The following is a 57,181-nucleotide window of genomic DNA, read 5'->3' as shown; positions in this document are numbered from 1 at the left end:
ACCTCAATGCCATGAATGCCTCGTTATACGGAGTTGTAATTCGGCTTGGCGGGTATCGTCCGAAGCAGGGACTACGGCATCAATTGGCTACAACCTGTGTGCTGTGCAAAAGCGTGCGCATCATAATCAAGAATCAGTCTCATTTACCTGTACTTTACAGTACAGAAATCACCCAGAGATCAAAGTCGGCTAGGTAGGACGCCGCAGGATTCGAGGTCTGCCGGACTCAAACTCAATAGCCCGATGAAAAAACCGCGCTCCAGGAAATCTGGGCACTGGCCAGCACGATGCCGGCGGGCAGCTTGAGCGCAGAGTCCGCCTGCGCAGCCACCGCGGCACTCTGTGGCAGATTCATGGCAGGCAGGTATAGCGCCAGCGCCGCAGCGGCCAGCGACACTGCGCGAAGTGCATTCATCCAGCGAAAAGAGGTTTTCATGCTTGTCTCCTGTGCAGGCTCTATGGCCTTTGTGGTTTGCAGTATGGCCAGCACGGGAAACGCAACATCGTCCGTTTTGATGAGCAGGTATTTACTTAGGTGGCAACCCCAGACCGATAACCCGTTGGTGCCATCGCACAGCTTGGGCTACTCGCAAGCACAATCTTCACAATTTGATAGCTGCCATCGCTCTACAGACATAGCTATAAAACCAATTTAGCTGATATTTTCTGCACGGCAGCAGAGAAAGCAGCCCATCTGTGTGTGGCCACAAAAAAAGGGCTTTGCCTGCGCAAAGCCCCAACCCTTGAAGAAACTGAAACACCCGCCTTCACAGGGCGGGCAGCGACGATTACATGTAGAGAATCACCAAGTCGTTGATGACTGCAGGACGGTCCTGGCCGACCACATGGATGTTGAGCTCCATCGTCGCCTGCACGCCGCTCTTGACCTGCTCCACCGCCTTGATGCGGGCCCGCGCGCGGATCTTGCAGCCAGAGGGCACCGGGGTCGGGAAGCGCAGGCGGTCCGAACCGTAGTTGACCATGTTGTTGAAGTCCACCACCTCGTAATCCAGCGGAATCCTGAGCTGGCTGGCCAGCACCTGCACCAGGGCGCCATGGGCGATGGTGGTGCCAAACGGGCTTTTCTCACGCGCCTGCACGGGATCGGTGTGGATCCAGTAGTCATCGCCCGAGAGCCTGGCGAACTCGTTGATGACTTCCTGGCTCACGGTGAACTCGTTGGACCAGGGGCTGTATTCCTCGGACACCAGAGACTTCATGGCCTCGATGTCCTTGACGGAGATCTTGCGCTTGACAGCGGTAGAGTGCTCCACCACTGCAACCTCGGCATCGGCATCGGCATCGGCCCCGGCGTCGGCCTTGATGACGCCCGGATGGCTGCCCGCATGGGTGGTAAAGCGCAGCAGGGTGACCTCGCCGGGGCGCTCGTCAAACACGGGGCGCACCTCCATGCCCACCTTGAGCGCCTCGGGAGCCACGCCGACCATGGTGGTGTTGATGCGCACGCCTTCACGCAGTTCGACCACGGCCAGGGCCTGGGGCATCTCGTCGGTGAATTCGGGCATGGTGGGAATGCGCGCCACGGTGAAGCTGTAGAGCGTCCCCTCACCCGATACTTTGCTCCACTTCAGGGAGCGCGATCCGCAAGTGGGGCAATGGGTGCGCGGGAAAAACAGCGAATGTCCGCGATCGCATTGCTGGATGCGCACTTCGTGAGCCTTGAGACCTTCCCAGTACGGTGCAGAAATTTCCGTGGGATGAGGCAGAGGTTTGTTCCAAGCCATGTTCTTATGCTCCCCGCAGGATCAAGGCGCCCTGCTCGCTCATCACGCCACCGGTGCCGGACACATAGGCCAGATCGTTGCGACCCAGCTGCCTGTCGCCGGCACGTCCCTGAATCTGGTGCACTGCTTCGATCACCTGGGACATGCCGCCCGCCGTGCCGGACTGGCCGAAGCTCAGCTGGCCGCCATGGGTGTTCATGGGGAAGTTGCCCTTGAAGGTGAAATCATTGTTGCGCAGAAAGTCCATGCCCTTGCCCTTCTCGCAAAAGCCCGCGTCCTCCAGCGTCAGCATCACGGTAATCGTGTAGCAGTCATAGATCTGCGCCATATGCATGTCGCAAGGGCGCATGCCCGCCATTTCGAAAGCCTTGGCAGAGGCCGGACCGATGGGGGTCTGGAGCATGTCGGCCATATAGGTGGGCGACTTGCTGCTCACATGCTCGCCGCAGCCGACGATGCTGACGGGGCGGTGTCTGGTCGTTCTGGCGCGATCAGAACGGGTGACGATCATGGCGCCGCCGCCCGCAGCCGGCAGCACGATTTCCAGCACATGCAGAGGGTCGGCCACCATGCGCGAGTTCAGCACGTCATCCACGGTGATGGGCTGACCGTAGAACATGGCATCGGGGTTGTGACAGGCATTGAAGCGCTGGTCCACGCAAATGCGCGCCAGAGCGGCCGCGTCGTAGCCATGGACCGCGCCGTAGCGCTGGGCAATCATGGCATAGCCGGTGTTCTGTGCCATGTGACCGTAGGGCAGGTCCATCTCGGCCTCGGGCGCTCCAAAGCGGGTGCTGTGGCCGCCGAAGCGGCTGGCCTTCATGACCTCCTTGATGTGGTCGTCATGTTCGGAGATCGGTGCCATGCGCGACGGCAGCACGCAGACCACGGTGTTGCACAGCCCCAGCTCGATCGCAGCCGCCGCACGCCAGACCATGGCCACGGAGCTGGCCCCCCCCAGGTCCACGACTTCGGCAAAGTTCAGGCGCACGCCCAGGTACTCGCCAGCCATGGCCGGCACAAAGCAGCTGGCTTCATGAAAGTGCGGGGCGCTGGTGATCAGGCCGTCCACTTCGGACAGCTCCATGCCGGCGTCCTCCAGAGCCTGCAGCGTCAGGTCGGCAACCTGCTCCAGATGGAACATGCGCGGCGCCGTTGCGTACTTCTGCGGCTTGTACTGCGCGACGCCAACCAGCGCCGCTTTTCCTTGCAAACCCATATGTCTCCCTTACCAAGAAAGTGTGCATTCATTGTGTAAATGAAGCAGACCGAATCCATCGTCTGTAGAGACTAAAAAGCCGGCCCCGTACATACCCCTAATTCTCCGGGCAAACGTCCATTCGGACGATGTTGCAGAAGCTCCAAATCAAGAACCTGCACCCGTGTTTGCAATACATGCACAGCGTGTACGAATCAACAAGGAGACAACGTGAAAACAGCCGTCGGTATAGGCGCAGCAGCATTGGTGGCCTTTGCCTCAGCGCTCGCCTTTGCACCCCGCACACCGCCCCCCCTGGCCCCCACCACCATTGGCATCGAGCGCAGTCACTTCAACACCATCACGCAGGTGGGCGATCGTCTGCTGACCGCCGGCGCAATCGGTGAAATCCTGTACTCGGACGACAAGGGTGCTCACTGGCAGCAGGCCCAGCTCAAAGAGCAGCGTCAGGCGCTCATCGTCAGCATGGCTTTTGCTCCCGACAAGAAAACCGGCTTCGCCGTGGGCCACGAAGGCTGGATTCTGCGCACCAAGGACGGCGGAAGCACCTGGGAGGAAGTCGCTTTCTCCAAGGAGAACGGAGAGCCTCTGATGTCGATCGCGCGCCTTCCTTCGGGCGACTGGATCAGCGTAGGCGCCTTTGGCCGCGCCATCACCACCAAGGACAACGGCCAGACCTGGGGGCCACTGGCCCTGCCCGCAGAAGTTGAAGACAAGCACATGAACCGCATTGCCAGCTCCGAAGATGGCAAAAACTGGCTGATCGTGGGCGAGCGCGGCCTGGTCATCAAGTCTGACGACGCTGGCCAAAGCTGGCAGGTCGAGCCCGAGTTCTACAAAGGCTCGTTCTACAACGCCATGCCCACTCGCGACGGCGGCTGGCTGATCTATGGCATGCGCGGCAACGCCTTTGTGCAGACCGCACCGGGCGCGCAATGGATGAAGTCGACGATTCAGGCTCCGGTCTCCTTCTTTGGCCATGCCCAGGAAAAGGACGGAACCATCATCCTGGTAGGACAAGGCAGCATGCTCGGCCTGAGCAAGGACGGCGGCAAGAGCTTCAGCCTGCAGCGCGCCAAGGGCCGCGCCACCCTGACCGACATCGTTCTGACCGGCCCCGACAGCGGCTGGATGTCCAGCGACTCAGGCCTGCAACCCTTTCCCCCACCACACCAAGCCAAGGCAGCCGCTCAGGCTGACCCAGGAGCGACACAATGACTCTGAGCGAACCCACCAGCCGGCTGGACCGGTTTATTGCATCCACAGCACGCTGGCTGATCTCGTGGAGCAAGTCCATCGTCGTGCTGACGCTGATTGCCACGGCACTGCTGGCTGTCTCGGCCATGCGTACGCACCTGGATCCGGGCTTCAACAAGTTGATCCCCATGCGTCATGAGTACATGACGGCATTTCTCAAGCATGCAGCCACCTTCTCGGGCGCCAACCGCATTCTGGTGAGCGTGGAATGGAAGGGCCGGCAAGGCGATATCTATAACAAGGAATTCCTCGAAGCACTGCGTGGCGTGACGGACGAGGTCTTCTTCACCCCCGGCGTCAACCGCGGTCAGGTGTATTCGCTGTTCACACCGAACGTGAAATACATCGAGATCACCGAAGACGGCTACGTGGGCGAGGTGCTGATTCCTTCCCGCTTCGAGGCCAACGAACAAGGCCTGGCCCAGGTACGCTCCAACGTGGCCAAGTCCGGTCAGATCGGCTCTCTGGTCAGCAACGACCTGAAGTCCGCCATGGTGCGCGCCGACCTGCTCGAGGTCGACCCAAAGACTGGAGAAAAACTCGACTATCACAAGGTTGCGCAGCGCCTGGAAGAGATCCGCAGCAAGTTCGAAGGCAAGGACATATCCATCCACATCATTGGTTTTTCCAAGGTACTCGGCGATGTGATGGACGGCCTGACCACCGTGATGACCTTCTTCGCCATTGCGTTCGTCATCACCGCCATCATGCTGCGCATGTATACCAAGTCCACCAACCTCACAGTGGTGGGCCTGGCCGTGGCACTGCTGCCCGTGATCTGGCTGTTGGGCATTTTGCCGCTGATCGGCTACGGCATCGACCCCATGTCGATCCTGGTTCCCTTTCTGATCTTCTCCATCGGTGTATCCCATGCCGTGCAGATGACCGGAGCCTGGAAGCATGATGTGCGCGCCGGCCTGAGCTCCAGGCTGGCCGCCGAGAACGCGATTCGCAAGCTGGCCATTCCCGGCGCTCTGGCGCTGCTGACCAATGCTCTGGGCTTCATGGTCATCATGCTGATCGACATCCCCATCGTGCACGAGCTGGGCGTGACCGCCTGCATGGGCGTGCTGCTGATGATCATCACCAACAAGGTGTTCCTGCCCGCAGTGCTGGCCAATTTGCGCCTGGAAAAAAAGGCCATGCAAGCCCCCTCCTCCTCCGCCAACGGCCGTAACCCCATCTGGTGGAAACTGTCGGCACTGTCCGAAGGCAAGCCCGCAATGCTGACTCTGGTGGTGTCGCTGCTGCTGCTGGCCGCCGGCACCTACGAATCGCGCAATCTGCTGACAGGTGACGTGGGCACGGGCGCTCCCGAGTTGCGCGCCGAGTCGCGCTACAACCGTGACAACGACACCATCATCGGCAGCTACTCCATAGGCATGGACGTGCTGTCCGTCTTCGTCGAAACCTCCAACCTCGACGAAGGCTGCCTTAACTGGCAGGTGATGAACGCCGTGGAGCGCTTTGAATCGCGCATGCGCCGGGTTGACGGCGTGCAATCGGTCTCCAGCGTCTCCGGTCTGGCCAAGATCGCGGCGTCCAGCAACAACGAGGGCAACCCCCGCTGGGCAGCTCTGCAGCGCACCGAAGCCGCGTTGCGTTCGGGTGCCAAGGCACTTTCTCCCGATCTGGGCCTGAACACCGAGGGCTGCAAGGTCATCAATCTGCAGGTCTTCCTCAAGGACCACGAAGGCGCCACGCTGACCCATGTCGTCAATGAAGTGCGTGGTTTCATCGCTGCAGACAAGACGCCCAACGTCAAGTTCCTGCTGGCTGGCGGCAACGCCGGCGTGGCGGTCGCGACCAACGAGGCCGTGGAACATGCCGAAGTGCAGATGCTGGGCTCCATCTTCGGCGCCATCACGCTGCTGTGCTGGCTGACCTTCCGCAGCTGGCGCGCCGTGCTGTGTATCGTCGTTCCCCTGGCCATCGTCTCCATACTCTGCAATGCCTTGATGGCCATGCTGGGCATTGGCCTGAAGGTCCCTACGCTGCCAGTCGTGGCCCTGGGCGTAGGTGTGGGTGTGGACTACGGCATCTACCTGTTCGAGAGCATGCAACACGAGCTGCGCGAGCGAGACATCACGCTGCGCGAGGCCTTCTATGAAGCCATGCGCCAACGTGGCAATGCCGCCATCTTCACAGCGCTGACCATGTCCATAGGCGTGGGCACCTGGGCTTTCTCGGCACTGAAGTTCCAGGCCGACATGGGCATCTTGCTGGCCTTCATGTTCCTGGTGAACATGCTGGGCGCGATCTTCCTGCTGCCTGCCATGGCCTACTGGCTGAATGTGGGCGCAGCGGAAGCCAGGGCACGCGTCAAGCGCCTGCAGCGGCAACCCAGACATGCCCATGCTGCAGGCAGCGCCGGCGGCATCAGCCACGCAGGCGGCATGCTCAAACCCGAACCCCAGTCATCCGTGAACGGAAAAGTGTGATGCAGACCGCAACAAGCACGCTGGAGCAGGTTCTTCTTGAACATGCTCTGGCCCAGACCCTGACCCGCTACGCCACGGCCTGCGACACACGCAACTGGGACTTGCTGCAGCAGGTGTTCACACCCGACTGCAGCACGGTCTACGGTGGCAGCTACATCTGCGAAGGGATCGCCAAGGTCCGCCGCATGATCAGCACCCACCTTGACGGCTGCGGCCCCACCCAGCACCTGCTGGGCAATCTGGAAGTCGATGCCAGCGACCCGCAGCGCCCGCTCAGCAGGATTCAGGTGCGCGCCGCGCATCAAGGTCTGGGCCAGCGCGGTCACCTGCGCTACGACGCCATCGGCTTCTATGAAGACGAATGGGTAAGGCTGCCCGAAGGCTGGCGCATCCAGAAGCGCAGCATGACGATGCTGCTGGAGATCGGCGATCGCAGCGTGCTGCAACCCGCCGCCTGAGCTGCCACACGCCATCAATCAAGCCGCGCGGCCATGCTGCGCGGCTTTTTTTGTTTCCGCACGACTCAATTGCTAGAAGCCTACGGTTCATGAAAAAGAACTTCAGGCAAATTTGACACTTGAAAAAGGCCAGCATTTGCTGGCCTTCCTGTTTCCCGCCGAGTCCTGTCTACTGCTCGAACTTTACCTTGAGAAACTGCAGCAACTGCTTGCCGGCCAGACTGCGTGCTGTTTCATCGCGTCCGGCGATATAGCCGACCTTGACGCAGTCCCCCAGCGCTTTGCCGCTTTGCACCCGAATCCTGTAGCGCGTCTGGCGATCGGACTGGGCCCCGGCGGGAATCAGCGGCTGGCCATTGAGGACGGGAAAGTCCTTGTCGTTGAACTCTATCGTGCAGCCGGCCAGGTAAGGACGATTCGTCATCTCGCGTGGCTTGTCGCTCTCCCAATCATGGCCGGCCCTGGCATAGACCACGGTACTGACTTCGGAGCCCGCCTCACGCAGGATTTTTTCCTGCTGAGCACAGGCCACCAGATCATTCGATGCATCCTCCCCTGCTCTGAAGCTGAGCAAGGGCGAACCCGTGGTCTTGCGGGACTGAAGCAGCGCATAGCAAGGCCCGTAAAAGTCCACATGCAAGGCAAAAGGCTGGATGAAAGGCGCCAGCTTGTCGCGAATGCGTGCATCCAGGCTCATGCGTGCCGCAATTCCGCCCTTGGAAAATCCCATCACCCCGATACGCCAGCCATCGATGGCGGGGTGCTTGTTCAAGGCCTTGAGTGCGGCATAGGCATCGGCCACGGCATCGAACTCGGAGGTCCCCATGATCTTGAGCGCATACGGCATGTCTTCACTGATGCCACGCGGCTTGAAGTTATCGACCAACAGCGCAGCTATGCCGTTGTCAGCCAGCATCTGGGCCGTTTCGCTCTCGCGCCCGGGAATGGCCCCCGCGCCACCTGGCAGGACAACCATGGCCGGCACCTGCTTTTTTTCGCTGGCCCCCTTGGGCAGGAACAGCTTTCCCATACCCATGGTTGCCTCTGCCTTGGCAGGCTGGCTGAGCAGCACATCGAGGTCATACGGGCTGCTGGACTTGAAGCGGATATCGCCTTGTGTATCACCATGCAGCTCCGTAGGAGCCATCAAGGGAGCAACCTTGGGCAAAGGAGGCAAAGCATCGAACAGATGCTGTCCTGATGCCGCACTGCTCATCAGGCTCAGGGCTGCAGCTCCCATAGGGGCCACCCATTTTCCGGTCAGTATTTGCATTCGCTTGCGCCCCTTTCAAACACAAAAGCCCGGAGAGCCGGGCTTTTGTGGTGTTGGCTCGTTGGTGTGGTTCAGAACGAGTACTTGGCGGTAACAGACAGTTGGTCGCGGTCGGCCAGCGGACGTGCACGCAGGGAATCGGCAGAAGGATTGCCCAGGTAGTTGATGTAGGCTACGTTGATCGAGAAATTGCTCTTACGAACAAAAGTCGCGCCAATGCTCAACCGGCTGTCGCTCTGGCCGCCGCCGAAGGTGCCGACCAGAGAGCGGCCGCGCAGTTGCGACTGATAGCTGATGGGGATGCTCAGATCCCAGCCTTCGAAGATGCCGGGATAGCCCAGCGTCAGGGTCGCACCGGCCACCAGGGAGTTGCGGGTCTTGAAGCTCAGGTTATCGGTAGAGCTGCCATCGGCCACACTGATCACGCGAGAGCCGGAAATTTCGGCAGCCAGGGACATGTCGTCCGCGATACCTGTGCGTCCGATATTGAAGATACCGCCGACGTTACCCTGCACCACATCGCCACGCACCGCCACACCATTGCCGTTGAGCACTGGCGTACCCTTGCGATAGCTGGCTTCACCAAATGCAGAGAACTTTCCGAAGGTCGTGCTGACCGTCGTTCCCAGCATCTTGATGTCGTCGAAATAGCGAACCTGGTAGCCAGTCGGTATCGCGCCGTTCATGTTCACGACCAGCGAGGGAGTGCGGTCGTTGTAGTTCAGGTAGTACAGGCCGACTTCCGTCTCGTCGGTGACGCGATAGCGACCGCCGATGCCCCACTGGCCCGAGCTGCTGGGACGGATGTCATTGCCGCGTCGCAGGCCTCGGCAGGTCGCGCCGTTGTAGACACCCAGGCAGGAGGCGCCGGGACCCAGGGCATTGCTGGTGCTGGTGTACATGCCGGGAGCAGGCAGCAGCGTCTCGTGGAAGCCGAACTGGTAGTGACCCAGCAGCGAGAGCTTGGGACTGACTTCCAGCGAAGCAGAGATCTGATCTTCCGGCAGAAGGATTTCCTTGACCTCAGCGCCAGGCGAAGCGGCCTTTGCCGCATCGCTGGGGCCCTGGGCCGCAGCGATATTGGCAAAGTACATGGACTCGCCCCAGTTCACCACCTGCTTGCCCAGACGCACCGTGGCACGGGTCTCTCCCATGTTGAAGCTGGTGTAGGCGTAGGTATCCAGAAGGCGCGAATATCCGCCGCCATAGCGCTTGGCAGCAGAGTTGAACTCGTCCACGGGACCGGCCGTGCTGATCGGACCCTTGTTGTCGTTACGCTGGTGGTAAACGTCGTCGTAGAAAGTACTGGCATTGAGCACAAAACCGCTGTCGCCCTTGGACAGCTTGCTCTCCCAGACAGCGCCCAGGCGATTGGCCGTCAGCGCACCCTTCTTGAAGTTGTTGTTGCCGTCCGTGTTCAGCACCGGCGACGGGTTGTCCAAACGAACACCCAGGCCATAGCTCACGTTCAGGCGCCAGTCGAACTTCAGACCATCGCCCAGATCGACAGTCTCCCCCGCGTGCACAGTCCCCATACCCAGGGACAGCAGCGCCGCCACTGCGATGGGAGTGAGTTTCTTCATATTGTTTTTCATGATGAGTCGCTCGTTGATAAAACTTAGTTGCCCACGTTGCGTGCGGCTTCGGGCGTGAACATGGCAGGGGTCAGGTCGCCCTTGTTCAGAATGGGTCCCTTAGGACGTTCCTGGAACAAGTTGTAGCCCATGTACCCACCGGAATTGAGGTCGTGATAGAAGGAAGTTCCTGCGTGCCAGGCCTTGATATCGGGCGAGTAGTAATAGTTGATGAACGCGTGCTGCCACAGCTGGCCACGTGTGTCATACATATCGGATGCCACGGCCTGGCCGGTATCCTCGTCAACGAACAGCACACGCTTGCCATAGACATGGCGGAAGCCTTCCTTGAGCGTGCCTTCCACGACCCAGACTCTGCGCAGCTCGTAGCGCATGAAGTCAGGGTTGGCGTGCCCCTGCTTGAGCAGGTCGGCGTACTTCACCGTGGGCTGGTGAATCTTGAAGTTGTTGGCGGGGATATACATCTCCCTCTTGCCCAGCAACTTCCAGTTGTAGCGCTCCGGCGAGCCATTGGCCAGGCGATCGGAGTCAATCGTCAGCTTGCCGCCGGTGCCAGGCATGGGCTGGTCGAAGCCGTACTCGGGCACCTGGCGCACGCGGCGTGTACCGGGGTCGTAAGACCATGCCAGACGCTTGTCCTTGGCAAAGTTCACAGGTTCAACCGTGTGGGTCACACCACCCTTTTCGCGCTCTGGAGCCAGCACACGAGTGCGGCTATAGGCCATCACACCTTCCACAGGCTTGCCAAGGCTGGAGGGCAGGTTGTCCAAGCTCAGATTGATGTTCTCCTGGCGACCCCAGGCAATGGAGCCATCAGACATCACATTCGCCATATCGCGAACAATGTGCTCGTTGTAGGCACGTGTGGGCAGCAGGTTGTTCCAGATCACTTCCAGGCCGGTCTTGGGAATCGGGAAGTTGATGGCTCCCAGGCTTCCCTTGATGCTGTTGCCGTCGGGATTTACCTCCGATTCCAGTGCGTTCTTCTTGGCAACCGCACAGACTTCATCGGTGTAGCGGAAGTCACGATGACCCTTGTAGACCTGAATCTGCATGGTTTTGGGGTACTTCTTGAACATGGCTTTCTGGCCGTCGCTGAGCTTGTCCCCGTACTTGTCAACGTTCTCAGCAGTGATCACCGCAATCGGCTTCTCATCGGCATAAATGTCCACGGGGTGCTTGCCGGTGGCTTGCACATGAGATACACCTGCGGGGGCGCCTACCCACTTGCCGGTGAACTCAGGGATCGTGCCGTCCTTGTTGCCAGCCTTGATGGCACCCACGCATGTCAATTCCTTGCCCAGCTGCTCTGCCTCGTTCGCCGGCACCTTCGCCCATACCGACGTCGCCACCATCAAACCCACTGCCGCGGCGAGTGGAGTCTTGGCTGTCACAAACTTCATCTCTGTCTCCTAGGTTCTAGAACTTATTTTTGGCGGGTGCTACAAACGAGTTGCATTGCCTCGCATCGCCCCATTGGTTTTGCCGTTTGCAGGCAGTTGCATACTGCGTCAGCAGGCCTCTTCAACCATCGTCTGAGTTGACTACTGACAGACCCTAGCGACCTAGTCCACATGGGTCACCTGAAGCGCTTCCCCGAATGAAAAAAACCTGCTGGTGCACGAAGCAGCAGCAGGCTTTCGGAGCGTGATCGGGAAAGTCCTAGGACCACCCGATTCCGTACATCAGGTCAGCAGGTGAGCGCACTCCTTGCGAATCGATGCCTTGAGCATCTTGCCGGCGGGATTACGAGGCAAAGGCTCCGCGCGCACAACGATTCGACTGGGAACCTTGTAGCCCGCCAGACGCTGTGCCACGAACTCGCGAAGCAGCTCGGGAGTAACCTGACTCCAGGACTTTCCAACCACCACGGCAACGACCTGCTCGCCCGTGACCTCATGCGGCATGGAAAACACCGCAGCCTCCTCCAGCGCCTCATGCTGCAGCAGACAGGCCTCGACCTCCGCCGCGGCAATCTTTTCTCCGCTGCGGTTGATCACGTCCTTGATGCGATCGACGATGGTCAAAAAGCCTTCATCGTCCAGAACGCCTATGTCTCCGGTGTGGAACCATCCGCCCTGCATGGCCTTGGCGGTGGCCTCTGCATCACCGCAATAGCGCTCCATCAGGGTCACGCCACGCAGCCAGATCTCACCGGGCTCGCCGATAGGCAAGGCTGTGCCATCCAGGTCTGCAATTCGTACCTCGATGATGGGCGACAGCACCCCCGAGCTGCGAGGATGCGCCTCGAACATGCGCCCCGAGCTGCCTGCACAGACGCCATTGGATTCAGTCAGACCAAATCCAATGCCCGACATGCGCCCCTTGAACTTGGCCAACACCTCATCGATCAGGCGCGGGTGCAGGCCCGCTCCGCCAAAGCCCACACCGGAGAGGTTGCCAGAGCTTTCAGGCAGCTCGAAGCCGGGCAGACCAATGAGCTGCTGCACCATGCTGGGCGCACCATTGAACTGCGTGACCTTTTCCTTGCGAATCAGCTCCACTGCCTTCTCAGGCTCCCAGCGGTGAATGAATATCAGACGGCGGCCATGGCGCAGGCTGATCAGCAGCTGAGCATGCAGGCCGCTGACATGAAACAGAGGAACTGCCGACAAGGTCGTGGGCTGCAGCTGTCGCGCCATGATGGCGGCGATGGCGTCCGGCGATGTCATGGCCGCCACTGCACCGATGAAGTCGATATTGAAGATGCCCTGGCACACTGCGCGGTGGGTGGATTCCACGCCTTTGGCACGGCTGGTGGCGCCCGATGTGAACAAAATCAGCGCAGGCTCATCGGCACTGAGCTGCGGGGACACGAAGCCATCATGACCGCCTGCGATCAACTCCGCCCAGCTGATATCGCCCCCCTCGCCATCCACCACCACCGTCTTGATGGCCGTCTGCGCAATGGCCTGGCTGATGCGAGCATGGCGGTCCGCATCACAGATCAGCATCACCGGCCGGGTGTCCTCCAGATTGGCCATCAGCTCACTGCTCAGGCCAAAGCTGTTCAAAGGCACCGGCACTGCGCCAAGCAAGGCCGTGGCAGCAAAAGCCACGGCCCATTCGGGACGGTTGCGCATGGCTATGGCCACACGGTCGCCGGACTTGAGACCGCACTGCTTTTGCAAGCGACTGGCCAGCGCATCGGCTGCTGCAAAGAACCTGTCAAAGGTCCATCGATCCTCGCCATAGACCATGAACTCGGCCGCACCATGAACCCGGCCGGCATCGATTACCTGTGCCAGATTCTGAAAGGCATTGCGATAGGCTGCCACGCTGCGTCCATCCGACAGCGTGACCTGCTGCACTTCAAAAGGTGCGCCCGGCGAAGTCAGCTGCGCACGAATGTTCCTGATCTTTTCACCCATGGAAACCAAGGCATCGCTCATCTCAGAAACCTTTCAATTGTGCAAAGCGGTTGCGGTGATAGCCACCGTCGCCCAGCAGGCGTTGCAAAACGCGTGCCCGCTTGAAGAACAGGCCAATATCCAGTTCATCCGTCACCCCGATGCCGCCATGCAACTGGATCGCCTCGTTGCACAGCCTCTCGCACAAGTCTGATGACTTGGCCTTGGCCGCACTGACCAGCTCGGGCACCTTGGCCTCCAAACCGGAATCAATGGCTTCTAAAGCTGCCAGCACACAGCTCTCCAGCAGCTCAAGCTCCACATACAAACGTGCCACACGATGCTGCAATGCCTGGAATGAGCCGATCTGCACGTCAAACTGAACGCGCTCCTTCAGATAGGTCACCGTACGATCAAACACCTCACGCAGCAGGCCCAGAGACTCGGCGGCCAGGCAGGACCGGGCTCGGTCCAGCACTTCATCAAGCACCTGAGCAGCAGGCCGGGCCACCAACGCCATATCAGCGCTCAACTCCACCTTGTCGAACTGCACGTGGGCCATGTTGCGGCTGTCAATCATGCTCATGGGTTTGATGCTGACACCTTGCGCATCCGCTGGCACCAGCCACAGGCCGGGAGCACCTTCGCCAGATGCCGCCAGCACCACAAAGCCATTGGCGCCCACGCCATCCATCACAAAGGCTTTTTCACCGCTCAGGCACCAGCCCGTGCCGGTCTGCTCGGCTACCGTGCTCAATCTGGCTGCAAGGTGCTGGCCGGACTTTTCATCCAGAGCCAGTGCCAGCCTGGCCTGCCCACTGGCAAGCAGGGGCAGCCACTGCGTCTGCTGAGCCGCGGTGCCGGCGCGAATCAACAGCTCAGGCGCGATCACGGCCTGGCTCAGCAGCGGCTGTGCCGACAGGTTTCGGCCGATGGCTTCAAACACGGCGCCCATGCCCAGGTAGCCCGCAGCCAGCCCATCATGCGACTCGGGCAGCACCGCCACGGGCCAGCCCATCTCCACCATCTGCAGCCATAGCTGCGTATCAAAGCCCTGTTCCACCTTGTCATCCCGCAGACGGCGCTGCTGGGCCACGGGCGCTTCCTGCGCGAGAAAGGCAACAGCGCTGTCCTTGAGCAATTCCTGCTCTTGCGACAAAAGCATGGTCATATTCTTGTCTCCATTTCAATTCGTTATCCTCAGCCTGCGCGACCGACACCGCCCAGCTCAGAGACAGCGAGCAAGGGCCCAGGCAGCCCCGTCGCCGCACAGCGACTCAGGGGGTCAAGGCAATTCCAGCACTCGCTTGGCAATGATGTTCAGTTGCACTTCCGAGCTTCCGCCTGCAATCGTGTAGCTTTTGGAGCGCAGCCATGCACGGCCTACATCGATCTCATCGGCTGTGAAGTCATCGCCTGCCTCCCAGCCAAGACCGCGCAGGCCCAGCACCTGCTCCAGCAGTTCGTACTTGGCAACTTCCTGCTCGGTCTGCACCAGCTTCATGATGCTGGAGGGGCCAGCAACGTCCTGGCGCGCCAGAGCCTTCTCGGTCACCCGACGATGGGTCAGGGCAAAAGACTGTGCATCCATCAGCAGTCCTGCCAGCTTCTCGCGCAGCGCACCATCGCTGATCTGCCCATGTTCGTCCACCATGTAGGGCAAAGCGGTCTTGAGTGCATCGTGCGACGGCGCGCCACCTTCCGTGAACTTGGACATGGCTGCACGCTCATGCTGGAGCAGCTTCTTGGCCAGTGACCAACCTTCGCCTTCCTTGCCCACAAGCTGCCGCACAGGCACCCGCACGTCGTCAAAGAAGACCTGACAGAAACTGGACTTGCCGCTGATCAGCTCTATGGGCTTGACCGTGACGCCGGGACTCTTCATATCGATCAGCAAAAAGCTGATTCCATCCTGCTTCTTGCCTTCGCTGCTGGTGCGCACCAGTGCATACATCCAGTCGCCCTTGTCTCCGTCCGAGGTCCAGATCTTGCCCCCGTTGACGATATAGGCCTCGCCCTGCTCGTCCGTCACCCGCCTGGCCGAGGTCTTGAGGCTGGCCAGATCCGAGCCGGCATTGGGCTCCGAAAATCCCTGGCACCAGCGCTGCTCGCCGCGCATCATGGGCACCAGATGCTCGAGCTTTTGCTCATGCGTCCCCACCTCCACCAGGACCGGCCCCAGCATCCACACGCCCAGGTTGTACTGGGGCTGACGGCAGCCAAGACGAGCCATCTCCGTGTCCAGGATACGAGCCTCCCTGGGAGAGAGGCCACCACCGCCGTATTCACGCGGCCATGAAGGTGCAAACCAGCCACGATCACGCATGCGCTCGAACCACAGTTTCTGATCCTCGTTCAGAAACTGCAGCCTGGAGCTGCCCCAGACCATCTCCTCTGAAACGATGGGCCGGCGCATGCTCGCAGGACAGTTCTCCTCCAGCCACTGCGCCACTTCTTGTTTGAATGTTTCGAGTTCCGTCATGGCTTCCTCACCTCAGGCCAACGAGAAATATGCAATCTTGCCTTCACCCGAGGTACGCAGCAGCGTTCCATCCTGGTGAAGCAGGTTCAAATGGGCTATCGTTTCCCCTAGGGCCATCAGGCGATCCACGGGGCTGCGCAGCCTGGGAAAGAGCACGGGCACCAGCTCGGCAGCCGTTGCCTGCCCCACCTGACCCAGATGTCCGGTCAGCAGTGCGAACTGCTCGGCATGGTGTTCGAGCACCTGCACCAGGCGCTCGTGCAGGCCGTAGAAAACGCCCTGGTGCGATGGAAGCACCAAGGTCTCGGCCGGCAGCTCATGCAAACGATGCAGCGAATCTATCCAGAGTTTGAGCGGATTGCCCTCGGGCTCGATGGGGCTGACCATCACATTCGAGGTGATGCGCGGCAGCACCTGATCACCGGCCAGCAAAATTCCGTCTTCCTCGCAATACAGACAGGCATGCTCGGGCGAGTGCCCCTCGCCCAGCACAATGCGCCACTGGCGCTCCCCGATCTGCAGCACCTCACCCGGACGAATGCGCTGGTAATGGCTGGGTTGCCTCGGCATGAACGGATCCTTGCGCATGGCAGTCAGCATGTCGTCCAGCTCTTGGCTGCTCACCCCGGCACGCGCATAGAACTCGCGATGCGCCTCGGGCAGAGGATCGGGCGGTGGCCCCATCAGCGAGCGCAGCATCATGAACTCCCCATAGCTCATGAGCAGCGGCACGCCAAAGCGCTCCTGCAGCCACCATGCGGCACCCGCATGGTCGTAGTGACAGTGGGTGCAGATCACACGGGTCAGCGGCTGACCGGCCAATTTCTCCGTGAAGATCTTCTCCCACAGCTCGAAGGTGCCGGGAATTCCCAGCCCTGTATCCACCACCGCCCAGCCGTCGCCGTCACGCAGCAGGTAGACATTGATGTGATCAAGAGCCATGGGCATGGGCATGCGCAGCCACAGCAGACCGGGGACGATCTCCACATGGCTGCCATCGGATGCCGGCGGCGCAAAGGGATAACGCAGCACATCTGCGGGCTTGGCCCGTACGCGCTCCTGCGCGACGGCGCTATCCACGCAGAGCCTCTTCAAGCGTTGCAGCGGTCAGCGGCACATAGGTCTGCAGCTTGTCATTGCGTACAAACAGCGGGTCGCCAGTCTGAGCTCTGTCATAGCCCTGCTTTTGCAGATCCACCTTGCGCAGCTTGTAGTTGCCAGTCATGTCCGGCGTATCCATCAGGCGCACGAACAGCGGTGCTGCATAGCGTGGCAGGCGGGAGATAGCCAGCTCCCAGAAGGCCCCGGGGTCGAACCCGGCACCCTCATGCATCACCAAGGCTGCCATGCCTGCACGACCGCCATGGCCGGCAACCTGCACGCCATAGACGGTAATCGCATCCAGGCCCTTGAAGTCCCCCAGCGCATCGCCGACCTCCATGGTCGAGACGTTCTCGCTCTTCCAGCGGAAGGTATCGCCGATACGGTCAACAAACCAGCAGTAGCCGTCTTCGTCGCAGCGCAGCAGGTCACCCGATGTCCACCACACATCGCCCGGCTGGAAGACATTGCGCAGCAGCTTCTTTTCGGAAGCCTCCTCGCTGGTATAGCCTTCAAAGCGCCCAGCAACCACACCGGGATACTGGATGACCATGCCGATGGCTTCGCCGGGCTCGTTCACGCCTGCCAATTGCAAAAAGCCGTTTTCGTCTCGGATGTAGTCGCCTTTTTCCTGGTCGTAGCGAACCAGGCGCAGATTGGTTTTTTCCCAGAACGGAACGCGGCCGCAGGAGCCGATGCGATTGTCCAGATTGATGGTATTGGTGTTGGACTCCGTGCCTCCCCAGCCTTCATAGATCTGGAACACGGTGCCAAAACGCGACGTCCATTGCTGCCAGATCTCGGGCGTGAGGCCGGTTCCGGCCATCTTGCGCAAGCTGTGCTCCCGGTCCCGGTCCGTGGCGGGCGCGCTGAGCAGGAAGCGGCAGATCTCCCCCACGTACTGGCAAAAGGTAATGCCATGTGCGCGGATATCGCGCCAGAACTCGCTGCGGCTGAACTTGCGGCGCACCACGATGCGTGCACCTGCAGCCATGGCGGTTGCCGTCAGAGACATGGAAGCCGCGCCGTGGTAGAGCGGTAAAAAGCAATAGAAGCAGTCATCCCTGGTGATCTCCCACAGCAGCTGCATGGAGTCCCCCGCCATCAGCCAGCGTGCATGACTGATGACCGCGGCCTTCGGAAGGCCGGTGGTCCCTGAGGTGAATATGTACTGCGCCGTATCGCCGGCCACCACGCCCTCGCGCCACTCCAGCGGTACGGCCGTGCCGTCCCGGCTCATGGCCAGGGCCTGCAAATCAGAGCCGAACTGCTGCAGAACTCCCGCTGCGGCGGGGCGCACTTTATCCGGCCAGTGCCAGTAGCTCAGCGCGGTGTTCAGTCCTTCAGTCTGTGCAAAGCGCTCTGCACATTCCTCGCCCACGATCACATGGCTGGCCTTGGTCACCTCCAGTGCGTGCGTCAGAGGCTTGCCCATCACATGGGTGTTGATGAAGGCCACCACGGCTCCCAGCTTGGCCACGCCAAACCAGGCAAAGAAAAAGGCCGGGCGATTCTCGATGGCCATGGCCACCACATCGCCCTTTCTCACCCCCTGCTCATGCAACGCACGTGCCACCTGATTGGCGCGCTGGTTGAACTGCGCATAGGTGTAGCGCACATCGCCTTCGGTCAGAAAGATGCGCTCGCCGAAATCTCGTGCACAGTCCTCCAGACGATCGGCCATGGTGTAGGGCGTATCGGCCAGGTACTTGGCCGCAATGGGCGCGCGACGATCCAGCTTGAGCTGGGTCTGCTCGCGCGACACCACAGTCGTGTCGCTCATCACATGTCTCCTTGGTATTTGTTATGTGTGAGATGTCTTCGATCAGCGCTGAGGACGCGGCATGCCGAGGCCGAACTGGGCAATCAGCTCGCGCTGAATCTCGTTCGTGCCGCCACCGAAGGTGTTGATGGTGGAGGCGCGCAGCTCGTACTCCAGCTCGCCCATCAGATAGGAAGCGGCCGAGCCGCCACGCACCAGAGCGCTGCTGCCCACGATGTCCATCAATTGATGCAGCACCTCGACCACGCCTTCCGAGCCATAGACCTTGGTGGCAGATGCCAGGCTCACGTCCATGGCACCAGCTTCCAGACTGGCCGCGATGCGGAAGTTGGTCAGTCGCATGGCTTCAAGGCGGGCATAGCACTGCGCCAGACTGCGCCTGACCCAGGCCTGATCGACAGCGCGACGGCCCTGCTCGTCCTTGACCTTGGCCCATTGCAGCACCTTGACGAAGGGAGCAAACACCTTGTCCGACCAGGCCCCCAGACCCAGGCGCTCGTGGTTGAGCTGTGCAGTGATCAGCTTCCAGCCGCCATTGAGCTCGCCGATCAAACGTGCTGCGGGCACTTCAACGTTGTCGAAATACGTGGCTGCCGTGTAGTTGCCAACGGTCTGAATCAGCGTATGCGAAAAGCCCTTGTCCCTGGTATCCACCACCATGATGGAAATACCCTTGTGGCGAGCCAGTTCCTGGTTGGTACGCGCGGCCAGCCACACATAGTCGGCAGATTCGATGCCCGAAGTCCACAGCTTCTGGCCGTTGACCACGAAATGCCCGGTCTGAAGATCGCCCTGCAGCTGAGCCTGTGTCTTGAGCATGGCGAGGTCGGAGCCGGCTCCGGGTTCGGAGTAACCAATGGCGAAGATGATGTCGCCGCTGGCCATGCCCGGCAGAAACTCCTTCTTCTGCACCTCGGTGCCATGCTCCATCAGCGCGGGGCCGACGGTGCTGATGGTGACGAATGGCAGGGGAGCCCCGGCGATATTCGCTTCCTCAAAGAAGATCAGCTGCTCGGTGGCCGACAGGCCCTGGCCTCCGAATTCCTTGGGCCAGCCTATGGCCAGCCAGCCGTCACGCCCCATCTTGCGGATCAGTTCGCGGTACTCGTCGCCGCCCTCTGCACCGCGCATGCGGGCCTTGAGCTCGGGCGTCATCAGCGCCTGAAAGTAGTCACGGCACTTCAGGCGCAGCGCATGCTGCTCGGGAGTCAGGTCAATGAACATGAATGTCTCCTTGCCATCAGGCCTCGTCGCCCAGGATCAGGCCGCTGGTGGGCACGCCGGTACCGGCAGTCACCACCATGTTGTGCACGTCCTTGACCTGGTTGACGGAGCTGCCCCGGATCTGGCGCACGGCTTCGGCAATGCCGTTCATGCCATGGATATAGGCTTCGCCCAGCTGGCCGCCATGGGTGTTGATGGGCATGGAGCCGCCGCGTGCATGCTCGCCGGCGCGAATGAAATCCTTGGCCTCGCCGCGCTTGACGAAACCGAACTCCTCGAGCTGAGGCAGCACAAAGGGCGAAAAATGGTCATACAGCACTGCGCTTTGCACATCCTTGGGAGTCAGGCGGCTTTGCTGCCACAGCTGGCTGGCGACATGCCCCATCTCGGGCAGACCGGTGATGTCCTGGCGGTAGAACGAAGTCATGGACTGCTGACCGTCAGAGATACCCTGGGCAGCCGCCTTGATGTAGACCGGCTTGGCCTTCATCTCACGGGCACGGTCGCTCGATGTGATGACCATGGCCACGGCACCGTCGGACTCCTGGCAGCAGTCCAGCAGGTGCAGCGGCTCGCAGATCCAGCGGCTGGCCTGGTGCTCCTCCAGTGTGATGGGCTTGCCGTAGAAGAACGCGTTGGGATTGGTGGCAGCAAAGTCGCGCACGGCCACGGCCACACGGCCGAAGTCCTCGCTGGTCGCACCGAAGGCATGCATATAGCGGCGCGCAAACATGCCCACCCAGGATGCCGGTGTGTGAAAGCCGTGGGGCATGTACCAGCCATAGTTCACATTGTCAAAGAATGGCGTGCTGCCAAAGCCATAGCTGCCGGTTCCAAAGCGGTACCAGCTGCGCTCATTCATGGCGCGGTAGACCACGACCGTCTTGGCAATGCCCGTGGCCACGGCCATGGCCGCATGCAGCACAGGGCCGCAGGCCGCGCCACCACCATGCGGTACCTGCGAGAAAAAGCTCACATTGCGAGCCCCGAGCAGGCGGGCGATTTCATACTCGGGAACCTTGTCCACGGAGTACGAGGAAAAGCCGTCCACCTCCTTGGGGTCAATGCCTGCATCGCTCAGCGCAGCCAGCGTGGCCTCCATGGCCAGACGCAGTTCGGTACGGCCCGAGTTCTTGGAAAATTCTGTTGCACCCAGACCCACAATGGCGGCGCGACCGGAAATATTCATATCGTTCACAGGAATGTCTCCGCTTGTTGTTCTTAGGCCAGGGCCACTTGCACAGTGCCGCTGACGTGAGAGCCCATGGAATTGCTGCCCTTGAGCGTGATCTGAACGCTGCGCGTGGCCTCGTTCTTCTCGGTCACGGAGCCCGTGAACTTCATGGTGTCGCCGGGGTAATTGGGGGCCCCCAGGCGAATCTTCAGATCCATGAGGCGCGCATCGTCGCCAGCCCAGCTCTCGACAAAGCTCTGCACCAGACCGTTGGTGGTCAGGATGTTCATGAAGATATGGGGTGAACCCAGCTCGCGTGCGGCATCACGGTCATGATGTCCGGGGAAATAGTCACGCGTGGCGATGGCGCCGCCGGCAATCAGCGGCACGGTGATGGGCACGCTGACGGGCTGCAGTTCGTCGCCCACGTTTACCGACTCGAAGCGAATAGATTGGTTTGCCATGTTGTTGTCTCCTTAGCGGTCTTCGGGCAGGTCGTACTTCCAGCCGAGCGTGTCGTTGTCTGCGAGCCACTGGCCCAGCGCTTGCAGGTGCTGTTCGGCACTGCCGGCCTCGGCAGCCAGTGCACGACACCAGAACATGAAGCGGTGAATGTGATAGGTCACATCCACGCCCATGCCGCCATGCACATGCTGTGCAACGCGGCCTACCTTCAGACCCAGCTCGTTGGACTGGGCGCGCACCGCGTGGGCCTGCGGCGTGCAGGGCAGGCCGGCATCCAGACGCCAGACCAGCTGGCTCAGTGCGCTGCGCTGCACCTGCATGAGGATGTAGCCGTCGGCCATCTGGCCCTGCACCAGCTGGAAAGTACCGATGGGACGGTCGAACTGCTTGCGCTCGCTCACATACTCCACGGTGCGGCGCAACTGCTCCTGCGTCACGCCCTGCTGCAGGCTGGCCAAGCAGGCGATTGCCATTTCGTTGACCCATTCCAGCGCACGACCGCCCAGCACGGCCAGCACCGGCGTGTTGCGAAAGCTGATGTCTGCCACCGCACAGTAGTCTTCGCGCATGCCGGCCACGCGGCTGACACCATCGGCCTGCAGGCTCACCAGCACCAGCTTGATCTCATCGCCCGCCGCCGCTGCCACCAGAGCCATCTGGGCCTGCTCGCCCAGAGGCACGGCTTGCAGCTGGCCTTTGAGTCGCTCACCCTGAAGCTCAAGCGCCGGCCCGCGTGCAGCCACTGCAGCCTGCAGCGACAGAGCCAGCAATTCGCCCTCCATGGCAGAGTGAACGACTGCGTCCTGTCCCTGGGCAAACCTGGCAATCGCGGCAGCAGCGACCTGCTGCTGCCACAGCGGAACCTGCGCCAGCGCACGGCCTTGCTGCTCCAGCACGGCCAGCATCTCGCTCATGCCCAGACCCAGGCCGCCGGCAGCTTCCGGCACCAGGATGCTGTGCAGACCTGCAGCCACGCACTGCTGCCACAGCTCCTGCATGAAAGGCTGGCCCGATGCATCGTGCTCGCGCAGCTTTTCGTCGGTGCAATAGTCGGCAAACAGGCTTTGCGCCATGTCTGCAAATGCACGTTGGTCTTCACTGAGTTGAAAGTCCATGACGGTCTCCTCGCATCAGCCCACGGGACGGAACTGGGCCAGAGTCAGATCACCGTCAAAGGTGTTGAACTCCACCTGCACCTTCTGACCGATCTGCACCTCGCCGGGCTTGACGCCGACCAGCTGGGCAATCAGACGCACGCCCTCTTGCAACTCCACCAGACCGATGGGATTGGGGTGATCGAAAGGCGGTACTTCGGGGTAGTGCATGACCACGAACGAGTACACCGTGCCCTGGCCGCTGGCCTCAACTGTGTCCCAGTCAAACGAATGGCACTTGGGGCAGACGGGGCCCGGTGGATGGTGCAGATCGCCGCAGCTCTTGCAGCGCTGAATCAGGAGCTTGCCTTCCTTCAGGCCTTCCCAGAAGAAGCGGTTGTCATCGCTCACGCCTGGTGCGGGTCGCTTGATCTTCGGGGCGGCAGCCTGCGCGGGATCGGCCTTCTGCACATTGGCGGGACGGAACTTGAAGACGCGGAACATCAACTGACCGACCTTCTCGTCTTGGCCATTCGCTGCCTTGATCGAGAAGTACTCCATGATCTGCGTGACAAAGTAGCCCGTGCCCAGGGCCGTGGTCTTCTCTTCGCTGATGGCTTCCAGGCGTGTCGTGTAGTACAGGTCTTCACCCTCGAGCACATCGCGCTCGAAGCTCAGCTCGGAATTCACCGCCACGGTGGAGGGAAAGTCGTGCGCTTCGATCAGCTTCAGAACCTCATAAGGGTTCTCTGTCGTGGAGCCTGGCGGATAGTTGTTCTGCACCGGCCCTTCCATGCACCAGACCTGCAGCATCGCGGGAGGTGCAATGGTCTTGCCATCCTTGTTGGTCTTCACGGCCACACCCATCAGCTCGCTCCACTGACGAATCATGGGGCTGTTGACCTTGTCCCAGGCATGGACACGCCCGTATTGCTTGCCCACGTATGCGCGGACCTCTGCCATCCAGTCTTGATCGGTCAAGATTGTCTCCTTTGAAATTCAATGTTTTTGTTGCACGGATTCCGAGTTCGATGCGCTCAGAAATGCGGGGCGCTCGCCGCCGCCATGCAGCAGCAAATTGGTGCCGCTCATGTAGGAAGCGCTTTCGGAGGCCACATACAGACAGGCATTGGCAATGTCCTGCGGCTCGGCCAGGCGACCCGCAGGAATGGTCCCGGCGACAGAGGCAATTCCAGCCTCATCCCCGAAGTGCAGGTGTGACTGCTCGGTGCGCACCAGGCCGGGGCTGACTGCCACCACACGCACCTTGGGCGCCCACTCCACGGCCAGAGAACTGACCAGGCTCAGCACCGCCGCCTTGGCCGCGCCGTAGGCTGCCGTACCGGGGGAAGGACGCAGCGCGCTGATGCTGCCGATGCAGACAATCACGCCACCGCCGTCCTGCTGCTGCATCACGGCATTGGCGGCCTGCGAGGCATGCAGGGTCGAGAACAGATTCAGGCGCAGCACGCTTTCGTGAAAGCGCGGCGAAACCGTGGCGGCATCCACATGGGGAGCGCCACCGGCGTTGTTGACGAGAACGTCCAGACGGCCATGGCGGCGCTGCACCTCATCGACCATTTCCTTGACGGCCTGGGCCTCGCGCACATCGCATGCAACGAAGTCTGCGCTGCTGCCATTGATGCTTGGCAACGCTTCAGGTTGCTGACGGCCGCACACCACCACCGTGGCACCTGCCGCGAGAAACGCCTGGGCAATGCCCTTGCCGATGCCCTTGGTGCCGCCAGTGACCAGCACCACCTTGTCTTGAAAGCTTTTGTTCGTATCCATGCCTGCCAATTTAGGTTTCGGCACCAGCAGCAGATACGTCCAAAAGGACGATGTTGGTCCATCCCTTGAAAACGACCATCGTCCCTGTTCAACTCCCAGGGAATCCTTATGTCGGCATCGCTTTCCGCTATTGAAAACATGGACACCGCGCAGCGAGAGCTACTGGTTCGACATCAGGACCATGGCGTGGCCATCGTTCAGCTCAACCGCCCCGAGGCAACGAATGCGCTGAGTCTTTCTCTGCAGGCTGCGCTGTCCAGTACCTTCGCTGAGCTGAGCGCAGACGCCAGCGTGCGCTGCATCGTTCTGACCGGCGGCGACAAGGTATTTGCGGCAGGCGGGGACATCAAGAGCATGGACTCCTGCGGCCCCATAGAGATCATGAAGCGCCACACAGAGCGCGTCTGGGCCCCCATTGAGAAGTGCCCCAAACCCATCATCGCGGCGGTCTGCGGCTATGCCTTTGGCGGCGGGGCCGAGCTGGCCATGCATTGCGACATCATCATTGCCGGGCAAGGGGCCAGCTTTGCCCAGCCCGAGATTCGCATCGGCATCATGCCCGGCATCGGCGGCACCCAGCGGCTGGTGCGCGCCGTGGGCAAGTTCCAGGCCATGCGCATTCTGCTGACGGGCAAACCCGTCAGCGCCGACGAAGCCTACGCCATGGGTCTGGTCAGCCTAGTCTGTGCAGACGATCAGGTAATCCCTGAGGCGCTGAAAATGGCGAAGCTGATTGCCAATATGCCCCCACTGGCCGTGGAACAGATCAAGGAAGTGGTGATTGCCGGCATGGACGCATCGCTTGATGCCGCCCTGATGCTGGAGCGCAAGGCCAACCAGATCCTGTTTGCGACCCGCGACCAGAAGGAAGGCATGAATGCGTTCATTGAGAAACGCCAGCCGGTGTTCAAGGGGGAGTGAACGCACCAAGCCAAGGCCGCAGCATCGCCTTGGTTGAGATCGGTGCAGCAGCCCGAGAGTCTGAGGCGGCTCTCAGTCGTTGCGCATGCAGCCACCGGTAAAGCCTGACCACAAAGGCTGCGACTCCAGATGCACATGCTTTTGCTTGAGCGCCGAAAAAGGCGAGTCCAGTGTACCCAGTGCGATGCATATCCAGTCGGCCCAGTCACCGACCTGCCTGGACCAGAACAGGGATGAGCCGCAGTGCTGGCAAAACTGCCGGTGCACGGCAGCCGAAGAGGCATAGGACTTGATATCGCCCTGCCCGGAGACTATGCACAAGTCCTTGCGCGGCACGGCGCCATAGCTTGCGAACGCGGAGCCATGGCTTTTGCGGCATTGCCCGCAATGGCAATGCGTCACGGCCCTGGGCGGCGACAACAGCCTGTAGCCGACTCTTGCACATAAACAGCTTCCCAGATAGTTCTCGGGCACGACTCAGTCTCCAAATCCTCTATCCAAACACGGGGCGCCAGTCATCACATCTGCCGCTGCGCACCTGCACACGCCCCATATGCCCAGGCCTGACCGGCGCTGCAGGGCAAAGCCATGTCCCGAATGGAGTTGCCCGACATGCCCGACATGCCCGATGCCCGCCATCCCGAGGAATCCGGACGGATTCCACAGGATCGATGCACGCTCAGAGCATCATGCCACCAGAGACTTCGATGCGCTGGCCCGTGACCCAGTTGTTGCCATCGGCAAGCAAGGCAGCAACCGCGGCGCCCACATCGTCGGGGCGCCCCGCCCGGCCCATGGCGGTCAGGCCGCTGATATGGGCATTGAGCTGTGCGTTGTCGCGCACCACGCCGCCACCGAAATCCGTCTCTATGGCTCCGGGGGCAATGGTGTTCACGGCGATGCCGCGTGCGCCCAGCTCCTTGGCCAGATAGCGCGTCATCACCTCAATGCCGCCCTTCATCACCGCATAGGCGGCATAGCCCGGGAGGCTGAAGCGTGCCAGCCCGGACGAGGTATTGATGATGCGTCCGCCGTCCCGGATCAGAGGCAGCAGCTTCTGCGTCAGAAAGAACGTGCCCTTGAGGTGGATATCGACGAGCAGATCGAACTGTTCTTCCGTGGTCTCGGCAAACGGCGCCACCAGGCCGATGCCGGCATTGTTCACCAGATAGTCGAACTGCTCGCGCTGCCAGGTTTCGGCCAGCACGCGCCTGACGCTGTCGGCAAACGCGGCAAAGCTCTTGCTGTCTCCCACATCCAGTCGCAGCGCCACGGCGCGACTGCCCTGTGCCTCGATGCGGGATACCAGCTCCTGGGCATCACTTTCACTGTCCTTGTAAGTGACGATCAGATGAACGCCGAGCTCGGCGAGTTTGAGGGCTTCGCTACGGCCCAGGCCACGGCTTGCGCCGGTGATCAATGCGATACGGGGTGCAGATGCTTGCATGTCAGTCTCATGGAGGATGTCAACAAGCCGGACTTTAGTTGTTCTCAAATCATGAATAAATATGATTAAAAAGATCGCACTGTTCACTTTGAAAATACAATCCAGCCATGGATTTCAATGCGCTTCATGTGTTCACCCGCGTTGCCGAGCTCTCCAGCTTCACCCTGGCCGCAGAGCAGCTCGGGTTGACCAAAAGCCGTGTGTCTACCGTGGTTCAGCAACTGGAAAAGCAGCTGGGAACCCGTCTGCTGCAACGCACCACCAGACATGTGCGGCTGAGCGCCGATGGCGAGCAGTTCCTTGAGCGCAGCAAGGAACTGATGGCCGACCTGGAACAGCTGCAGGCCATGTTCCAGCCTGCCGCCAGCGGGCTGCGAGGCAGTCTGCGCATCGATATGCCCAACACCCTGGCCCGGGATGTCGTCCTTCCGAAACTGCCCGAATTCCTCTCGGCCCACCCTTTGCTGGAAGTAGGCATCAGCACCAGCGACCGCCGCGTGGATGTGGTGCAGGAAGGCTTTGACTGTGTGGTGCGCATCGGCCCGCTGGCAGATACCGATTTGATCGCCCGCACCATCGGCGCGATGGAGATGTGCAATCTGGCCAGCCCCGCCTATCTGGAACGCCACGGCACACCCGCAACACTGGCCGACCTGTCACGGCACCGGATCATTCACTATGCAAACCAGCTCGGGCGGCACGGCGCGGGCTGGGAGTATCAGCGCGGCAGGGAGACCGCCCTGCAGCCCATGCACTGCGCCCTGGTGGTCAATGGCACGGACGCCTACCAGGCAGCCTGTCTGGCCGGTCTGGGCCTGATTCAGGCCCCTGTCCGGGGTGCACGCCATCTGCTGGATCAAGGCCTGCTGGTCGAGGTCATGCCCGAGTTCAAGGCGACTCCCATGCCGGTGTCCCTGCTCTACCCGCATCGCCGGCATATTGCACCGCGGGTCACCGCGTTCCTGAACTGGATCACCGAGGTGCTGCAGCCCCATCTGACAGGCATGGACCGCTCTTGATGCCTTACCCCGGAGCGGGCATGGTGCATATGCATAATCCGGCGATGACTTCCATTCGAGCTTCCCGCCCTGACGAAGGGGCACGAGCGATCGAGATCTGGCGCCATGCCGTTGATGCCACGCATGACTTTCTGAGCCCGCAGGATCGCGCCGAGATTGATGAGATGGTGTGCGGCTTTCTGCCAGATGCCCCGCTGTGGTTCGCTGTCGACGAACAGGACCATCCTCTGGCCTTCATGCTCATCGACCAGGGCCATATGGAGGCGCTGTTTGTAGACCCCGCCTTCAGGCATCGGGGCCTCGGTGCGGCGCTGGTGCGCCACGGCCTGGCACTGCATCCCGAGATGAGCACCGATGTGAACGAGCAGAATGCGCAGGCAGTGGGCTTTTACGAACGCCTGGGCTTCAAGCGCACGGGCCGCTCTCCGCTCGACGGGCAAGGCCGCGCCTACCCGATCATCCATCTCAAATACGCCAATCCCTGATCCCTGAAAGGCCGGCCTGGCTGGACTGCGCGCGCCGGTCCAGGCCGGATCGCTGCATTCAATGCCTCAATTGCTATTTAAATAAGAGCATATAGCGCATTACCATTAATGATTTCATATATAAAACAATCTGAAATCGAATTCAGTAAAGCGCAAGTAGCTCTTGAATACGGAGCATTTCAGGCATCGGCCGTTGCACCCCTGCAGCGCCGGCGCCATGGTTTCTCCGCCTGCACGGCAGGCTCGCCATAGACCAAGCAAAGAGATGCGAGATCGGCACTGCGCCTGCGCAGCAAAATCTGCTTGCCTAGAATCGGTGCCTGTGTCGAAAGAACCGTCATGGCCAGCGCCGTGGCCATGAAAGGCTTTCATTCTTGCAACCGACGGTGTTGAAGATGAGCAAGCCTTTCATATCCCTGTGCCCGGAAATCACGCGGGCCAACGCACTGAACCTGGTGGACTGGCTGAACGACGAGGACGTCGTGCGCCACCTCAGCGATTCGCGCCATGTCTCGCGTCACATAGAGCAGCTCATCGACCGGGTTCAGCTGCCTGTACTCACCCACCTCTTCAATCAGGGCGGCCGCTTCTTCATGGCTTACGACCGCGATGACCTGCCCGTGGGCTTCGTGCGTCTGGTCCGGAATGGGCCGGACTGCGAAATCGTGCTGGTCATCGGCAACCGCAACAACTGGGGGCGCAGGCTCGGCGCCAGCGCTTTGCACGAGGGCATGAAGCTGGCCTTTTTTGACATGCGGGCAGAAAGACTGATTGCCAGGATCCATGCCGACAACACGCGCTCGCTCAAGGCCTTTGCGCACAACGGCTTTGTGCTGCAGAACGAAACGCCCGCACTCAAGTCCTATGCGATGACGGCGCAGCGCTACCTCCAGCGCTTGCGCGCCGGTGTGTCGGGCGCTGCGGCTGACATCTGCATCACCGCCGTGGATCAGGCACGTCTCAGAGACAGGCTCGCTCTGGAATGGGAGTCGCAAGCGGCCGATCTGGAGCATGAAATCGAGCGCGCCTGCGTGGTCGATGCGCGGCAGGTGCAGCGCAATGTGGTCACGATGAACTCCAGAGCCTTGCTGCGCCTCGATGAGGTGGCCGTCGAAGTGGCCCTAGTCTACCCCGAAGATGCCGATGACAGTGCCGGAAGGTTCTCGGTCTTCTCGGGCGTGGGCACGGCCATTCTGGGCTGTCGGGAAGGAGACCGCATCGACTGGAGGATTCTCGATCGCACCCGCCATATCCGGATCGAGAAATTGCTCTACCAGCCCGAGGCGGCCGGACACTTCCATCTGTAAGCCGGCTCAGGCCGGGAGTGCTCATTGCACTGCCTTGAACAGCAATATCAATAGCATTCAACGCATGATTTCAATGTATTTCAGATCAAAATGTATTTGAAATCCAATTGAGTCAGGCGAAGACAGCTTCCATATCAGGAGCAGTCAAGCGCCTGACTCTCTTCAGGCGCCAGCGTGAATATTCTTCTCGCCAAACAAGGCGCGCATGCTCACCACCTTGCCGGCGCCATTGAAGCGAAAGTGATCGATGGGCGCAACCACGGTCTTGCGGCCCTGATACTCGAAGCTGACGGTGAAAGCGAAGGCTGCTTCGTCGGCGACCGCGCGTACCTCCTGCGTCAGCTCCACCGCCAAAGGCAGTTTGAGCGAGTTGGCGTAAAACTCACGAATCGCAGCCGTACCGGACCTGGGCTCGGAACCCACGGGGTCTTCCACCGTGGCGTCATCGGCAAACAGCGCGACGATGCCGTCCAGATCGCCGGCATTGAGCGCAGCCACATAGCGCTGTACCACGGCGGTCATATGTTCTGGGGTATTCATCTCAAATCATCCTTCTAGCAGGCGCCGTTGAAAACCGGCAATGCCCAAACGGGGGCGGTGAACAAAAAAGCCTTGCAGCGAGGCCGCCTTCCCCCTCCCGCACAGCGAGGGGGAAGACGCAGGGCCACCCTGGCAAAGCGCCTCATGGGAGGTCAGAACTGTGTCGGGCGCATCACCGCATCAATACCGCCATCAATGACGATCTGCGCACCATGCACATAGCTTGCGGCCGGGCTCATCAAAAAGGCGATGACCGACGCCATCTCGGACGGCTCGGCACGGCGGCCCATGGGAGGAACGAACTTGGCAATGGATTCGCCATAGCGCGGGTCCTGCAGGCCCGCCTGCAGCAAGGGAGTCTCGGTTGCACCGGGGGCGATGGTGTTCAGGCGCACGCCGGCCTCGCCCCAGGCGGCGGCGCGTTTGCGCACAGCCACCGTCAAAGCATTCTTGCTGCCCGCATAGGCCAGATTGCCGCCCTGCTCTCCCGCTTGCTCGACAATGGCGCGGGCCTTGGCTTCCTCGCCGGCTTCCAGTGCCAGCGCCAGTGGGTTCTTGTCAAAAGCTAGATGCGCGGAAGCCACGGACGAGATGACGACGGCTGCGGGCTGATGGCCTTTTTTCAGCTCTGGCAAAAAGGCATCCATCAGCTCGGTCGCGCCAAAATAATTGACCGAAACCACATTGCCAAGCACCTTGGTCTGCGGTCCCAGGCCGGCGCACAGCACCAGGCCGTCCATGCCCTTGCTGCACTTCGCCAGTACATCGGCAATCGCCTGCTTTCGACCTTCGGTCGTCGAAAGATCGGCAATCACTTCCGCATCGCGTATATCGATGCCTACGACCTGGTGACCGGCCGCCTCCAGGACCTTGCGCGTAGCGGCACCAATGCCGGTGGCGCAGCCGCTTATCACGATGATGGACATGTCTTGTCTCCTTTTGTCTGGGTGGTGATGGCACACATCAAAGCCCATCATGAACAACCAGGCTACATGCAAACGGACGATGTAATTCCCCTAGGGAAAATTTACCGTGGCCCTTCCTACACTGGCGCAACGTTTGCGTGTGAGGAAACCAGCCATGTACCCCCATCTCTTCCAGCCCATCACCATTGGCCACATCACCCTGAAGAACCGGATTCTGATGGGCTCCATGCATACCGGGCTGGAGGATCAGGCGCAGGGTTTCGAGAAGCTGGCCCTCTTCTATACCGAGCGTGCCCGGGAAGGGCTGCAGCTCATCGTCACCGGGGGCTTCGGCGTCAACGAGTGGGCGCTGGGCATGCCCGAGCATGCCGAGTTCTCGACGCTGTGCACGCCCGAGCAGGCGGCCCGGCACCGCCTCATCACCGACGCTGTGCATGCCGAAGGCAGCCATATCCTCATGCAGGTACTGCATGTGGGCCGCTACGACCACGGCAGCGGCGGCGTCTCGCCAAGCAGCGTGCTCTCCAAGCTCAGCAACCGCAGCTCGCGTGAACTCAGCACAGCGCAGATCGAGCAAATCATTGCCGACTATGTGCGCTGTGCCCGACTGGCCCGGGAAGCCGGCTATGACGGCGTGGAGGTCATGGGCGGCGAGGGCTATCTGATCAACCAGTTTCTGGCGCCGCTGACCAACTTCCGCACCGATGAGTGGGGCGGCGATGCCGCCGGCCGCAGCCGCTTTGCGCTGCGCATCGTGCAAGGCATACGCGCGGCCGTGCCCGAGAACTTCGTCATCAGCTTTCGCCTGTCCCTGATGGACCTGGTCGAGCACGGCAGCCACTGGAAGGAAGTGCTTGACCTGGCCCGCCAGCTGGAAGCCGCTGGCGTGGACCTGTTCAACACCAGCGTGGGCTGGCATGAGGCGCGCATTCCCACCATTGCCATGATGGTGCCGCGCGCCGCATTCAGCTGGGCTGCCGAGCAACTCAAGCAGGCGGTCAGCGTTCCCGTGGCGGCCAGCAACCGCATCAACACCCCCGAAGTGGCCGATGACCTGATTGCCCAGGGCCATGCCGACATGGTGGCCATGGCCCGCCCCTTTCTGGCCGACCCGGCCTTTGTGCGCAAGGCACAGGCGGGCCAGAGCAATGCCATCAACACCTGCATTGCCTGCAACCAGTCCTGCCTGGATCGCATCTTCACGCGCCAGCAGGTCAGTTGCCTGGTCAACCCCAGAGCCTGCCGCGAATGGGAATGGCCGCAGGAAAAAGCCGCAGTTCCGCGCAAGATCGCCGTGCTCGGTGCTGGACCAGCAGGACTGGCCTGCGCGCGCGAGGCGGCCGACCGAGGCCACAAGGTGACGCTGTTCGAGCCCGGCGTCCGCATCGGCGGCCAGTTCTTTCTGGCGCAGAAGGTACCCGGCAAGCAGGAGCTGGGCGAGACGCTGCGCTACTTCGAGCATGAAATCCAGCGCCTAGGCATAGAGCTGCGGCTCAACACCACACCGGACATCGACACCCTGAGCGTCTTTGATCATGTGGTCGTGGCCACGGGAGTGACACCGCGGCGCAGCGGCATCGAGGGCGAGAACAGCTCCAAGGTGGTGGACTATATCGAGGCCTTGCGCAGCCCCCGCTTTGTCGGCGAACGCGTGGCCATCGTGGGCGCGGGGCCGCTGGGCTTTGACATGGCCGAGCTGCTGGCCCATCACAAGGCCGACGACGGCAGCGTGGCCGCCTTTGACCGCGAATGGGGCATCGATCCAAAGCGCGAGCAGCGCGGCGGCATCAAGGCCAGCGAGAGGGCCGATTCGCCGCGTCAGATCTGGCTGCTTCAGCGCAGCAAGGCAGCCATGGGCAGCACCTTGCCAACCACCACGGGCTGGATTCGCCGCACCCGGCTCAAGAACAAGAGCGCACGCATGTTCAACGACGTGGAGTACATCCACATTGACGACAACGGCCTGCACCTGCGCATACGCGGCGAGCAGCGCTGCCTGAGCGTGGACAACATCGTGGTCTGCGCCGGCCAGGAATCACATGACCCCTGGTCATCCAGACTTCAAGCACAAAGCATTGCGCACACAGTAATTGGAGGCGCGCGCAATGCTCACAAAATTGACGCCGCACGCGCCATCGAAGAAGGGGCCGAACTCGGCCGAAAACTATAGGAGACAGCGAAACAAAATGAGCAATCCCCACGCATCAATGCTGCAGCCGGGCCGTATCGGCATCATGGAGCTGAAGAACCGCATCATCATGGCCCCCATGGGCGAGAACTACGGCGGCACCGACGGTATCTGCGGCGAACGCGCCCAGGACTATTACGAAGAGCGCGCCAAGGGCGGCACCGGCCTCATCATCATGGGAACGGCCGCCATCTCCTGGCCCACCGGCACCAGCGAGCCGCACCAACTGGGCATCTCCAACGACAGCTTCATCCCCGGTCTGGCCGAAGTCACGCGCCGCGTTCACTCGCACGGCGGCAAAGTCGCCATCCAGATCAATCACAGCGGCAAGGTCGCTGCCAATGACCGCACCCACGGGCGCGAGATGTGGGTGTCCTCGATTCCGCCCGACGGTCCTGTGGCCGAAGCCATGCGCACCGTCACGCCCAAGGAATTCTCGACCTTTGTGGGGATTGGCCCCTACCCCGACCGCTACCGCGTGATGGACAAGGCCGATATTGCACAGATGGTGGAATGGTTTGCTGCGGCCGCCCTGCGCGCCAAGCAGGCCAACTTCGATGCTGTGGAAGTGCACTGCGCGCACAACTACATGATCGCCAACTTCCTCTCACCCTTTTTCAACAGCCGCAGCGACGAATACGGCGGCAGCTATGAAAACCGCAGCCGCCTGCTGCGCGAAGTGCTGACTGCCGTGCGCGAGCGCGTGGGCGCAGACTTCCCCATCTGGGTGCGTATCGACGCCGAAGAAATGCACACGCCCGGCGGCATCACCATGGACGAGGCACTCAAGACTGCCAAGCTCTGCGAAGAGCTGGGCGTGGATGCCATCAATGTCTCGGCCTATGCGCGCCTGCCCACAGGCTCGGCCTTCACGGATGCACCGATTCCGCAAAAGCAGAATGCTTACCGCGAATTTGCCACCGGCATCAAAAAGGCGGTCGGCATTCCCATCATCTCGGCCGGCCGCTGGGAGCTGGATGCCGCCGCCGCCGCCATCAGCAATGGCGAGATTGACTTTGTGGCCATGGGCCGCAAGCTGCTGGCCGACCCCGACCTGGCCAACAAACTGCAAGCCAACACCGCCCAGAGCGTGCGCCCCTGCATTTATTGCTATGCCTGCGTAAGCGAGATTTTCATCAACAAGGGCATCAAGTGCGCGGTCAACGCACAGACCGGCCACGAGGCGACCAGGACCATCACCTTTGCCGAAAAGCCCAAGCATGTACTGATCGTCGGTGGCGGCCCTTCGGGCATGGAGGCCGCCCGCGTCGCCGCCCTGCGCGGCCATCGCGTGACGCTGGTCGAGCGCAGCGACCGCCTGGGCGGCACGCTGTTCTTTGCCGCACTGGCCTATCCCGAGAACGGCCGACTGCTCGACTATCTGGTCAAGCAGATGGACCACCCCAATATTCAGGTTCGCTTTAACACCAGCGTCGATGCCAAGCTGCTCGATGAACTCAAGCCCGACGAAATTCTGGTGGGCACCGGCGCCAGGCGTGCCGCCCCCGCCATCGAAGGTGCGCAGCAAAGCCATGTCTGGAGCGGCGACGAACTGCGCCGCCTGATGACGGGCGATCGCGCCGAAGAAATTGCCAAGGCCAAGCTGAATCTGGCCGAGCGCGCGCTGTTCAAGGCCGGCGGCATGCTCAAGGTGACGGACAGCACGACAGCGATCCAGAACCTGTCCAAGCTGTGGATGCCCCTGGGCAAGCGCGTGGTCATCATCGGTGCTGGCCTGGTCGGCCTGGAGCTGGCCGAGTTCCTGCTCGATCGCGGCCGCGAAGTCACCGTGCTGGACCCCGGCACCCACCCCGGCACCGAGCTAGCCATCGTGCGCCGCTGGCGCGTGTATGACGCCGTGAAGAGCCACGGCAAGCTGCTGATGCAGTCCAACGTCACGCGTATCGAGCGCAAGGAAGTCGTCTGGACGGACAAGAAGGGCGAGGAATACCGCACGCCAGCCGACTCCGTGGTGCTGGCCATTGGAGCCGAGGCCGACTCCGCCGTTGCCGACCAGCTGCAATCCCTTACCCAGACTCCCGTGCGCCGCATCGGCGACTGCCAGGACCTGGGCTATATCGAGGGCGCCATGCATTCAGGCCATCAGGCCGGACGCGAAGTCTGAAGATACTCTTCGATAGCTGAAACCGCCTGCGAGCCTTGATCTCGCAGGCGGTTTTTCATTGGAGTCACAGTATTTCGGCAGAGCGGCCAATAGGCTTCATCTGGCCGGAAGCGGGTCTTCGCAACTGAAGCAAAATAGGATCGATCTTGCCTTTGACTTTTGTTTCACCAAGGATTAACTGTCCCGATGCCTACGCCTGAGCGCTTCGTTGCGGATGTCCTCCAAAATATCAACAATCGTGCAATTTTTGAACGCTGGGATGATTTGAATCTTCCAGATGGCTGGCTTGTTGCAGGCTGCTTATTTCAGACAGTGTGGAATTTGCAGGCGCAACGAAATCCTGAGGACTCCATCAAAGACTACGACCTCTTCTACTTTGATCCATCGAGCACCACTGACAGTGCGGAGCAGAAAGTACAAGCACATGCCGATCGCGTTTTACGCGACCTGGGCATCAAGATTGAAGTCACGAACCAAGCTCGGGTTCACTTGTGGTACGAGTCATATTTCGGTCGTCCATATGAAGCACTGCGTAGCTCTTGCGAGGGAATAGATCGCTTCCTGATCCCGGCTACTTGTGTGGGCCTTCGCCCAGGCAGCCTCTATGCTCCGAACAGCCTGGAGCTGATCTATGACGGAGTTTTGGCACTCAATCCATTGACCCCGCATCGTGAACTTTTCCAGCAAAAGGCCGAGTCTTACCAAGCGCGTTGGCCATGGCTGCGAATCGTTGCCCCGGGTCATCAGCCTCAGAGATTTGATGCACGCTGATGGGTGCGAGCATGTTCGCCCTGGGTCATTCCGGGACCGTGGCCTGTCGGCCAGGAGCAGACCTTACACTTCAATGCAGGTCGTTCAATTTACTCGCTGTTCGTACTATGAAAAGTCTTTCCTATGTCCAGAATTGACGCTACAACATCCGTAGTAGTAAGAGAAGTCCAGCCACATGACTTTGAAGCGTGGCTTTCACTCTGGGATGGCTATAACGCTTTCTATGGAAGGGCCGGAGCTACCGGACTGGCAAAGAAAATTACCCAGAAAACCTGGGAGCGATTCTTTAATCCCATCGAACCTGTATTTGCGCTGGTCGCTGAAGATGCAGGAGAAGTGGTTGGTCTAGCGCATTACATATTTCACCGTAGTACTACGAGACTTGGCCCTGTCTGCTATCTGCAGGATCTTTTTACGGCCCCGAAAAAGCGTCAGCTTGGAGTTGGCAAGGCCCTCATCAGCAACGTCTACAAGCAAGCAATGCTGGCTGGCTCAAATCGCGTCTATTGGCAAACACAGTCAACCAATGAAGCCGGCCGTGCGCTCTACGACAAGTTAGCCAAACATAGCGGTTTCATCGTGTACAGCCATGAGCTTTAGTCTTCTGCTCCAGACGAACGAATGAGACTACGCAAAGTAGTGGCGGCTTTGGCTTGAATCGACGCTCGAGTGCAGTCTCTGCTTTCCACCGGGATGGTCTTGCCCAGTGCCTTTGGGCGAGGCCTCTGCGTCGACCTGTTCAGGGCATACATGGCCCACAACGCCCAAGCTTGAGATAGACCCAGCCTCACAAGCTGTATAAAGAAACAGTAGACTTTGGACTTGATAGCACCAGGAAAAGTCCAGACATGCCAGCAGAACTCGAACCAGAAGACGTCTCCATCTTCGAAGACCGCCTTTGGCACCACAAGGGCTGGGAAGCCCGCGTCATCAAGAATGAAGACGACGATGGCTGGGCGGTGTCAATGACCCAAGACGGTCAAGCGGAACCCGCTTTGGTCGGCCCATGGACCATGGGGCGCGACAAGAAGAATCCCAAGCCTCTTGACGTGTCGGCCTTCAACACGCTGGTGAAGACTGCCAGCGAAGTGATACGTCGCCATGAGCAGCACCAGGCAGCGCTGTTGCACAAAGCCATCCAGATTGAAGTTCGCGGATTGCGCGTGACGGTGGCTCTCGATATTGAGCCCGATGAGGACAATCCCACGGCGACTCTCACTGCCACCGCAGCGGACGGCAGCGAATTGGCCAAGGTACGAGTCCGACCGGCTCATAGTCTCACCCGTGCGTCTGCACAGCGCTGGGCAGACGCAGGCTACCCGCGTGAGAGCGAGGACTGAACCTCTGGACAAGACCCTTGCTCAGAATTCGGGTGGGCCCTTTCTGGGCGACCAATGTCCTTAGCTTGGCCTTGGCCTCGGCTGCTTGTGAAAGCTTGCTTGAGCACCGAAAGAAAGTAATACCGGAGAAGTTGAGCACTCCATCCAGCCGACCTTGCCGGGCATGCCCGACACTCCGCAGCCCCGGTCAAGGAGTTGCATTGACCCGTTGAAGCCACCGCCATCAGCGGACATTGGACAACTGCACCAGATCTTCGGATTGCATGGGTTAGCTCGAAAATCAGCCAGATGCCCAACCTCGACCTGTTTGATATCCATCTTCAACGCTGGAGCGCGAAGGTGGCCGGCGCCCCTTTCACCACTCATACAAGTGACCTTCTACCCGTCATCCTCACAAGGAACTGGGCAGGTCTGCCTGCAATGATCAAGATCACGCGAGATCTTGATGAGCGCATCGGCGCCAGGGTGCTTCAATGGTGGGGCGGCAATGGAGCAGCGCGAGTCTATGCCTACGACCAAGATACAGGAGCGCTGCTGATGGAGCGCGCTACCGGCTCCAGGCATTTGCTGCACATGGCCAGAAAAGGCGAAGATGATGCAGCGACAAACTGTATCTGCCGCACCATCGAGCAACTGCATTCAAAGAGATCCTCGGCACCACCTGAAGAACTGCTGCCACTGGCGGATTTTTTTAAGTCACTCGCGTTGATGGCACAACAGGAAGGCGGCTTGATGGCCGAATGTGCAACGGTGGCAGCTGAGCTGCTCAATGAGCAACGTGAACCTGTCGTCCTGCATGGTGATGCGCACCACGGCAACATACTCGATTTCGACAGGCGTGGATGGCTGGCGATAGATCCAAAGCGCGTCACAGGTGAGCGGTACTACGACTACGTGAGCGTGCTGTGCAACCCCGAGCTGGAGACTTGCACCGACCCGGAGCGCTTCGCTCGGCAGCTTGCAATAGTCATCAATGTCACAGGGCTGGAACGTCGGCGTTTACTCAAATGGGTGATGGCTCACGCCGCTTTGTCGGCAGCCTGGTTCCTGGAGGATGCAGAGCGCACCAGGGCCAACAGGCAACTGGCCGTTGCGCATCTTGCGAGGCAGGCACTGGGATAAGGCGTCCAACTCTGCCGCCAAAAGGCCGGCTCTCGGACGGTCGGCCTCGGGCTCACGCGCCGGGCCGAGCGCGCAGCGCCGCGTCGAACCGGGCCAGCTCCTGCTGCAGCGTGCCTCGCTGCCTGAAACGCTGGCCGGCCCGCTCATACCAGTTCTCGGCGTCCTCCAGATCACCTTCCTGCAGATGCAGCAGCCCGTGCAGCCAGGCCGCGAGCAGGCCGTCATGGCGCTGCACGGCATCGTGCGCGGCATTCCATTGCCCGGCCCGCATCTGCAGCGCGATGGCTTGCAGCTGCGCATTGACTTCGCTCATGGCAGGACTCCGTTGCGCTCAGGCCAGCAGCGCCTGCTGCACCAGGTGGCTGTCCACATACTGCTCCATGCTCGTGATCCTGCCCTCGTTGAGCCGGTACAGATGGGCGAAGCTCGCCGTCATCGCCTTGCCCGTCTTGCGATAGGTGCCCGAGTAGACGCCGAAGGCGGCCACGCGGTCGCCATCGGCCAGGTAGGTGTGGACCTTGGCGCTGTAGCCGTCCCACTCCGTCGCCAGCCGCTGGAACACGCCCGAGGCAATCTGCTGCGGGCCGACGTAGGTTCCTGCATAGGGAAAGCCTGCGGCCTCTGTCCAACGGGCGTCAGGCGCCAGTGCAGCCAGCAGATTCCTGCCGTTCTCTTCGGACGAGCCTTCGTAGGTCGCGCGGATGATATCCAGATTGGTAGTCATGGTGTGCGTCCCTGGCTTCAGCCCCACTTCATCTCACCCATGGCCACCTTGGCGCCGATCTGCAGCGCGGCGGCCAGGCCGGCGTCAGGATAGCGCTTGTTCATGGCGGCAATCAGCGCGTCGCCATTGGACGCCCTGGCCAACTCCTGCTCGAAGGCCAGCAGGTATTCGCGGGTGTAGTTCACTGCCGAAACATCCAGCGCTCCATGGGCGCCCAGGTGGCCCGGCACGATCACGGCCGGCTTGCGTGCGGCGATGGCTTCCAGGTTCTTTACCCAGGCGGCGCGGGAGGCCGGCGTCGGGGTATCGGCCGTCCACACATGCAACCCGGAGAAGACCAGCACGCCACCGAAGACCGCATTCAGCGAGGGAACCCACAGGTAGCGGCGGTTCTCCAGTCCTTGTGCCTTGACGATTTCGATGGTGTTGCCCTCCAGCATCAGCGCGGGGCCGTCATAGGCCTCAGGAAAGACGATGTCGGCAAGCTTCTGCGGACCGTTCTCCTTGAGCTGGGGCGCCCAGGTAGCGATCTTTTTTTGCACATTGGCGCGGATGGCGGCAATGGTGTCGGAGGCGGCCAGCACCCTGGCAGCGGGGAAGGCGGCCTTGATCGGAGCCAGGCTGAAGTAATAGTCCGGGTCGCTCTGGCTGACGTAGATGGTGGTCAGCTGCTTGCCCGATGCCTTGATGGCTTCGGCCACGGCGCGGCCATCGGGCAGGGAAAAGCCGCCGTCGATGAGAATGGCCTCGCTGTCGCCCGAGAGCAGCACGGGCGCACGGAAGAAGCCTTTGTCGTCTGCTGGAAAGTGCTTCCATTGCAGCGTGGAATGGCCGCTAACAGCTGCGGCGCAACCCGCCAGGCCTGTGACGATGCCGGCGGCGGCGGCGGTTTGAACAAAGTCTCGGCGATTCATCATGATGGTCCTTTGGTGAATTTCAAAAATGGCGGAAGTCAGACACGCAAGGCTCAGCCCGCGCTGAGTTGCTCGGCAAAGGCCTGCGGATTGGAGTAGGCGGCACTGGAGTTCAGCAATCGGCGCTGGCCATTGGCCTCCAGGATGAAGCTTGGAACGCCGCGCGCGCCAACCTGGCTCTGCAGCGCCTTTGCGCCTTCGATGCGGGCTCGATTGGCAGCCAGCAGTTCGCCATCAGAGCGCAGCAGGCTTGCAGCAGCCTGCTCCAGCCCCAGAGCCTGCAGAACTGCCATCAGCGTGTCCGGTTGCGTGATGTCCTCGCCATTGACGTAGCGGGCATGCTGAATGGCCTCAAGGGCGTCAAGCTCGCGCTCTGGAGTACACAGACTGACAGCGCTCAGCGCCAGGGTGGCCGGGCCGCTGTCGAACAGTTGCTGGCGATCCGACAGCACATGGCTGCGGTAGCGCTCGCTGAAGCGCTGGCCCGTCAGACGCTCGATTCGCTGATCGTTGTCCCAGGCATAGGCTGCAAAGTCGTCGTCCATGGGGCGTGCACCCGCGCCTGCGAAAAGGCCGCTGGGCAGCAGGCGCACCTCGACCTCGGGCACTTTGCCCAGAGCCGCCACCGCTGCGGCGGCACCGTAGCACCAGCCGCACAGGGGGTCGAATACGTAATGCAGGGTCTTGGTCACTGAGGGCTCCATTGCTTCAATGCCCTGATCGTAGGAACAAAGCATTGACAGAAAAAGCCTGATCGAATAGATAAACTGTATGTCAATAGCAAACAATTCAGAAGAATCCATCGCCGGCAGGCTTGCCAATCTCAAGCGCCTGGCTTACTTCGCGGCCGTGGTGGAAACCGGCAGTTTCACGGCAGCCGCAGACCGGCTGGGCATTACCAAGGCCGTGGTCAGCCAGCAGGTCGCAAGGCTGGAGCACGAATTCCACACGACGCTTCTGACTCGCACCACCCGCAAGGTCGTTGCCACCGACGCAGGCCGGATCTTCTATCAACGCTGTGCATCCATCCTCAAGGAAGCGGGTGATGCCTTCGACGAACTGGGGGAAGTGGCGGCCGAGCCTTCGGGAACCTTGCGTCTGACCGCCCCGCTGGACTATGGCATCACGGCAGTGGTGCCGGCCATCACCGAGTTCACGCGGCACTATCCCCAATGCAAGGTGGACGCCGTGTTCAGCGACCAGCCGCTTGATCTGATGTCGGGGCAGGTCGAGCTGGCAATCCGCGTCGGCTGGCTTTCCCACTTGAATGTGCAGGCCCGTCAGATCGGAAGCTTCAGGCAATTGCTGGTCGCCGCTTCCTCATTGCGCCGGCAAGTGGCGCAGCTCAAACAGCCACAGCACATCAGCGAGCTGCCCTTTGTCGCGAACACTGCCCTGCGTGAACCCTGCAGCTGGAGCTTCTCGCGCAGCGAGCTGGAGCGTCAGAGCGTGACAGTACACCCGGTGATCGCGCTCGATGCGACACTGGCCGTGCGCGAAGCTGTGCGTCATGGGGCAGGCTTGTCGGTACTGCCCGACTTCGCCGTTGCCGATGATTTGAAGAGCGGCACGCTGATACAGGTGCTGCCCGGGTGGTCGCTGCCATCGGGGGGCATTCATGCCGTGTTCCCGACCGCACGATTCCGACCTGCAAAGGTCAAAGCTTTCGTGGACCTGATGCAGGAGCAAATCCGCTCCAGAGCATGACCGAGGCCGGCCCTCAGGCGACGACAAGCTGAAGCCACACCAGAGCGCCATCGCACAGCAGCCGTGTCGTCCAGGGGCAGCAGCTTGCAGACCTTGCAATTGCTCTTGACCGGAAACGCAAAGGCTCGGCTCATGCTGCGGCTCGGCTCAAGCGACATCGTCAGGCGTGCATAAAAAAGGGAGCCCAAGCTCCCTTTTTCTGCGCGAAGCGGTCGGCCCCGCCTGAGCGATGCCATCAGACTCAGAAGTTGGGAGCTTCCACACCTCCGTCAACCCCCAGCACTTTGCCAGTCACCCAGCTCGATGCGGGGCTGGCCAGAAACAGCGCGGCATTGGCAATGTCTTCGGGCTGGCCCATGCGTGCCATGGGTGTGGTTTTCTCCATGCGCTCCTTGCGATCCGGTGTGAGAAACGGCGCCAGTGCATCGGTCATGATGGTGCCGGGCTCGATGGCGTTGATACGTACCTTGGGACCGAAGTCCTGCGCCAGGCAGCGCGTCATCTGGTTGAGCGCGGCCTTGGCCGCACCATAGGCGCTGAAGTACTTTTGCGAATAGCGTGCCGCCGTGGACGAGATATTGACCACGGCCCCGCCGCCCGCAGCCTCCATGGCCGCTGCGGCCTTCTGGATCAGCGTGTATGCAGGCACCACATTGAACGCCAGCATGTCGCCCACCGCCTTGCCCGCCACCTTGCGCGGGTCGTTGGGACCGCCGCCGCCCACATTGTTGATGAGCACATTGATCTTGCCCAGCTCCTCCACGGTGCGGACGATGAGCTTGTCCAGATCTTCCTCTTTGTTCACATCGCCCTGCACGGCAATGGCTCGGCGCCCCAGCGCTTCAATTTCGGCCTTGACTGCCTGCAGGTCCGCCTCGGTGCGCGCAAACAGCGCCACATCGGCGCCAGCCTTGGCCAGCGTGACAGCGCATGCACGGCCGATACCCTTACCCGCACCGGTCACCACAGCCACCTTCCCCTCCAGCGAAAACTGGCGAAAAATCTCGTTCATGTCTCTTCCTATGATTGCGTTCTGACCCGCCCATGCTCTGTACGAAACGCTTTCAGGACATCAGCCAAACGGACCATGGGACAAGCCCCATGGTCAGCCCCGGCAGCTTGCGTCAACACGCAAAAATGGATCCCCTGAAATGGAAAGCGCTGCACCAGGGCAGAGCCGCGAATCAGACAAATTCCAGATCAGACACAGCGAGCAAGGGCCTGGACGGCCCCGCTGCCCCGCAGCGAGACTGTCGTCCCTCTCCCGCGCAGCAGAGAGGGTGAAGCCGCGCGGCGGTTAGAGGCGGGGAGCCGCACAGCGGCTCAAGGGGTGACTGCTGCCTGCAGCATCTGTGCAAACTGCTCGTTATAGGGCGGCAGCATGCCCCACTCTCGACGCGGGTCGTGGTTGCCGGCCTTGTAGACGGAGCGGGCATGGCTGAACTCCAGAAAACCCTCGCGGCCATGATAGTGACCCATGCCCGAAGCACCGACGCCGCCAAACGGCGCATCCTCCAGCGCAGGATGCATGACCACGTCATTGATGGAGACGCCGCCGGACAGCGTGTTGTCCAGCACCCAGTTCTGCTCCGTCTCGTCGCTGCCGAAGTAGTACAGCGCCAGCGGGCGCTCACCGGCATTGATCGCGGCCACGGCGTCGCGGATGTTCAGGAAGCTGCGCAGCACCACGGCCGGGCCAAAGATTTCGTGCCGAGAGATTTCGGCTTCGGCTGGCGGATTGATGACCAGCGCCAGCGGCAGGCGGCGGTCTGCACCGGCTTGCGCGGCCCCGACTTCCAGCACGGTCAGACCGCGCGCCTTGGCATCATCGACATAGGCTTTCACACGTGCGTGGTGGCGCTCGTTGATCACGGGCGTCATGTCTGCGTTGCCTGTCACCGAGGGATACAGCGCCTGGTATTGCGAGGCAATGCCATCAGCCAGAGCCTGCAGGCGGGATTCATGGACCCAGACCACGTCGGGTGACACGCAAAGCTGGCCGGAGTTGAGCGACTTGCCAACGGCGATGCGCTCGGCCGCATTGGCGATGTCGGCGGAATCGCCCACCAGCACGGGGGACTTGCCACCCAGCTCCAGCGTCACGGGCACCAGGTTCCTGGCGGCGGCAGCCATGATGAGCTTGCCCACGCTGGTGGAGCCCGTGAAGACCAGATGGTTCCAGGGCTGCTCGGCAAATGCCGCAGCCACTTCGGGACCGCCCTGCACCACGGCCAGCACCTGGGGGTCAAAGCGCTTGGCCACGGCCTCGGCCAGCACCTGGGCCGTACGCGGTGCAATTTCGGAAGGTTTGAGCACGGCCCGGTTGCCCGCCGCGAACGCGCAGGCCAGCGGCGACAGCAAGGTGAACAGAGGCGCATTCCAGGTGCCGATGATGCCGATCACGCCCTTGGGCTGGTACTTGACCCAGGCCGTGGCACCAAACATGTCGAAGGGTTTGACACTGGGACGCTCGGAGTCACCCAGCCAGCCCTTGAGGTGATCGCGTGCATGCTTGAGCGAGGAAAGCGAGCCAAGAATGTCATTGGCCAGCGAGAACACGGCGGGGCGGCCACCAAAGTCTTCGCCCATGGCCTGGCACAGCTCCTCCTTGTGCTCCACCAGCATGTCGATGACTTGCTGAATACGCTGCATGCGCACATCGGCGCTGGCTGCGGCCTCTTCGATAAAGGCCTGTTTTTGCATGTCCAGCAGCTGGCGAATGCCGATGGACGAATTCGTCTGGGTCATTTTGTCTCCTCGATACTTCTCTTGAAAGCCATGAACGGAAGGCACATGCTCAGACCTGAGGATTTCGCGGTCGTCGTCCAAAAAGACGATGGCATAACCCTAGGCCCCTCGCACGATGCAGCGCATGCACACCCATCAAACCCCGCCTCCCGCCGTCAGCTGGCGCACTCATCTCAGCCTCGCCCTGCTGGCGCTGGTCTATATTTTCTCCTTCATTGACCGACAGGTTCTGTCTATTTTGCTGGAGCCCGTCAAACAGGAATTCGGTGCCTCCGACACCGAGATGGGTTTGCTCACGGGGCTGGCCTTCGGTCTGATCTATGCCCTGCTGGGTGTGCCTGTGGGGCGTCTGGCCGACACCCGCAACCGCCGCAACATCGTGGCCCTGTGCTGCGGGATCTGGAGCCTGGCCACCGCTGCCTGCGGCATGGCCACCCAGTACTGGCACATGCTGCTGGCCCGCATGAGCGTGGCTGTGGGCGAAGCCGGCGGCATGGCGCCCTCGGTGTCCATAGTCTCGGACCTGTATCCCCCCAAGATGCGTTCGTTTGCCATCAGTCTGTTCATGATGGGCCCCAACCTGGGAACGCTGCTGGGCCTGGTCATCGGCGGCATGGTGGCCCAGCATTACGGCTGGCGCTCCGTGTTTCTCGCCTTCGGCATCCCGGGCGTAATCCTTGCGCTGCTGGTGTATTTCTTTGTCAAGGAACCGGCACGTGGCGCCTATGAGAGCATCAAGCCCGCAGCTCAAGACAGCGCTGCGCGCGAATCCATGTTTCGCCAGGTCAGGCGTTTGCTGGGCATGGCGCCGCTGCGCAATATCTGCATCGCCTGCGGCGTGGCCGGTATTGCAGGTTATGGCTACGGTGTCTGGGCTCCGAGCTTTTTCATGCGCATTCACGGCATGAGCATCTCCCATGCCGGCCTGGTGTTCGGCCTGGCCAGCGGCCTGGGTGCCGTGTTCGGCGCCATGTTCTGCGGCTGGCTCAGCGACAGATTGACCCAGCGCGACTCGCGCTGGCAGCTGCGTCTGGCCGCCATGGGCACCCTCTGCGCCGTGCCTGCAGGCGTGGCCGTGTTTTTCTGGCCCGTGTCCGACTTCTGGACGGTTGCCGGCATCAAGGTCCCCTATGCCATGGCATTTGCCCTGCTGTTCGGCTTTTTTGCGAGCTGGTTTGCCACGCTTGCATACAGCGCCGTCAGCCAGATGGTGACTGCCGCCGAGCGCAGCGTTGCCTCGGCACTTCTCAATCTGTTCATGACCTTGCTGGGCGTGGGCCTGGGTCCGCTGGTAACGGGCATTTTGTCGGACTACTTTGCCCGGACCCACGGCTCCGAAGGCCTGCGCTGGGCACTGATGGGCGTGACCTCGCTGCTCGTCATCACTTCGCTTTTCTTCGCGTTGGCCATCCGCCCCTATCAGCAGCGCCTGCAGCAGTTGCAGATGAATGCCGCCTGATCATCAAAAATTGGAGACTCTCATGAGCCAGCCCGTAGTTCTCATCACCGGTGCCAGCCGCGGCATTGGCGCGGCAACTGCCGTCTACTTTGCCACCAGGGGATGGCGCGTGGCCATCACCGCGCGCACGTTGACCGAAGGCGCGCAGCTGGACAACCAGCTGCGTCTGCCAGGCGGCCAGCTGCTGTCCGGCAGTCTGGAGTCCACCGCCTGGGCCATCGAGGCAGCCGGCGGCGAGGTATTTCCGCATGTCATGGACCTGATGGACCTGACCAGCCTGGACAAGGCCGCCAACGCTGTGCTGAAACGCTTTGGCCGTGTCGATCTGCTGATCAACAACGCCGTCTACCAGAACCGCGAGATCAACCACCTGATCCCCGAGATAACGGCCGAGTCGCTGCAGCGCTCCATGCTGGGCAATGTCATCGCCCCTTTCCATCTGGCACAGCGCCTGCTGCCGGCCATGGCGGCACAGGGCGGCGGCCGCATCATCAATGTGTGCTCGGCTGCGGGCCAGTACAACCCGCCCGTGCCCGCCGACCAGGGTGGCTGGGGCTTTGCCTATGGAGCCTCCAAGGCCGCCATCGCGCGCCTGGCCGGCTGCATCAACACCGAATACAAGCAGCAGAATGTGCGCGCCTTCAGCGTCAACCCCGGCGTGGTGAGCACCGAGGCCGTCAAGGCCACGCTGGGCGACGATGGCCTGCTGGCTCAGCGCTATGGTGCCTCTACCCCTGAAGAGATTGCTGCGGCACTGTTCTGGCTGGGCACTGAGGAAGACGCTCTGCCACTGGCCAAGAGTTACACCATGATTGACCTGCAACCACTTCACAAAGAGCGCGTGGCTAGGGCAGCATGAACAGCATGTAAGCGTGCGCAAACACCCAACCCAGGGCAAACCCTGTGCGGTTTGCGCCAGATCAAAGCTGCGCCTTCACTCGTCCAAACAGAGTATGCGCGGCGACGTCGCTTGCCAGAAGATTCATCCGTCCAAAACTAAATACGGAGACCTCTGCAATGGCAACCACGAAGGACTACCGCCTCGGTGAATTCACCTACCCACGTGGCTGGTTCATGATTTCCGAGGCCCAGGCGCTCGACACCCACAAGCCCGTGGCCGTGCGCTTCTTCGGCCAGGATTTCGCGCTGTACCGTGGCCGCGAAAGCGGCAAGGTCGTGCTGCTGGACGCTTACTGCCCCCATATGAAGACCCATCTGGCAGCGCCCAATACCACCAGCTATGTGGTGATCGACGGCGGCGGCAGCAATGTGGAAGGCGACGGCATTCGCTGCCCCTATCACGGCTGGCGCTTCGGCGCGGACGGCAAGTGCGACCACATCCCCTATCACGACGGAGCCATTCCGGCCGCGGCCGCAGTCAAGAGCTGGAAGGTTGTCGAGCAGTACGGCGCCATCTGGGTCTGGTTCGATCCCGAAGGCGGTGAGCCCGACTACGATCTGCCCACTTTTGGCGACTGGCATGACGAGACCTATGTCAACGGCCAGTGGGACTACCTGGGCGAGCTGAACCAGCACCCCATGGAGGTCGTGGACAATATTGCCGACTATGGTCACCTCAGCCCCATCCACGGCTCCACCGTGGCGCGCTTCGAGAACGAGTTCAAGGGCCACAACGCCATCCAGCGCCAGTGCGGCGGTCACCGAACCCTGGTGGGCGAAGGCGGTGCCAGCGCCGATCTGCACACCGACACCTGGTACCACGGCCCCGCCATCCTGGTCTCCAAGGTCAGCGGCATGTTCAACTCCTTCATGATGATCATGCATACCCCCATCGAGGACGGCAGGATCAAGGTCTGGCACAACCTGCTGGTCAAGACTGCACACGGCGGCCTGCCCACCAAGGCGGACGAAATCGCGGCCAAACAGTACCAGGAAGCCAGCCGCCTGGCCTTTGCCCAGGACTTCGAAGTCTGGTCGCAGAAAGCTCCCTGCCTGAACCCGCTGTTCATCCCCAGCGACGGCGCATTCCTCAAGGCCCGTATCTGGTACAAGCAGTTCTACAACCCCCGCGCCAAGGCGGCCGAGTATCTGGACCAGTGCGAAGGCAGGTACATTCCTCGCGGAATGGTGGCCTATACCCAGGAAGCCGAGGAAGCGACGGCCTGATCCCGAGAATCTCCAAGGCCAAAGGCCCATGCGCTTGCATGGGCCTTTTTTTGTCGGAGTGAATATCTGCTTCCAAAACCATAGCTCCAAGCGCTTTATCCCCATGAAAATTCAATACAAAACATATTGAAGTCCTTATTCATAAAGCGTGAGAAGCTACTATCTTTTCAAGTCCTCAAGGTCTGGCATGCGTCACCTGCGTCAGTATGAAGACATGTTCGCCCCAGCCAAACTCGCCGTCCTGCGCACGGTCCGAGACATCGAGTGAAGCCGCTGCCGCCTGCGCCTGCTCCACCGAGTCGAACCACCACTCGACCACATGGCGGTAGCCGTAGCCGCAAGGCGGCTGCTCATCGACGGTGTTGCAGACAATGCGGCCGGCCAGGCCAAGGGCAAGGCTTTGCCACTGCGGTGGACAAATCTCCGGCAAGGCCGCTGCACCCCGCCAGACGTCGCTGCGCTGCAAAAAGCCGATCAACATGACTTGTTGGTGCTGCGGCAAGACATCTGCGCACAGGCTGCCACGCAACACCTGCTGACGGCATAGCAGCGAGAAATTGCGCACATAGTCGGCAAACACGCGCGGCTCGTCGGGACGCATGACGGCCAGAGTTTCCGGATCGCTCCAGATGGCCGAGCCGGCTTCGCGCTCTGCCAGCACCATGAGGTTGACGCCGTCATAGTCCTTGCTCAGCTCTACGGCATCTGCCTGCAGATGTCGTGAGCACTGGGCCACTGCCTTGACGCGCTGGCCCACGTTGCGGCACTGACGACCCAGCGCGGAATGCTCGCGCCAGGCCTGCGCGAACTCCTCCGGGCGCAGCGCCGGGTTGCGCCGTGCCAGATAGATCATCTTCCAGACGACGCAAGAATCCTTCCCGGTCACTTTTTCCGCCTTCATGCGGCAACTGCCACGGGGGCGTGGGCCTTGCGATAGGCGCCGGGGTAATGCTGCAGAGCACGGTAAAACGCCCATACCGCCGGCAACAGCGTGCACATCATGATCGCCATGGCATAGCGCAAGCCTTCGCCGGGCGCAACGGCGTTGAGCACATCACTGAGCCAGCCGGCCACAATAGGCCCCACTCCGTTGCCCAGCAGGGCTCCGGCCATCAGCACCATGGCGCTGGCCGTGGCTCGCCGCTCGGTCGGCACGACCAGGCTCAAGGCAGCGTAGGTGGCCGGAGCCCACCAGGATGTGAAGAACGAATAGATCAACATGCAGGCCATGGACAGCATGAACATGTCCGAGCCCACCAGCAGATAGCCGAAACCCAGCACCATGGCCACGCTGGTGCCGATCACGGGGATGCGAATCTGCCAGCGCACATCGCTGCGCGCCAGCCGGTCCGTCAACCAGCCAGAGAACAGGCTGCCCGAGACCGAGAGCACAGCGGCCCCTGCAGAAATTGTCCCCGCCTGTTTGAGACTGAGATCGAAACGCCGCGCAAGCAAAGCCACATTCCAGGCGCCGATCGAGATTCCCGCGATCAGGACACAAGCAGCGCCCACGATCAAAAACCGGGTCACGGGCTCTTTCCATATCAAGGCGACGGCAGATTTGGCCTGCTGCCGGCCGTCCTGCGGCTCGGAGATCACCTGCGCGATGGTACGAGCGGGTTCGCTGATGCTCAGGCGCAGCACCAGGGACAGGACCATGATGGCTACACCGACGATGACCATGGTCACACGCCACCCCCACCACTCGGCAAACAACGGCCCCAGCAACAAAGCCAGCAAGGCGCCCATCGCATTGCCGACACCAAAAACACTCATGGCACGCGAGCGCTCATGGGGCTTGTACAGATCGGCCAGGATGGACATGGACGCAGCGCCGCCACCGGCATCCCCCAATGCGGCACCGGCGCGCGATGCCGCCAGTCCACCCGAACCAGTGGCCAGCGCGCCCAGCGCCGCAACGCTGCCACCAACGCCACGGCACCATGCAATCAGGCTGCGACGCTCTTGTCTATCTGCCAGTCGTCCCAGAGGAATGCCCAGTGCCGCGAACGTCAGCGCAAAACCGAGTCCGGTGATCAGGCCGATCTGCAAGTCCGAGAAGCCGAACTCCTGCTTGATGGGCTGCAGCAGCACAGCCAGGATCTGCCGGTCCATGAAGGTCAGGGCAGACAGGGCCGTCAACAGCGCCAGCACATACACCCTTGATGGGTTCTGATGATTTTTGTTTGTCATTGTTTTCTTGGCTTTTTTGCATCACGTCATGGCTCTCGCCGCTGCTCACGCCTCAGCAGCGCTGTCTGCCCTCGGACGCAAGGAGCGCGGGCGCAGGTCTTTGCACACGTCTCACATCGCGGCCGCATCCATGTCCAGTTCAATGGAACGGCCTTGAGCATCGTGGTCATGAGCAGCCGCCCTCACATCGTCCCAACGGACGATTCCCTAACCCGGATTGGCCTTGCGTGCGGATTGCCTCTTAATGGAATGCGGCTGCGGGCTCGACCGCACGCCAGAACCTCAAGGAGACTGACACATGCAGCAATTCGACCTGCTGATCCGTAGCGGCCGCATCGTGGACGGCACCGGCGCCCCCGCTTACCTCGCAGACCTTGGCGTGCGCAACGGGCGCATCGCCGCCATCGGCCAAGACCTGGGCACCGCCGCGCAGCAAATCGATGCCGACGGATTGCTGGTGACGCCGGGCTTTGTGGATGTGCACACGCACTTCGACGGTCAGGCGACCTGGGATGAAAGGCTTTGGCCAAGCTCCCAGCAGGGCGTGACCACCGCAGTAATGGGCAACTGCGGCGTGGGCTTTGCCCCCTGCCGGCCCGAGGACCGCGACACGCTGATTGCGCTCATGGAGGGCGTCGAGGACATCCCCGACACCGCGCTGCATGAAGGCCTGCCATGGAACTGGGAAAGCTTCCCTGAATACCTGCGAGCCTTGGAAGAGCAGCGCTACGACATCGATATTGCCGCGCTGCTGCCTCACGGTCCGCTGCGCGTCTATGCCATGGGCGAGCGCGCCATACGGCGCGAGCAGGCCAATGCCGAGGACATCAGAACCATGCAGGAGCTGATCAAGCAAGGCCTGGCAGCCGGAGCCGTGGGTCTGTCCACCTCGCGCACCATGGCCCACCGCTCCAAGTCGGGGGACTTCACCCCCATGTACCAGGCCGTGAGCGAGGAGCTGCTGGAGCTGGGACTCTCGCTCAAGAGCTATCCGAACAGCGTTTTCCAGATGATCTCGGACTTCGAGCACGTCGAGGACGAATTCGGAATCCTCACACGCGTCAGTCGGAACACTGGTTGCGCCGGCACGCTCACCGTGCTTCAGTATCCGCACCGCCCGCAGTTGCACCGAGAGCTGCTGCGCCATATTGAAACAGCCAATGCCGACGGGCTGCGCATCATGGGCCAGGTGCTCAACCGCCCTGTGGGCGTACTCATGGGGTTTGAATGCAGCCTGAACCCCTTTTCCAGCAAGCCCAGCTATGAAGCGCTGGCTCAGCTCAGTCCGGCAGAACGCATCAAAGAGCTGTCGCGACCAGGCACGCGCAGCGCCATCCTCGGCGAGAAGGACCGCAATCCCCACCTGTTCATGGAGTACTTCGGCCAGAACTTTGCGGGCATGTACCCCTGGTGCGGACAAGAGCCCAACTATCTGCCGCAAGAAGGGGATTCGGTTCAGGCTCTGGCCGACGCAGCCGGCCAGCCACCGCTGGATTGGATGTATGACTTCATGCTGGGCAATGAAGGCCAGGCCCTGGTCTATCTGCCCATGGCCAATTATCTGAACCATGACTGCAGCGCCCTGCACGAGCTGCTCGGCCATCCCCACACCGTGCCCGCCCTGGGCGATGGCGGAGCTCATGTGGGCACCATCTGCGACGGCAGCGCAACGACCTTTCTGCTCACAGAATGGGTGCGCGAGCGCGGCCTGTTCAGCATCGAGCAGGCCGTCCATATGCTCACGCAGCGGCCGGCTTCGCTCTACGGCTTTGCCGACCGAGGAGTCCTGCAGGTCGGCAAACTGGCGGATATCAACCTCATCGACCTGCAGGCGCTCAAAATTCTGCCGCCGCACATCGCTCGCGACCTGCCTGCCGGCGGCAAGCGCTTCCTTCAAGGCGCGCAGGGCTATCGCTACACCATCAAGTCCGGCCAGATCACCTACCGCGACAGCATGGCCACCGATGCATTGCCAGGCCGCTTGCTCAAGCGCAGCGAGCACAGGGGCAGTTGAACGCTGCCGGTCTCCCCATCAGGCCGCAAAGCAAGCCCGGCTCTTGAGGCCTGCGCTCATTTTTTCATCCGGACAGGAGCGCTTTCGTGCACATCCCTGCATCCAAAAACGGACCAGATCCGCCAGACCCGCGCTGCTTGTGAGCAGCCATCCTCCCTGGCCTCCTTTGCAGAGATCGGGCGCCTCGATCAGGCGCCTTGAGCAGATCGTGTTCACGCCATGCGGATCCCAGCGATATAGTGACCCGTCATCTTCCATGTCTGTACCCCATGCATTTGCGCAAGTTCCATACCCCGCTTCAGACGTGGCTCATGCTGCTGAGCTTTTTCGTCATGCCTTGCAGCGCGCAGGAAGCTGCTGCCTGGGAAAAACAGGTCACGGGCCGCACTTCCATCACCAGGCTGGGCACGATTGACTACGAGGTGGGCTACAGCAGCGCAGGCTTTGACCATTTCTCTTCTGAAATCGTGGCCAGATGGAATGACGGAGGAGCGCAGGAGCAGACGCTGTACGAAGGCATTTACGACCGGCCGCCCGCCAAGGTCTGGGGAAATGGGCCCCATCTTTGCATTGCCATGCAGACCTGCGCGCGCTATTCGGATCGCTGCAGCCAGTATGTGATTGCACACCGCTATGACACGCAGGCCAAGGCCTTTGTGGCGCTGAAGTCCGAGAAGACTGCGCGCCGGATCTGCGCTGCGCCACGCTGAAGATAAAAAAAGAAGGAGGCCGGAGCCTCCTTTAAATCCCGTCGTCAGGCGCGACGAACAGGGTATCTTCTGTGCTGTCTGTAACTGTTCTTCCTTCTGGTTCAGGCCGCTACGGCGCCGAGCGGCTCATGCTCCGCCGCATAGGCCTTGGCCCAGCGGTAATCCGCCTTGCCTGCCGGGCTGCGCTTGACTTCAGTGGCCAGATATACGGCGCGCGGCAGCTTGTAGCCCGACAGATTGCTGCGGCAGATCTTTTCGAACTCCTGCAGATCGAACTCATGCCCCTGCTGCACCTGCACCACGGCCACCACCTTGCTGCCCCAGCGTTCGTCAGGAAGGCCCACGACCACCACATCCTGAACCGGCGGGTAGCGGCGCGCGGTTTCCTCCACCTCTTCGGGGTAGACCTTCTCGCCTCCTGTGTTGATGCACTGCGAGCCACGACCCAGCACCACATATTCGCCCGTGGTGTCGATGCGGGCCCTGTCCCCTGTCAACACCCAGCGGCTGCCCTCGACCATCACAAAGGTCTCGGCCGTTTTCTTGGGATCTCCGTAATAGCCCAGGGGCATGTGACCACGGCGCGAAAGAATGCCTTCCTCCCCTGGCTGATTCAGGATGCGCAGATCTTCGGAGATCACGCTGAGGTCAGGACGCGGCGAGATGCGCATAAAGCCTTCGCCCTCGGGCGTTTTCTCCCCTCCGCCCAAGACACCGGATTCGGAGCTGGCCATGCCGTTGTTGAGCACCAGATGAGGCACCTGCACCAGCAGCCGCTCCTGCAGATGACGCGAAAACACGGCACCGCCGTTGCCGAAGATCATCAGTGACTTGAGAGGCCAGCGCCCGGGGTTGTTCTCCAGCGTCTGGATGATGGGCAAGGCCATGGCATCGCCAACCACGGCCATCACATTGATCTGGTGATGCTCGATCAGATCCAGCATGTACACGGGATCAAAGTTCTTGCGATCGTTCACATAGACCGGATGCCCGGAAAACAGGCTGATCAGGGTGGCCCACATGGCTGCGCCATGCATGAGCGGGGCCGCCGCCAGATAGGCCAGCGCCGGACCGTTGGGCACCAGTTGCAGCAGCTCCTCCGGCCTTTCGATGGGAGGCCGGCGGAAGTAATAGCCGCCACCGCCCAAGGCCCCCATGAACAGGGATTTATGCGGCCACATCACGCCTTTGGGCAGACCCGTGGTGCCGCCGGTGCAGAGCATGAAGATATCGTCATCGCTGCGCTCGGCGTCCGTGAGTTCCCGGGCGCCTTCGGCCAGCACCGACTCGTAGGGCTGAACGCTTCTGGGCAGGCCATCGCGCACAGTGCCAACCCGCAGCGCCAGGCGCAGCGTCGGCACCCGGGGCATGACTTCCAGCACCGACGCATCGAAGTCCGCGCCATAGACCAGGCCGCGCAGATCCAGGCTGTTGAACAGTCCCTGAAGCTCATCGGCCACATAGCGGTAGTTCACGTTCACGGGCACGGCGCCGATCTTGCTGCAGGCGAAAAAGGCCTCCAGATACTCGGCGCAGTTGTAGAGCTGGATGCCGACGTTGTCGCCCCGCCCGATGCCACGCGCACGCAGCGCATTGCCCAGCTGATTGGCTCGCTCGTCGAGCTGCTTGAAGCTGAGCTTCTGGTCGCCGCAACCGAAAGCCGTGCGGTCGGGTACGGCCTGTACCACCAGCTCGAAAATATCTGCCAAATTGAAGGTCCGCTTCATCTTCCTGTCTCCGTCTGTCCTTGAGTTGTTCTGAATTCACTGCGTCTGCAATCGCTCTCATGCTCGGCGGCTGGCCTGCGGCATCCATCGTCCGCTTGAACTGGGGACAGACCCTTGGTCACTGGCGCGCCAATGCTCTGACTAAACGGCATGTGCTGCCAAGAGCGCCAACCCTAGTGCGTATGCCTTCCGGCTGGCAGCAGGCAAAGCGCTGCCGCTCAAGCCGTCTTTCCTGCTGCCAGCTGCGCCGCGTAGTGCCTGATGACCCAGACATAGATTCCCACCGCCAGCAGATAGAACGTCAGCATGCAGACCAGCGCCCAGCGCAGCGACTCCTGCCCGTAACCGGCAGTGAAGGCGTCGCTGAGCAGTCCCACCGCCAAAGGCCCCAGCCCGCCGCCGACAGCCGTCAGCAGCAGGTTGTAGATGGACAGCGAGGTCGCCAGGCGATGCGCTGCGATCACATTGGTCAGTGCCGCAAAGACCGGCGCCGCCCAGAAGCTGGAGAAGATGGCAAACAGGCCATAGAAGGCCACGGCGTGGGGAATCTGCAGCCCCGCAAGCTGCCAGGTCTGGGGCGAGGTGTTGAGATAGAAGGCCAGCCCCAGCGGCACCGAGATCAGCGTGCCCAGAATCGGCATGCCCACCTGCCAGCGCTTGTCGCGCCTGGCCATGAGATCCGTCAGCCAGCCGCTGAGCAAAGCACCAGCGATGGCTGCAGGCCCGCCGATAAAGCCCATGATGGCGCCAGCATCCTTGAGCTGAAGACCATGGGAGCGCACCAGAAACGCGGTATTCCACATGCCGATCGCGTAACCCGCGAACGCCATCAGCATGCTGGCCAGCCCCAGGCCCACAAACGCCTTGTTGCGCACCAGGGCTGACATCACCTCGCTGAACTTCTCGGTTGCTGCCTGCACCACGGCACGACCTTCCTGCGCGCCACGCAAGGGCTCACGGCAAGTCAAGCGCAGCATCAAAGCGATCAGCACGCCGGGCACAGACAGCCACAGAAAGGCCGCACGCCAACCATGGTGCTGGGCAATCCAGGCTCCCACGCCCAGGCCCACCAGCGAGCCCAGATGCGGACCCAGGCTGAACACGCTCATGGCCCGGCTGCGCTGCTCGGGCGGGTAGACGTCTGCGATCATGGTGGTCGATGCGGCCGTGCTGCCCGCCTCTCCCACAGCCACGCCCACACGAGCAGCCGTCAGGCTCCAGAAGCCCACCGCCATGCCGCAAAGACCCGTGGCAACGCTCCAGCCGGCGCAGCACCAGGCGATCAGGTTGCGGCGGTTGGTACGATCGGCAAAGCGGCCAAAAGGGACGGCCAGAATGCTGTAGAACAGAGCAAAGGCCAGACCCGTGAGCAAGCCCATGGCGCTGTCCGAAACCCCCATCTCCTGCTTGATGGGCTGAATCAGCACCCCCATGATCTGGCGGTCGATCATGCTCACTCCATAGACGAGCAGCAGCACCAGCAGCAGATAGTGACGACGCCAGCCCGTCACATTGCTCGCCGACATCACCCTGGCCGAAGCGGCTTGCGGCACTCGGGCCGCAGCAGATGCACTCATTTCCTGTCTCCTGAAAAACGTGATCTCCGCCACGTGGATTGAATGGAGCCTTGCATTCCCGGTAAAAAGGCCGCGGCACTTTGCGGTGTGCCGCGCCAAGTCACTAGGCAAGCAGTTCGCAGAAGGGAAGGTCCTTGTCCGCACGAGGCTCTGCGGCCAGCCCCAGCACGCGCTCGCCAATGCTGTTGAGCACCACCTCGTCGGTACCGCCCGCAATGCGCATGCCGGCAGAGCCGAACCACAGGCGCTCGACCATGGCAAAGCGCTCGCCAAGTTCGCTGGCGGCCAGCACGCCGCGCTCGCCCAGCAGGTCGATGGCGAAGTAGCTGAAGGACTGCAGCGCGGCAGCGGCCACGTTCTTGGCGCCGCTCATTTCGGGGCCGGGCTGGCGGCCCTTGCTCAGCGCCGTCAGCGCGCGGCACTGCAGCAGCCATAGCGCCTGCTCCTTCAGATAGAGGTCGGCCCAGCGCTCGCGCAGGCGACCGTCCTGCAGCGCCGGCCTGCCGTCAAACCGATGATCGGCCAGCAGGCCCGCCGTGGTGCGCCACAGCTCGGCGGGCATCACGCCGCCGATGGCCAGGCGCTCTGCCATCAAGCCTGTCAGCGTGACCTTCCAGCCACCGCCCAGCTTGCCCACC

Annotated in this window: 53 protein-coding genes (2 of these 53 only partly in view); 19 read left to right on the top strand and 34 right to left on the bottom strand. The window is 61.5% G+C overall.

Features of this window, described 5'->3' with window-relative positions; translation table 11 throughout:
• The 4 genes from DFO48_RS18270 to DFO48_RS18255 form a co-directional block, all read right to left on the bottom strand.
• A protein-coding gene (locus DFO48_RS18270; protein ID WP_114864369.1) for a TonB-dependent siderophore receptor crosses the window boundary here: on the bottom strand, positions 1 to 13 show its start. It extends 2,087 nt beyond the left edge of the window; 13 of the gene's 2,100 nt are visible here — the first part of the coding sequence; the start codon lies at positions 11 to 13; its stop codon lies off the left edge, out of view.
• 219 nt (positions 14 to 232) lie between these two features.
• A complete protein-coding gene (locus tag DFO48_RS18265) occupies positions 233 to 436 on the bottom strand; it encodes a hypothetical protein (RefSeq protein WP_114864477.1) in 204 nt (67 codons plus the stop codon).
• Between the two features lie 352 nt (positions 437 to 788).
• Positions 789 to 1,745: an OB-fold domain-containing protein gene (locus DFO48_RS18260; protein ID WP_114864368.1), complete on the bottom strand. Its 957-nt coding sequence runs from the start codon at positions 1,743 to 1,745 to the stop codon at positions 789 to 791.
• Positions 1,746 to 1,749: 4 nt separating this feature from the next.
• Positions 1,750 to 2,964 (bottom strand): thiolase family protein, encoded by a 1,215-nt coding sequence (locus tag DFO48_RS18255; RefSeq protein ID WP_114864367.1) that lies wholly within the window; start codon positions 2,962 to 2,964, stop codon positions 1,750 to 1,752.
• A gap of 210 nt (positions 2,965 to 3,174) precedes the next feature.
• Between DFO48_RS18255 and DFO48_RS18250 the strand changes: the two genes are divergently transcribed.
• The 3 genes from DFO48_RS18250 to DFO48_RS18240 are packed head-to-tail and all read left to right on the top strand — an operon-like array spanning position 3,175 to position 7,120.
• A complete protein-coding gene (locus tag DFO48_RS18250) occupies positions 3,175 to 4,182 on the top strand; it encodes a YCF48-related protein (RefSeq protein WP_114864366.1) in 1,008 nt (335 codons plus the stop codon).
• On the top strand, positions 4,179 to 6,662 hold the full coding sequence (locus DFO48_RS18245; RefSeq protein WP_114864365.1) for an RND family transporter: 2,484 nt from the start codon (positions 4,179 to 4,181) through the stop codon (positions 6,660 to 6,662). Before DFO48_RS18250 ends, DFO48_RS18245 begins: the two co-directional genes overlap by 4 nt.
• On the top strand, positions 6,662 to 7,120 hold the full coding sequence (locus DFO48_RS18240) for a nuclear transport factor 2 family protein (RefSeq protein ID WP_114864364.1): 459 nt from the start codon (positions 6,662 to 6,664) through the stop codon (positions 7,118 to 7,120). The genes DFO48_RS18245 and DFO48_RS18240 overlap by 1 nt, the downstream gene beginning before the upstream one ends.
• 169 nt (positions 7,121 to 7,289) lie before the next feature.
• Here the strand turns inward: DFO48_RS18240 and DFO48_RS18235 are convergent, their stop codons facing one another.
• The 14 genes from DFO48_RS18235 to DFO48_RS18170 all read right to left on the bottom strand — a co-directional run bounded on the left by DFO48_RS18235 (position 7,290) and on the right by DFO48_RS18170 (position 24,452).
• A complete protein-coding gene (locus tag DFO48_RS18235; protein WP_233506447.1) occupies positions 7,290 to 8,393 on the bottom strand; it encodes a dienelactone hydrolase family protein in 1,104 nt (367 codons plus the stop codon).
• Between the two features lie 71 nt (positions 8,394 to 8,464).
• Complete coding sequence (locus DFO48_RS18230) at positions 8,465 to 9,976, bottom strand: DUF1302 domain-containing protein (RefSeq protein ID WP_233506446.1); 1,512 nt, start codon at positions 9,974 to 9,976, stop codon at positions 8,465 to 8,467.
• A 35-nt stretch (positions 9,977 to 10,011) separates the two neighbouring features.
• Complete coding sequence (locus DFO48_RS18225) at positions 10,012 to 11,391, bottom strand: DUF1329 domain-containing protein (RefSeq protein WP_114864361.1); 1,380 nt, start codon at positions 11,389 to 11,391, stop codon at positions 10,012 to 10,014.
• Positions 11,392 to 11,673: 282 nt separating this feature from the next.
• The gene (locus DFO48_RS18220) at positions 11,674 to 13,380 is read right to left on the bottom strand and encodes a class I adenylate-forming enzyme family protein (RefSeq protein ID WP_114864360.1); all 1,707 of its coding nucleotides are present in this window, start codon (positions 13,378 to 13,380) and stop codon (positions 11,674 to 11,676) included.
• A gap of 1 nt (position 13,381) precedes the next feature.
• On the bottom strand, positions 13,382 to 14,509 hold the full coding sequence (locus tag DFO48_RS18215) for an acyl-CoA dehydrogenase family protein (RefSeq protein ID WP_114864359.1): 1,128 nt from the start codon (positions 14,507 to 14,509) through the stop codon (positions 13,382 to 13,384).
• A gap of 114 nt (positions 14,510 to 14,623) precedes the next feature.
• Positions 14,624 to 15,820, bottom strand: coding sequence for an acyl-CoA dehydrogenase family protein (locus DFO48_RS18210; RefSeq protein WP_114864358.1), 1,197 nt, complete (start codon positions 15,818 to 15,820; stop codon positions 14,624 to 14,626).
• Between the two features lie 12 nt (positions 15,821 to 15,832).
• Positions 15,833 to 16,900: an MBL fold metallo-hydrolase gene (locus DFO48_RS18205; RefSeq protein ID WP_114864357.1), complete on the bottom strand. Its 1,068-nt coding sequence runs from the start codon at positions 16,898 to 16,900 to the stop codon at positions 15,833 to 15,835.
• Positions 16,893 to 18,704, bottom strand: a complete 1,812-nt coding sequence (locus DFO48_RS18200) for a long-chain-acyl-CoA synthetase (RefSeq protein WP_114864356.1) — start codon at positions 18,702 to 18,704, stop codon at positions 16,893 to 16,895. Before DFO48_RS18200 ends, DFO48_RS18205 begins: the two co-directional genes overlap by 8 nt.
• A 42-nt stretch (positions 18,705 to 18,746) precedes the next feature.
• Complete coding sequence (locus DFO48_RS18195) at positions 18,747 to 19,928, bottom strand: acyl-CoA dehydrogenase family protein (protein ID WP_114864355.1); 1,182 nt, start codon at positions 19,926 to 19,928, stop codon at positions 18,747 to 18,749.
• A 16-nt stretch (positions 19,929 to 19,944) separates the two neighbouring features.
• A complete protein-coding gene (locus tag DFO48_RS18190) occupies positions 19,945 to 21,117 on the bottom strand; it encodes a lipid-transfer protein (protein WP_003078279.1) in 1,173 nt (390 codons plus the stop codon).
• A 32-nt stretch (positions 21,118 to 21,149) separates the two neighbouring features.
• Positions 21,150 to 21,566 (bottom strand): MaoC family dehydratase, encoded by a 417-nt coding sequence (locus DFO48_RS18185; protein ID WP_003078281.1) that lies wholly within the window; start codon positions 21,564 to 21,566, stop codon positions 21,150 to 21,152.
• A gap of 12 nt (positions 21,567 to 21,578) precedes the next feature.
• A complete protein-coding gene (locus DFO48_RS18180; protein ID WP_114864354.1) occupies positions 21,579 to 22,682 on the bottom strand; it encodes an acyl-CoA dehydrogenase family protein in 1,104 nt (367 codons plus the stop codon).
• 15 nt (positions 22,683 to 22,697) lie between these two features.
• Positions 22,698 to 23,642, bottom strand: coding sequence for a Zn-ribbon domain-containing OB-fold protein (locus tag DFO48_RS18175; RefSeq protein WP_114864353.1), 945 nt, complete (start codon positions 23,640 to 23,642; stop codon positions 22,698 to 22,700).
• 18 nt (positions 23,643 to 23,660) lie between these two features.
• Positions 23,661 to 24,452, bottom strand: coding sequence for an SDR family oxidoreductase (locus DFO48_RS18170; RefSeq protein ID WP_114864352.1), 792 nt, complete (start codon positions 24,450 to 24,452; stop codon positions 23,661 to 23,663).
• Positions 24,453 to 24,560: 108 nt separating this feature from the next.
• Between DFO48_RS18170 and DFO48_RS18165 the strand changes: the two genes are divergently transcribed.
• On the top strand, positions 24,561 to 25,373 hold the full coding sequence (locus tag DFO48_RS18165; protein WP_114864351.1) for an enoyl-CoA hydratase: 813 nt from the start codon (positions 24,561 to 24,563) through the stop codon (positions 25,371 to 25,373).
• Between the two features lie 72 nt (positions 25,374 to 25,445).
• Here the strand turns inward: DFO48_RS18165 and DFO48_RS18160 are convergent, their stop codons facing one another.
• On the bottom strand, positions 25,446 to 25,847 hold the full coding sequence (locus tag DFO48_RS18160) for a GFA family protein (protein WP_114864350.1): 402 nt from the start codon (positions 25,845 to 25,847) through the stop codon (positions 25,446 to 25,448).
• Between the two features lie 205 nt (positions 25,848 to 26,052).
• Positions 26,053 to 26,820, bottom strand: coding sequence for an SDR family NAD(P)-dependent oxidoreductase (locus tag DFO48_RS18155; RefSeq protein ID WP_114864349.1), 768 nt, complete (start codon positions 26,818 to 26,820; stop codon positions 26,053 to 26,055).
• A gap of 107 nt (positions 26,821 to 26,927) precedes the next feature.
• Between DFO48_RS18155 and DFO48_RS18150 the strand changes: the two genes are divergently transcribed.
• Together DFO48_RS18150 and DFO48_RS18145 are read left to right on the top strand one after the other, a co-directional pair.
• Positions 26,928 to 27,839, top strand: coding sequence for a LysR family transcriptional regulator (locus DFO48_RS18150; protein ID WP_114864348.1), 912 nt, complete (start codon positions 26,928 to 26,930; stop codon positions 27,837 to 27,839).
• Positions 27,840 to 27,883: 44 nt separating this feature from the next.
• Positions 27,884 to 28,324: an acetyltransferase gene (locus DFO48_RS18145; RefSeq protein WP_114864476.1), complete on the top strand. Its 441-nt coding sequence runs from the start codon at positions 27,884 to 27,886 to the stop codon at positions 28,322 to 28,324.
• Between the two features lie 179 nt (positions 28,325 to 28,503).
• Here the strand turns inward: DFO48_RS18145 and DFO48_RS18140 are convergent, their stop codons facing one another.
• Positions 28,504 to 28,683, bottom strand: coding sequence for a hypothetical protein (locus DFO48_RS18140; protein ID WP_114864347.1), 180 nt, complete (start codon positions 28,681 to 28,683; stop codon positions 28,504 to 28,506).
• A gap of 36 nt (positions 28,684 to 28,719) precedes the next feature.
• Here DFO48_RS18140 and DFO48_RS18135 point away from each other — a divergent pair, with 36 nt between their 5' ends.
• Complete coding sequence (locus DFO48_RS18135; RefSeq protein ID WP_199407027.1) at positions 28,720 to 29,631, top strand: bifunctional GNAT family N-acetyltransferase/nucleoside diphosphate kinase regulator; 912 nt, start codon at positions 28,720 to 28,722, stop codon at positions 29,629 to 29,631.
• Positions 29,632 to 29,793: 162 nt separating this feature from the next.
• Here the strand turns inward: DFO48_RS18135 and DFO48_RS18130 are convergent, their stop codons facing one another.
• A complete protein-coding gene (locus DFO48_RS18130; protein WP_114864345.1) occupies positions 29,794 to 30,171 on the bottom strand; it encodes a steroid Delta-isomerase in 378 nt (125 codons plus the stop codon).
• 152 nt (positions 30,172 to 30,323) lie between these two features.
• Positions 30,324 to 31,097 (bottom strand): 3-alpha-hydroxysteroid 3-dehydrogenase, encoded by a 774-nt coding sequence (locus DFO48_RS18125; protein WP_114864344.1) that lies wholly within the window; start codon positions 31,095 to 31,097, stop codon positions 30,324 to 30,326.
• Positions 31,098 to 31,251: 154 nt separating this feature from the next.
• Between DFO48_RS18125 and DFO48_RS18120 the strand changes: the two genes are divergently transcribed.
• The 6 genes from DFO48_RS18120 (at position 31,252) to DFO48_RS18095 (ending at position 38,643) form a co-directional block, all read left to right on the top strand.
• Entirely contained in the window at positions 31,252 to 33,267 is a 2,016-nt protein-coding gene (locus tag DFO48_RS18120; RefSeq protein WP_114864343.1) for an NADPH-dependent 2,4-dienoyl-CoA reductase, read from the top strand.
• 16 nt (positions 33,268 to 33,283) lie between these two features.
• A complete protein-coding gene (locus DFO48_RS18115; protein ID WP_114864342.1) occupies positions 33,284 to 35,410 on the top strand; it encodes an NAD(P)/FAD-dependent oxidoreductase in 2,127 nt (708 codons plus the stop codon).
• Between the two features lie 186 nt (positions 35,411 to 35,596).
• The gene (locus tag DFO48_RS18110; RefSeq protein WP_114864475.1) at positions 35,597 to 36,181 is read left to right on the top strand and encodes a nucleotidyltransferase family protein; all 585 of its coding nucleotides are present in this window, start codon (positions 35,597 to 35,599) and stop codon (positions 36,179 to 36,181) included.
• A 123-nt stretch (positions 36,182 to 36,304) separates the two neighbouring features.
• Positions 36,305 to 36,781 (top strand): GNAT family N-acetyltransferase, encoded by a 477-nt coding sequence (locus DFO48_RS18105; RefSeq protein WP_114864341.1) that lies wholly within the window; start codon positions 36,305 to 36,307, stop codon positions 36,779 to 36,781.
• Between the two features lie 248 nt (positions 36,782 to 37,029).
• Positions 37,030 to 37,521: a hypothetical protein gene (locus tag DFO48_RS18100; RefSeq protein ID WP_003078322.1), complete on the top strand. Its 492-nt coding sequence runs from the start codon at positions 37,030 to 37,032 to the stop codon at positions 37,519 to 37,521.
• A 288-nt stretch (positions 37,522 to 37,809) separates the two neighbouring features.
• Complete coding sequence (locus DFO48_RS18095) at positions 37,810 to 38,643, top strand: aminoglycoside phosphotransferase family protein (protein ID WP_114864340.1); 834 nt, start codon at positions 37,810 to 37,812, stop codon at positions 38,641 to 38,643.
• A gap of 52 nt (positions 38,644 to 38,695) precedes the next feature.
• On the opposite strand, the gene DFO48_RS18090 is transcribed toward DFO48_RS18095, so the two are convergent.
• From DFO48_RS18090 to DFO48_RS18075, 4 genes are read right to left on the bottom strand one after another with little or no spacing between them, the layout of a single operon-like run.
• Positions 38,696 to 38,956, bottom strand: coding sequence for a hypothetical protein (locus DFO48_RS18090; protein WP_114864339.1), 261 nt, complete (start codon positions 38,954 to 38,956; stop codon positions 38,696 to 38,698).
• A gap of 18 nt (positions 38,957 to 38,974) precedes the next feature.
• On the bottom strand, positions 38,975 to 39,367 hold the full coding sequence (locus DFO48_RS18085) for a nuclear transport factor 2 family protein (protein ID WP_114864338.1): 393 nt from the start codon (positions 39,365 to 39,367) through the stop codon (positions 38,975 to 38,977).
• A gap of 17 nt (positions 39,368 to 39,384) precedes the next feature.
• Positions 39,385 to 40,284: an MBL fold metallo-hydrolase gene (locus DFO48_RS18080; protein ID WP_114864337.1), complete on the bottom strand. Its 900-nt coding sequence runs from the start codon at positions 40,282 to 40,284 to the stop codon at positions 39,385 to 39,387.
• Between the two features lie 50 nt (positions 40,285 to 40,334).
• Positions 40,335 to 40,973 (bottom strand): DsbA family protein, encoded by a 639-nt coding sequence (locus tag DFO48_RS18075; RefSeq protein WP_114864474.1) that lies wholly within the window; start codon positions 40,971 to 40,973, stop codon positions 40,335 to 40,337.
• A gap of 79 nt (positions 40,974 to 41,052) precedes the next feature.
• On the opposite strand from DFO48_RS18075, the gene DFO48_RS18070 reads away from it, so the two are divergent.
• A complete protein-coding gene (locus tag DFO48_RS18070; RefSeq protein ID WP_114864336.1) occupies positions 41,053 to 41,988 on the top strand; it encodes a LysR family transcriptional regulator in 936 nt (311 codons plus the stop codon).
• 241 nt (positions 41,989 to 42,229) lie between these two features.
• Here the strand turns inward: DFO48_RS18070 and DFO48_RS18065 are convergent, their stop codons facing one another.
• Positions 42,230 to 43,000 carry an SDR family NAD(P)-dependent oxidoreductase gene (locus DFO48_RS18065; RefSeq protein ID WP_003078336.1) on the bottom strand — a complete coding sequence of 257 codons (771 nt, stop codon included), beginning with the start codon at positions 42,998 to 43,000 and terminating at the stop codon, positions 42,230 to 42,232.
• 311 nt (positions 43,001 to 43,311) lie between these two features.
• Positions 43,312 to 44,736, bottom strand: a complete 1,425-nt coding sequence (locus DFO48_RS18060) for a coniferyl aldehyde dehydrogenase (protein WP_114864335.1) — start codon at positions 44,734 to 44,736, stop codon at positions 43,312 to 43,314.
• Between the two features lie 124 nt (positions 44,737 to 44,860).
• Between DFO48_RS18060 and DFO48_RS18055 the strand changes: the two genes are divergently transcribed.
• The 3 genes from DFO48_RS18055 (at position 44,861) to DFO48_RS18045 (ending at position 48,322) form a co-directional block, all read left to right on the top strand.
• A complete protein-coding gene (locus DFO48_RS18055) occupies positions 44,861 to 46,195 on the top strand; it encodes an MFS transporter (RefSeq protein WP_233506445.1) in 1,335 nt (444 codons plus the stop codon).
• Between the two features lie 22 nt (positions 46,196 to 46,217).
• Positions 46,218 to 47,054, top strand: coding sequence for an SDR family NAD(P)-dependent oxidoreductase (locus DFO48_RS18050; RefSeq protein ID WP_114864333.1), 837 nt, complete (start codon positions 46,218 to 46,220; stop codon positions 47,052 to 47,054).
• Between the two features lie 158 nt (positions 47,055 to 47,212).
• Entirely contained in the window at positions 47,213 to 48,322 is a 1,110-nt protein-coding gene (locus DFO48_RS18045) for a Rieske 2Fe-2S domain-containing protein (RefSeq protein ID WP_003078342.1), read from the top strand.
• 175 nt (positions 48,323 to 48,497) lie between these two features.
• On the opposite strand, the gene DFO48_RS18040 is transcribed toward DFO48_RS18045, so the two are convergent.
• Positions 48,498 to 49,223, bottom strand: a complete 726-nt coding sequence (locus tag DFO48_RS18040) for an EthD domain-containing protein (RefSeq protein WP_114864332.1) — start codon at positions 49,221 to 49,223, stop codon at positions 48,498 to 48,500.
• Entirely contained in the window at positions 49,220 to 50,515 is a 1,296-nt protein-coding gene (locus DFO48_RS18035; RefSeq protein ID WP_233506444.1) for an MFS transporter, read from the bottom strand. Before DFO48_RS18035 ends, DFO48_RS18040 begins: the two co-directional genes overlap by 4 nt.
• A 298-nt stretch (positions 50,516 to 50,813) precedes the next feature.
• On the opposite strand from DFO48_RS18035, the gene DFO48_RS18030 reads away from it, so the two are divergent.
• Together DFO48_RS18030 and DFO48_RS18025 are read left to right on the top strand one after the other, a co-directional pair.
• Positions 50,814 to 52,529 (top strand): amidohydrolase family protein, encoded by a 1,716-nt coding sequence (locus tag DFO48_RS18030; RefSeq protein ID WP_114864330.1) that lies wholly within the window; start codon positions 50,814 to 50,816, stop codon positions 52,527 to 52,529.
• Between the two features lie 311 nt (positions 52,530 to 52,840).
• Positions 52,841 to 53,239, top strand: a complete 399-nt coding sequence (locus DFO48_RS18025; protein ID WP_233506443.1) for a hypothetical protein — start codon at positions 52,841 to 52,843, stop codon at positions 53,237 to 53,239.
• 101 nt (positions 53,240 to 53,340) lie between these two features.
• Here the strand turns inward: DFO48_RS18025 and DFO48_RS18020 are convergent, their stop codons facing one another.
• From DFO48_RS18020 to DFO48_RS18010, 3 genes are all read right to left on the bottom strand, one after another.
• Positions 53,341 to 54,966 (bottom strand): AMP-binding protein, encoded by a 1,626-nt coding sequence (locus DFO48_RS18020; protein ID WP_114864328.1) that lies wholly within the window; start codon positions 54,964 to 54,966, stop codon positions 53,341 to 53,343.
• Positions 54,967 to 55,184: 218 nt separating this feature from the next.
• The gene (locus DFO48_RS18015; RefSeq protein WP_003078353.1) at positions 55,185 to 56,543 is read right to left on the bottom strand and encodes an MFS transporter; all 1,359 of its coding nucleotides are present in this window, start codon (positions 56,541 to 56,543) and stop codon (positions 55,185 to 55,187) included.
• Between the two features lie 103 nt (positions 56,544 to 56,646).
• A protein-coding gene (locus DFO48_RS18010; RefSeq protein WP_114864327.1) for an acyl-CoA dehydrogenase crosses the window boundary here: on the bottom strand, positions 56,647 to 57,181 show its 3' portion. Its footprint extends 1,877 nt past the window's final position; the window shows 535 of its 2,412 coding nt (coding positions 1,878-2,412); its start codon lies off the right edge, out of view; the stop codon is at positions 56,647 to 56,649.

Source organism: Comamonas sp. AG1104, assembly GCF_003350425.1.
GTDB classification, from domain to species: Bacteria; Pseudomonadota; Gammaproteobacteria; order Burkholderiales; family Burkholderiaceae_C; genus Comamonas; species Comamonas testosteroni.
The sequence above is the reverse complement of the archived record's forward strand: the minus strand, read 5'-3'. Positions and strand labels throughout refer to the sequence as shown.

Coding starts and splice junctions, on each gene's coding strand:
- DFO48_RS18185 (WP_003078281.1), bottom strand. CDS start 21,566: ATGGCAAACCAATCTATTCGCTTCGAGTCGGTAAACGTGGGCGACGAA.
- DFO48_RS18065 (WP_003078336.1), bottom strand. CDS start 43,000: ATGAACGAGATTTTTCGCCAGTTTTCGCTGGAGGGGAAGGTGGCTGTG.
- DFO48_RS18150 (WP_114864348.1), top strand. CDS start 26,928: ATGGATTTCAATGCGCTTCATGTGTTCACCCGCGTTGCCGAGCTCTCC.
- DFO48_RS18120 (WP_114864343.1), top strand. CDS start 31,252: ATGTACCCCCATCTCTTCCAGCCCATCACCATTGGCCACATCACCCTG.
- DFO48_RS18060 (WP_114864335.1), bottom strand. CDS start 44,736: ATGACCCAGACGAATTCGTCCATCGGCATTCGCCAGCTGCTGGACATG.
- DFO48_RS18130 (WP_114864345.1), bottom strand. CDS start 30,171: ATGAATACCCCAGAACATATGACCGCCGTGGTACAGCGCTATGTGGCT.
- DFO48_RS18195 (WP_114864355.1), bottom strand. CDS start 19,928: ATGTTCATTGACCTGACTCCCGAGCAGCATGCGCTGCGCCTGAAGTGC.
- DFO48_RS18230 (WP_233506446.1), bottom strand. CDS start 9,976: ATGAAGAAACTCACTCCCATCGCAGTGGCGGCGCTGCTGTCCCTGGGT.
- DFO48_RS18085 (WP_114864338.1), bottom strand. CDS start 39,367: ATGACTACCAATCTGGATATCATCCGCGCGACCTACGAAGGCTCGTCC.
- DFO48_RS18125 (WP_114864344.1), bottom strand. CDS start 31,097: ATGTCCATCATCGTGATAAGCGGCTGCGCCACCGGCATTGGTGCCGCT.
- DFO48_RS18210 (WP_114864358.1), bottom strand. CDS start 15,820: ATGACGGAACTCGAAACATTCAAACAAGAAGTGGCGCAGTGGCTGGAG.
- DFO48_RS18225 (WP_114864361.1), bottom strand. CDS start 11,391: ATGAAGTTTGTGACAGCCAAGACTCCACTCGCCGCGGCAGTGGGTTTG.
- DFO48_RS18265 (WP_114864477.1), bottom strand. CDS start 436: ATGAAAACCTCTTTTCGCTGGATGAATGCACTTCGCGCAGTGTCGCTG.
- DFO48_RS18105 (WP_114864341.1), top strand. CDS start 36,305: ATGTCCAGAATTGACGCTACAACATCCGTAGTAGTAAGAGAAGTCCAG.
- DFO48_RS18215 (WP_114864359.1), bottom strand. CDS start 14,509: ATGACCATGCTTTTGTCGCAAGAGCAGGAATTGCTCAAGGACAGCGCT.
- DFO48_RS18030 (WP_114864330.1), top strand. CDS start 50,814: ATGCAGCAATTCGACCTGCTGATCCGTAGCGGCCGCATCGTGGACGGC.
- DFO48_RS18220 (WP_114864360.1), bottom strand. CDS start 13,380: ATGAGCGATGCCTTGGTTTCCATGGGTGAAAAGATCAGGAACATTCGT.
- DFO48_RS18080 (WP_114864337.1), bottom strand. CDS start 40,284: ATGATGAATCGCCGAGACTTTGTTCAAACCGCCGCCGCCGCCGGCATC.
- DFO48_RS18135 (WP_199407027.1), top strand. CDS start 28,720: ATGAGCAAGCCTTTCATATCCCTGTGCCCGGAAATCACGCGGGCCAAC.
- DFO48_RS18190 (WP_003078279.1), bottom strand. CDS start 21,117: ATGAATATTTCCGGTCGCGCCGCCATTGTGGGTCTGGGTGCAACAGAA.
- DFO48_RS18050 (WP_114864333.1), top strand. CDS start 46,218: ATGAGCCAGCCCGTAGTTCTCATCACCGGTGCCAGCCGCGGCATTGGC.
- DFO48_RS18155 (WP_114864349.1), bottom strand. CDS start 26,820: ATGCAAGCATCTGCACCCCGTATCGCATTGATCACCGGCGCAAGCCGT.
- DFO48_RS18140 (WP_114864347.1), bottom strand. CDS start 28,683: ATGGCCACGGCGCTGGCCATGACGGTTCTTTCGACACAGGCACCGATT.
- DFO48_RS18045 (WP_003078342.1), top strand. CDS start 47,213: ATGGCAACCACGAAGGACTACCGCCTCGGTGAATTCACCTACCCACGT.
- DFO48_RS18145 (WP_114864476.1), top strand. CDS start 27,884: ATGACTTCCATTCGAGCTTCCCGCCCTGACGAAGGGGCACGAGCGATC.
- DFO48_RS18245 (WP_114864365.1), top strand. CDS start 4,179: ATGACTCTGAGCGAACCCACCAGCCGGCTGGACCGGTTTATTGCATCC.
- DFO48_RS18235 (WP_233506447.1), bottom strand. CDS start 8,393: ATGCAAATACTGACCGGAAAATGGGTGGCCCCTATGGGAGCTGCAGCC.
- DFO48_RS18165 (WP_114864351.1), top strand. CDS start 24,561: ATGTCGGCATCGCTTTCCGCTATTGAAAACATGGACACCGCGCAGCGA.
- DFO48_RS18200 (WP_114864356.1), bottom strand. CDS start 18,704: ATGAGCGACACGACTGTGGTGTCGCGCGAGCAGACCCAGCTCAAGCTG.
- DFO48_RS18180 (WP_114864354.1), bottom strand. CDS start 22,682: ATGGACTTTCAACTCAGTGAAGACCAACGTGCATTTGCAGACATGGCG.
- DFO48_RS18100 (WP_003078322.1), top strand. CDS start 37,030: ATGCCAGCAGAACTCGAACCAGAAGACGTCTCCATCTTCGAAGACCGC.
- DFO48_RS18070 (WP_114864336.1), top strand. CDS start 41,053: ATGTCAATAGCAAACAATTCAGAAGAATCCATCGCCGGCAGGCTTGCC.
- DFO48_RS18095 (WP_114864340.1), top strand. CDS start 37,810: ATGCCCAACCTCGACCTGTTTGATATCCATCTTCAACGCTGGAGCGCG.
- DFO48_RS18260 (WP_114864368.1), bottom strand. CDS start 1,745: ATGGCTTGGAACAAACCTCTGCCTCATCCCACGGAAATTTCTGCACCG.
- DFO48_RS18025 (WP_233506443.1), top strand. CDS start 52,841: ATGCTGCTGAGCTTTTTCGTCATGCCTTGCAGCGCGCAGGAAGCTGCT.
- DFO48_RS18255 (WP_114864367.1), bottom strand. CDS start 2,964: ATGGGTTTGCAAGGAAAAGCGGCGCTGGTTGGCGTCGCGCAGTACAAG.
- DFO48_RS18040 (WP_114864332.1), bottom strand. CDS start 49,223: ATGAAGGCGGAAAAAGTGACCGGGAAGGATTCTTGCGTCGTCTGGAAG.
- DFO48_RS18110 (WP_114864475.1), top strand. CDS start 35,597: ATGCCTACGCCTGAGCGCTTCGTTGCGGATGTCCTCCAAAATATCAAC.
- DFO48_RS18240 (WP_114864364.1), top strand. CDS start 6,662: ATGCAGACCGCAACAAGCACGCTGGAGCAGGTTCTTCTTGAACATGCT.
- DFO48_RS18170 (WP_114864352.1), bottom strand. CDS start 24,452: ATGGATACGAACAAAAGCTTTCAAGACAAGGTGGTGCTGGTCACTGGC.
- DFO48_RS18115 (WP_114864342.1), top strand. CDS start 33,284: ATGAGCAATCCCCACGCATCAATGCTGCAGCCGGGCCGTATCGGCATC.
- DFO48_RS18015 (WP_003078353.1), bottom strand. CDS start 56,543: ATGAGTGCATCTGCTGCGGCCCGAGTGCCGCAAGCCGCTTCGGCCAGG.
- DFO48_RS18020 (WP_114864328.1), bottom strand. CDS start 54,966: ATGAAGCGGACCTTCAATTTGGCAGATATTTTCGAGCTGGTGGTACAG.
- DFO48_RS18090 (WP_114864339.1), bottom strand. CDS start 38,956: ATGAGCGAAGTCAATGCGCAGCTGCAAGCCATCGCGCTGCAGATGCGG.
- DFO48_RS18055 (WP_233506445.1), top strand. CDS start 44,861: ATGCACACCCATCAAACCCCGCCTCCCGCCGTCAGCTGGCGCACTCAT.
- DFO48_RS18035 (WP_233506444.1), bottom strand. CDS start 50,515: ATGACAAACAAAAATCATCAGAACCCATCAAGGGTGTATGTGCTGGCG.